General features: G+C 69.7%; 50 protein-coding genes and 3 pseudogenes (2 of these 53 running past the window's edge). 36 read left to right on the top strand and 17 right to left on the bottom strand.

Annotated elements, in window-relative coordinates:
* The 9 genes from ACFQE0_RS10200 to ACFQE0_RS10160 form a co-directional block, all read left to right on the top strand.
* A protein-coding gene (locus ACFQE0_RS10200) for a hypothetical protein (protein WP_116655346.1) crosses the window boundary here: on the top strand, positions 1 to 20 show its final stretch. It extends 277 nt beyond the left edge of the window; the window shows 20 of its 297 coding nt (coding positions 278-297); its start codon lies beyond the left edge, outside the window; its stop codon occupies positions 18 to 20.
* Positions 21 to 67: 47 nt separating this feature from the next.
* On the top strand, positions 68 to 1600 hold the full coding sequence (locus ACFQE0_RS10195) for a TolC family protein (protein WP_116655347.1): 1533 nt from the start codon (positions 68 to 70) through the stop codon (positions 1598 to 1600).
* Positions 1601 to 1641: 41 nt separating this feature from the next.
* Positions 1642 to 3060, top strand: a complete 1419-nt coding sequence (locus ACFQE0_RS10190; RefSeq protein ID WP_116655348.1) for a multicopper oxidase family protein — start codon at positions 1642 to 1644, stop codon at positions 3058 to 3060.
* A gap of 163 nt (positions 3061 to 3223) precedes the next feature.
* Positions 3224 to 3514: a copper-binding protein gene (locus ACFQE0_RS10185; protein ID WP_059408100.1), complete on the top strand. Its 291-nt coding sequence runs from the start codon at positions 3224 to 3226 to the stop codon at positions 3512 to 3514.
* 76 nt (positions 3515 to 3590) lie between these two features.
* The gene (locus ACFQE0_RS10180) at positions 3591 to 4301 is read left to right on the top strand and encodes a copper-binding protein (RefSeq protein ID WP_116655349.1); all 711 of its coding nucleotides are present in this window, start codon (positions 3591 to 3593) and stop codon (positions 4299 to 4301) included.
* Positions 4301 to 5023 (top strand): transglycosylase SLT domain-containing protein, encoded by a 723-nt coding sequence (locus ACFQE0_RS10175; protein WP_116655350.1) that lies wholly within the window; start codon positions 4301 to 4303, stop codon positions 5021 to 5023. Before ACFQE0_RS10180 ends, ACFQE0_RS10175 begins: the two co-directional genes overlap by 1 nt.
* Before the next feature lie 121 nt (positions 5024 to 5144).
* Complete coding sequence (locus ACFQE0_RS10170; protein ID WP_116655351.1) at positions 5145 to 5942, top strand: GNAT family N-acetyltransferase; 798 nt, start codon at positions 5145 to 5147, stop codon at positions 5940 to 5942.
* Positions 5943 to 6008: 66 nt separating this feature from the next.
* On the top strand, positions 6009 to 7313 hold the full coding sequence (locus tag ACFQE0_RS10165; RefSeq protein ID WP_116655352.1) for an ABC transporter ATP-binding protein: 1305 nt from the start codon (positions 6009 to 6011) through the stop codon (positions 7311 to 7313).
* 326 nt (positions 7314 to 7639) lie between these two features.
* Positions 7640 to 8095 carry a MerR family DNA-binding transcriptional regulator gene (locus ACFQE0_RS10160; protein WP_116655353.1) on the top strand — a complete coding sequence of 152 codons (456 nt, stop codon included), beginning with the start codon at positions 7640 to 7642 and terminating at the stop codon, positions 8093 to 8095.
* A gap of 81 nt (positions 8096 to 8176) precedes the next feature.
* Here the strand turns inward: ACFQE0_RS10160 and ACFQE0_RS10155 are convergent, their stop codons facing one another.
* From ACFQE0_RS10155 to ACFQE0_RS10145, 3 genes and pseudogenes are all read right to left on the bottom strand, one after another.
* A complete protein-coding gene (locus ACFQE0_RS10155; protein ID WP_160534123.1) occupies positions 8177 to 8455 on the bottom strand; it encodes a hypothetical protein in 279 nt (92 codons plus the stop codon).
* Between the two features lie 110 nt (positions 8456 to 8565).
* A pseudogene (locus ACFQE0_RS10150) lies at positions 8566 to 9128 on the bottom strand (copper resistance protein B); the annotation flags it as partial.
* The gene (locus ACFQE0_RS10145; RefSeq protein ID WP_378969298.1) at positions 9025 to 11160 is read right to left on the bottom strand and encodes a copper resistance system multicopper oxidase; all 2136 of its coding nucleotides are present in this window, start codon (positions 11158 to 11160) and stop codon (positions 9025 to 9027) included. The pseudogene ACFQE0_RS10150 and the gene ACFQE0_RS10145, both read right to left, overlap by 104 nt.
* Before the next feature lie 1159 nt (positions 11161 to 12319).
* Here ACFQE0_RS10145 and ACFQE0_RS10140 point away from each other — a divergent pair.
* Together ACFQE0_RS10140 and ACFQE0_RS10135 are read left to right on the top strand one after the other, a co-directional pair.
* Complete coding sequence (locus ACFQE0_RS10140) at positions 12320 to 12895, top strand: hypothetical protein (RefSeq protein ID WP_378969296.1); 576 nt, start codon at positions 12320 to 12322, stop codon at positions 12893 to 12895.
* A gap of 69 nt (positions 12896 to 12964) precedes the next feature.
* Positions 12965 to 14536 carry a helix-turn-helix transcriptional regulator gene (locus tag ACFQE0_RS10135; protein ID WP_160534124.1) on the top strand — a complete coding sequence of 524 codons (1572 nt, stop codon included), beginning with the start codon at positions 12965 to 12967 and terminating at the stop codon, positions 14534 to 14536.
* Positions 14537 to 15039: 503 nt separating this feature from the next.
* Here the strand turns inward: ACFQE0_RS10135 and ACFQE0_RS10130 are convergent.
* The 4 genes from ACFQE0_RS10130 to ACFQE0_RS10115 all read right to left on the bottom strand — a co-directional run bounded on the left by ACFQE0_RS10130 (position 15040) and on the right by ACFQE0_RS10115 (position 17875).
* Positions 15040 to 15315, bottom strand: coding sequence for a hypothetical protein (locus ACFQE0_RS10130; RefSeq protein ID WP_116655360.1), 276 nt, complete (start codon positions 15313 to 15315; stop codon positions 15040 to 15042).
* On the bottom strand, positions 15306 to 15461 hold the full coding sequence (locus ACFQE0_RS10125) for a hypothetical protein (RefSeq protein WP_160534126.1): 156 nt from the start codon (positions 15459 to 15461) through the stop codon (positions 15306 to 15308). Before ACFQE0_RS10125 ends, ACFQE0_RS10130 begins: the two co-directional genes overlap by 10 nt.
* A gap of 304 nt (positions 15462 to 15765) precedes the next feature.
* A complete protein-coding gene (locus ACFQE0_RS10120) occupies positions 15766 to 17205 on the bottom strand; it encodes a HAMP domain-containing sensor histidine kinase (protein WP_246730680.1) in 1440 nt (479 codons plus the stop codon).
* Positions 17198 to 17875, bottom strand: a complete 678-nt coding sequence (locus ACFQE0_RS10115) for a response regulator transcription factor (protein ID WP_116655361.1) — start codon at positions 17873 to 17875, stop codon at positions 17198 to 17200. Before ACFQE0_RS10115 ends, ACFQE0_RS10120 begins: the two co-directional genes overlap by 8 nt.
* Positions 17876 to 18152: 277 nt before the next feature.
* Between ACFQE0_RS10115 and ACFQE0_RS10110 the strand changes: the two genes are divergently transcribed.
* From ACFQE0_RS10110 to ACFQE0_RS10095, 4 genes are all read left to right on the top strand, one after another.
* Positions 18153 to 19415, top strand: a complete 1263-nt coding sequence (locus tag ACFQE0_RS10110; protein ID WP_116655362.1) for an efflux RND transporter periplasmic adaptor subunit — start codon at positions 18153 to 18155, stop codon at positions 19413 to 19415.
* Positions 19416 to 19419: 4 nt separating this feature from the next.
* On the top strand, positions 19420 to 22557 hold the full coding sequence (locus ACFQE0_RS10105; RefSeq protein WP_116655363.1) for an efflux RND transporter permease subunit: 3138 nt from the start codon (positions 19420 to 19422) through the stop codon (positions 22555 to 22557).
* A gap of 112 nt (positions 22558 to 22669) precedes the next feature.
* A complete protein-coding gene (locus tag ACFQE0_RS10100; RefSeq protein WP_059408131.1) occupies positions 22670 to 22885 on the top strand; it encodes a hypothetical protein in 216 nt (71 codons plus the stop codon).
* Positions 22886 to 23074: 189 nt separating this feature from the next.
* Entirely contained in the window at positions 23075 to 23521 is a 447-nt protein-coding gene (locus ACFQE0_RS10095; RefSeq protein ID WP_378969291.1) for a Ros/MucR family transcriptional regulator, read from the top strand.
* Between the two features lie 124 nt (positions 23522 to 23645).
* On the opposite strand, the gene ACFQE0_RS10090 is transcribed toward ACFQE0_RS10095, so the two are convergent.
* Complete coding sequence (locus tag ACFQE0_RS10090) at positions 23646 to 23843, bottom strand: hypothetical protein (protein WP_378969289.1); 198 nt, start codon at positions 23841 to 23843, stop codon at positions 23646 to 23648.
* On the opposite strand from ACFQE0_RS10090, the pseudogene ACFQE0_RS10085 reads away from it, so the two are divergent.
* The 11 genes and pseudogenes from ACFQE0_RS10085 to ACFQE0_RS10035 all read left to right on the top strand — a co-directional run bounded on the left by ACFQE0_RS10085 (position 23842) and on the right by ACFQE0_RS10035 (position 36725).
* A pseudogene (locus tag ACFQE0_RS10085) lies at positions 23842 to 24502 on the top strand (response regulator transcription factor). The gene ACFQE0_RS10090 and the pseudogene ACFQE0_RS10085 sit on opposite strands and share 2 nt — an antisense overlap.
* On the top strand, positions 24499 to 25800 hold the full coding sequence (locus tag ACFQE0_RS10080) for a sensor histidine kinase (protein ID WP_116655365.1): 1302 nt from the start codon (positions 24499 to 24501) through the stop codon (positions 25798 to 25800). Before ACFQE0_RS10085 ends, ACFQE0_RS10080 begins: the two are co-directional and overlap by 4 nt.
* A gap of 92 nt (positions 25801 to 25892) precedes the next feature.
* Complete coding sequence (locus ACFQE0_RS10075; RefSeq protein ID WP_378969287.1) at positions 25893 to 26669, top strand: COG4705 family protein; 777 nt, start codon at positions 25893 to 25895, stop codon at positions 26667 to 26669.
* A gap of 68 nt (positions 26670 to 26737) precedes the next feature.
* Positions 26738 to 27145 (top strand): histidine kinase, encoded by a 408-nt coding sequence (locus ACFQE0_RS10070; protein WP_378969285.1) that lies wholly within the window; start codon positions 26738 to 26740, stop codon positions 27143 to 27145.
* 29 nt (positions 27146 to 27174) lie between these two features.
* Complete coding sequence (locus tag ACFQE0_RS10065) at positions 27175 to 27957, top strand: COG4705 family protein (RefSeq protein WP_246730639.1); 783 nt, start codon at positions 27175 to 27177, stop codon at positions 27955 to 27957.
* Between the two features lie 29 nt (positions 27958 to 27986).
* Positions 27987 to 28766 carry a COG4705 family protein gene (locus tag ACFQE0_RS10060; RefSeq protein ID WP_116655368.1) on the top strand — a complete coding sequence of 260 codons (780 nt, stop codon included), beginning with the start codon at positions 27987 to 27989 and terminating at the stop codon, positions 28764 to 28766.
* Positions 28767 to 29047: 281 nt separating this feature from the next.
* Positions 29048 to 30673 (top strand): anti-phage dCTP deaminase, encoded by a 1626-nt coding sequence (locus ACFQE0_RS10055; protein WP_378969282.1) that lies wholly within the window; start codon positions 29048 to 29050, stop codon positions 30671 to 30673.
* A gap of 128 nt (positions 30674 to 30801) precedes the next feature.
* Entirely contained in the window at positions 30802 to 31212 is a 411-nt protein-coding gene (locus ACFQE0_RS10050; RefSeq protein WP_116655370.1) for a hypothetical protein, read from the top strand.
* A gap of 529 nt (positions 31213 to 31741) precedes the next feature.
* Complete coding sequence (locus ACFQE0_RS10045) at positions 31742 to 32947, top strand: RNA-guided endonuclease InsQ/TnpB family protein (protein WP_116655371.1); 1206 nt, start codon at positions 31742 to 31744, stop codon at positions 32945 to 32947.
* Between the two features lie 137 nt (positions 32948 to 33084).
* On the top strand, positions 33085 to 35388 hold the full coding sequence (locus tag ACFQE0_RS10040; RefSeq protein WP_210254052.1) for an argonaute/piwi family protein: 2304 nt from the start codon (positions 33085 to 33087) through the stop codon (positions 35386 to 35388).
* The gene (locus ACFQE0_RS10035) at positions 35376 to 36725 is read left to right on the top strand and encodes a PD-(D/E)XK nuclease domain-containing protein (RefSeq protein WP_116655373.1); all 1350 of its coding nucleotides are present in this window, start codon (positions 35376 to 35378) and stop codon (positions 36723 to 36725) included. The genes ACFQE0_RS10040 and ACFQE0_RS10035 overlap by 13 nt, the downstream gene beginning before the upstream one ends.
* Here the strand turns inward: ACFQE0_RS10035 and ACFQE0_RS10030 are convergent.
* The 4 genes from ACFQE0_RS10030 to ACFQE0_RS10015 form a co-directional block, all read right to left on the bottom strand.
* Positions 36722 to 36892 carry a hypothetical protein gene (locus tag ACFQE0_RS10030; RefSeq protein ID WP_378969278.1) on the bottom strand — a complete coding sequence of 57 codons (171 nt, stop codon included), beginning with the start codon at positions 36890 to 36892 and terminating at the stop codon, positions 36722 to 36724. The genes ACFQE0_RS10035 and ACFQE0_RS10030 overlap by 4 nt on opposite strands.
* 81 nt (positions 36893 to 36973) lie before the next feature.
* A complete protein-coding gene (gyrB, locus tag ACFQE0_RS10025) occupies positions 36974 to 39418 on the bottom strand; it encodes a DNA topoisomerase (ATP-hydrolyzing) subunit B (protein WP_378969276.1) in 2445 nt (814 codons plus the stop codon).
* A gap of 171 nt (positions 39419 to 39589) precedes the next feature.
* Positions 39590 to 40558, bottom strand: a complete 969-nt coding sequence (locus tag ACFQE0_RS10020) for an aldo/keto reductase (protein WP_378969274.1) — start codon at positions 40556 to 40558, stop codon at positions 39590 to 39592.
* Between the two features lie 5 nt (positions 40559 to 40563).
* Entirely contained in the window at positions 40564 to 41208 is a 645-nt protein-coding gene (locus ACFQE0_RS10015; RefSeq protein WP_378969272.1) for an MBL fold metallo-hydrolase, read from the bottom strand.
* A gap of 153 nt (positions 41209 to 41361) precedes the next feature.
* Here ACFQE0_RS10015 and ACFQE0_RS10010 point away from each other — a divergent pair, with 153 nt between their 5' ends.
* The 4 genes from ACFQE0_RS10010 (at position 41362) to ACFQE0_RS09995 (ending at position 47820) form a co-directional block, all read left to right on the top strand.
* Positions 41362 to 42213 (top strand): hypothetical protein, encoded by an 852-nt coding sequence (locus ACFQE0_RS10010; protein ID WP_378969270.1) that lies wholly within the window; start codon positions 41362 to 41364, stop codon positions 42211 to 42213.
* The gene (locus ACFQE0_RS10005) at positions 42159 to 43316 is read left to right on the top strand and encodes a hypothetical protein (protein ID WP_378969268.1); all 1158 of its coding nucleotides are present in this window, start codon (positions 42159 to 42161) and stop codon (positions 43314 to 43316) included. Before ACFQE0_RS10010 ends, ACFQE0_RS10005 begins: the two co-directional genes overlap by 55 nt.
* Before the next feature lie 353 nt (positions 43317 to 43669).
* Positions 43670 to 46735: a penicillin-binding protein 1A gene (locus tag ACFQE0_RS10000; protein WP_378969266.1), complete on the top strand. Its 3066-nt coding sequence runs from the start codon at positions 43670 to 43672 to the stop codon at positions 46733 to 46735.
* Between the two features lie 23 nt (positions 46736 to 46758).
* The gene (locus ACFQE0_RS09995; RefSeq protein WP_378969264.1) at positions 46759 to 47820 is read left to right on the top strand and encodes a hypothetical protein; all 1062 of its coding nucleotides are present in this window, start codon (positions 46759 to 46761) and stop codon (positions 47818 to 47820) included.
* 31 nt (positions 47821 to 47851) lie between these two features.
* Here ACFQE0_RS09995 and ACFQE0_RS09990 read toward each other — a convergent pair whose 3' ends face one another.
* Positions 47852 to 48064: a hypothetical protein gene (locus ACFQE0_RS09990; protein WP_378969262.1), complete on the bottom strand. Its 213-nt coding sequence runs from the start codon at positions 48062 to 48064 to the stop codon at positions 47852 to 47854.
* Positions 48065 to 48341: 277 nt separating this feature from the next.
* Here ACFQE0_RS09990 and ACFQE0_RS09985 point away from each other — a divergent pair.
* Together ACFQE0_RS09985 and ACFQE0_RS09980 are read left to right on the top strand one after the other, a co-directional pair.
* Positions 48342 to 48589, top strand: a pseudogene (locus ACFQE0_RS09985) (hypothetical protein).
* A gap of 63 nt (positions 48590 to 48652) precedes the next feature.
* On the top strand, positions 48653 to 49300 hold the full coding sequence (locus ACFQE0_RS09980; RefSeq protein ID WP_378969260.1) for a hypothetical protein: 648 nt from the start codon (positions 48653 to 48655) through the stop codon (positions 49298 to 49300).
* Here the strand turns inward: ACFQE0_RS09980 and ACFQE0_RS09975 are convergent, their stop codons facing one another.
* Positions 49301 to 49879, bottom strand: a complete 579-nt coding sequence (locus ACFQE0_RS09975; RefSeq protein ID WP_378969258.1) for a polysaccharide biosynthesis/export family protein — start codon at positions 49877 to 49879, stop codon at positions 49301 to 49303.
* Between the two features lie 186 nt (positions 49880 to 50065).
* Between ACFQE0_RS09975 and ACFQE0_RS09970 the strand changes: the two genes are divergently transcribed.
* Positions 50066 to 52375 (top strand): lipopolysaccharide biosynthesis protein, encoded by a 2310-nt coding sequence (locus ACFQE0_RS09970; protein ID WP_378969256.1) that lies wholly within the window; start codon positions 50066 to 50068, stop codon positions 52373 to 52375.
* 9 nt (positions 52376 to 52384) lie between these two features.
* Here ACFQE0_RS09970 and ACFQE0_RS09965 read toward each other — a convergent pair whose 3' ends face one another.
* The 3 genes from ACFQE0_RS09965 to ACFQE0_RS09955 all read right to left on the bottom strand — a co-directional run bounded on the left by ACFQE0_RS09965 (position 52385) and on the right by ACFQE0_RS09955 (position 54372).
* Complete coding sequence (locus ACFQE0_RS09965) at positions 52385 to 53593, bottom strand: GNAT family N-acetyltransferase (protein WP_378969254.1); 1209 nt, start codon at positions 53591 to 53593, stop codon at positions 52385 to 52387.
* A 78-nt stretch (positions 53594 to 53671) separates the two neighbouring features.
* Positions 53672 to 54061 (bottom strand): hypothetical protein, encoded by a 390-nt coding sequence (locus ACFQE0_RS09960; protein ID WP_378969252.1) that lies wholly within the window; start codon positions 54059 to 54061, stop codon positions 53672 to 53674.
* 107 nt (positions 54062 to 54168) lie between these two features.
* Positions 54169 to 54372, bottom strand: coding sequence for a DUF2842 domain-containing protein (locus ACFQE0_RS09955; RefSeq protein ID WP_378969250.1), 204 nt, complete (start codon positions 54370 to 54372; stop codon positions 54169 to 54171).
* Between the two features lie 154 nt (positions 54373 to 54526).
* On the opposite strand from ACFQE0_RS09955, the gene ACFQE0_RS09950 reads away from it, so the two are divergent.
* The 3 genes from ACFQE0_RS09950 to ACFQE0_RS09940 all read left to right on the top strand — a co-directional run.
* Positions 54527 to 55627, top strand: coding sequence for a COX15/CtaA family protein (locus ACFQE0_RS09950; protein ID WP_378969248.1), 1101 nt, complete (start codon positions 54527 to 54529; stop codon positions 55625 to 55627).
* 154 nt (positions 55628 to 55781) lie between these two features.
* Positions 55782 to 56465, top strand: a complete 684-nt coding sequence (gene trhA / locus ACFQE0_RS09945) for a PAQR family membrane homeostasis protein TrhA (RefSeq protein ID WP_378969246.1) — start codon at positions 55782 to 55784, stop codon at positions 56463 to 56465.
* Positions 56466 to 56577: 112 nt separating this feature from the next.
* Positions 56578 to 57264, top strand: partial view of an undecaprenyl-phosphate glucose phosphotransferase gene (locus ACFQE0_RS09940; protein ID WP_378969244.1) — the 5' portion only. 822 nt of this gene lie beyond the right edge of the window; only the first 687 of its 1509 coding nucleotides appear in the window; it begins with the start codon at positions 56578 to 56580; the stop codon falls past the right edge of the window.

Here is a 57264-nt window from a genome sequence, read left to right as displayed (position 1 = left end):
GCGATTCGGGAGGGCGGTGATGGCCCGTCGCTGTAACGAAACGGGCGGCGCCGCCGGACTACCGGACATGAGTGGCACGACGACCGCGCCGGGACACGCCGGTACGACCGCGCGACCGCCGGACGAGGCCGTCCGGGGGCGGTTCGTGCGCGTGGCCGCGGGCGTCACCGGCCTCGGCCTCGCCTTGGGAGGCTGCGCGAGCTTCTCGCCGGACGCAGGCCTCTCCGTCGCCGGCGGCTACGCGGCGCTCGAACTGCGCAAGGACATCGTGAAGGCGGACGACCAGGGCGTCGCGCCGAGCGCGGACGCGCGCGTGGACGCGTTGCTGCGCCGTCCCCTGACCGCCGACGGCGCGGTGCAGGTCGCGCTCCTGAGGAACCGGGGCTTGCAGGCCGCCTTCAACGACCTCGGCGTTTCCGAGGCGCAGTACGTGCAGGCCACGCTGCCGCCCTCGCCGCGCCTCTCGATCACGCAGTGGGGATTGGGTTTCAACACGGAGATCGAGCGCGCCGTCGCCGCCAGCGTGCTGGAGTTGGCGACGCTCCCGGTGCGCGTCGAGATCGCGCGGCAGCGGTTCACGGCCGACCAGTACAACGCGGCGGAGCAGGTCCTGCGGCTCGGGGGCGAGGCGCGCCGGCAATTCTACCGGACCGTGGCGGCCAACCAGGCGACCGCCTTCCTCGAACAGGCGCTGGCCGGCGCCGAATCCGCCTCGACGCTGGCCAAGCAGCTGGGCGAGACGGGCGCGCTGAACAAGCTGGAACAGGCGCGCGAGCACGCCTTCTACAGCGAGTTGGGCGCACAGCTCGCCAAGGCGCGGGTGCAGCAACGCGCCGAACGGGAGCGGCTGACCCGACTGCTCGGTCTCTGGGGACGGGACGTCGACTTTCGCCTGCCCAACGGCCTCCCGTCCCTGCCCGGGAGGCTCGTCGACGGGCGCGCCATCGAGGCCGAGGCGATGAGCAAGCGGGCCGACGTGCAGGCCGCCCGCTTCGAACTGCAATCGCTCGTCGGGCGGTTCGGCCTGAACCAGGCCAGCGGCTTCGTCAGCGTCTTCGACGCGGGCTTCGCGAACCGGTTCTCGCAGTCGAGGACCGCGGGGGGCGAGGGCGCCGCCCCGAAGGTCGACAAGGCCAGCCTGAACGGGTTCTCGGCGGATCTCGTCATCCCGATCTACGACTTCGGGACGACCGCCGTGCGGGGCGCGCAGGAAAGCTACCTCGCCAGCGCCAACCGCCTGGCGGAGCGCGCGGTCAACGCCCGCTCCGAGGTCCGCGAGGCCTACCAGCGCTACCGCGGGCAGTACGACATCACCCGGCACTACCAGACCAGCGTGCTGCCCCTGCGCAGGACGATCCAGGACCAGGCCCTGCTCCAGTACAGCGGCATGCTCCTGGACGTGACGACGCTGATCGTCGACGCCCGGGCCAGGATCCTGAGCAACATCCAGGCGATCGAGGCGCAGCGCGACTTCTGGATCGCGGCGACCGACCTCAAGGCGGCGACCGTCGGCGGCGGGTTCTCGGGGGGCAACTTCGGCGGCGAGGCCGCCGGGGGCACCCCGGGCACGAGCCTCGCCGTCGCGACGCCCGGCGGCTGAGGTCCGGGCCCCAGGCTGCCCATGACATTCGGAGGGAATCCATGACCGACATCTCGCGCAGAGGGATCCTGGGAGCGGGCGGCCTCGTGCTCGCCGGCACCTCCATGATCAGCGGGCGCGTCCAGGCCGCAGGGCTTCCGGAAGCCCCGATCATGGACAAGGCGACCATGCAGCCGCCGCTCTATCCGACGAGCGGGCCGGACTACCAACCGGTGGTGACGCTCAACGGCTGGACGCTGCCGTGGCGGATGCGCGGCGACTGGAAGGAGTTCCACCTCATCGCCGAGCCGGTCGTGCGCGAGATGGCGCCCGGCATGGACGCCCGGCTCTGGGGGTACAACGGGCAATCGCCCGGACCGACCATCGAGGCGGTCGAGGGCGACAAGGTCCGCATCTTCGTCACCAACCGCCTTCCGGAGGCGACCGCCGTGCACTGGCACGGGCAGACGCTGCCCAACGGCATGGACGGGGTCGCGGGGCTGACCCAACCCGGCATCCCGCCGGGCAAGACCTTCGTCTACGAGTTCATCCTCAGGCGCTCCGGCACCTTCATGTACCACCCGCACTCGGACGAGATGGTCCAGATGGCGATGGGCATGATGGGCTTCTTCGTCGTGCATCCGCGCGACCCCGCCGAGCGGCGGGTCGACCGCGACTTCGTCTGGCTGCTGAACGCCTACGACATCGAGGCCGGGTCCTACGTGCCCAAGGTCAACACGATGCTCAACATGAACATGTGGTGCTTCAACAGCCGGGTCTGGCCGGGCATCGACCCGATGGTCGCGCGACAGGGCGACAAGGTCCGGATGCGCTTCGGCAACCTGACCATGACCAACCACCCGATCCACGTCCACGGCGTCGACTTCAAGGTCACGGGCACGGACGGCGGCTGGATCAACGAAAACTATCAGTTGCCGGAGGTGTCGGTCGACGTCGCGGTCGGGCAGATGCGGGCCATCGAGTTCAACGCCGACAACCCGGGCGACTGGGCGATCCACTGCCACAAGTCGCACCACACCATGAACGCCATGGGCCACAACGTGCGGACCTACATCGGCGTGAACCTGAAGAGCACGGCCAAGCAGATCCAGAAGATCGCCCCCGGTTACATGCCGATGGGGTCCACCGGCGGCGGAATGATGACCGAGATGGAGATGCCGCTGCCCGAGAACACGCTGCCGATGATGACCGGCACGGGCCCGTTCGGGTCCGTGGAGATGGGCGGGATGTTCACGGTCCTGAAGGTCCGTCCGGCTCTGGCGGCCGGCGACTACCGCGACCCCGGTTGGTACAAGCACCCGGAAGGCACCCTCGCCTACGAGTGGACCGGCGAGCCGATGCCGGAGCCGGCCCGGGCCCCGAATACCCCGAAGGGCCGCCGCGCCAGCCAGACCGACCTGCAGGTCGTCGATCCCCGGACGCGCCGTACGGCCGCGAACTCGGGCGGCCACGAGCACTAGGCGGACGCCCGCAACGCGCCAGAAGGCCTGCCCGAGCGCCACGGGCGCGGCAGGCGAACCCGTTCGGAACGGGAGCGATCCCGTCCGAAGTCCGCCGCGCCGGTCGCCGAGTCCCCTCAACGGCGCCGGCGTGGCGGTTCAATCGACCTGAGGAGAAGAAGCCATGAGAAGCAAGTTCCCGCTCGCCGTCCTTTCGGCGGCCTTCCTGGCGGTCGCGGCGCCTGCATGGGCGCAGTCCGTGAAGGGGACGGTGACGAAGGTCGACCCGGCGGCGGGCAAGGTGACGCTCGACCACGCGGCGATCCCGAAGCTCGACATGGACGCGATGACGATGGCGTACCCCGTCAAGGATCCCGCGATGCTCAAGGATCTCAAGGCGGGGGACAAGGTCGACTTCGACGTCGACGGGACCGGCGGCGCCTACACCGTCACGAAGATCCAGAAGGCGAGGTAGCGCCCTGGAGGGAAGCCCTGGCGCGGCTTCCGCCCGGTCCCGCGCGATGGCTTCGGAGCCCTGAGATGGAGCAACCATGCGACGCCTGATCCTGACCGCCGCGCTCGTGGCCGCGCTCGTCGGCCCGACCCCGCAGCACGCCGGCGCGCAGCCGGCCAAGGGCGCGCCCGCAGCGCTGGAGCGGGCGCGCGAAACGATGACGAACCGTTTCCGGGGCACGAAGCTGACCGGCGACCCGGACCGGGACTTCGCCGAGCTGCTCATCGCCAGCTACGAGGAGACGCTGTTCCTTGCCAAGACGCAGCTCGACTACGGCGGTGACCGGCAGCTGCGCGAGATCGCGCAGAAGATCCAGGACGAGCAGCAGGCGAAGATCGACGCCCTGAAGCAGTGGCAGGTCCGCAGCCGCGAGGCCGGCTACCGGCCGCAGCCGAACCAGACGCCGTCGGGCGAGGGACCGTTGGACCGTCAGGCGAAGGGCGACCCGGCCCAGGGTAAGCCGGATACACCCTCCGCTGAGAAGGCGGCCCCGCAGCCGACTCCGCAGGCGACGCCGTCGAACGCCCCGCTCGTCGCCGGAACCGTCAAGAAGGTCGACGACGCCGCGGGCAAGGTGACCCTCGACCACGAGGCCATCCCGAATATCGGGATGGACGCGATGACGATGGCCTACAAGGTCCAGGACCCGGCCATGCTCAAGGGCCTGAGGCCCGGCGAGCGGGTGCGGTTCTCGGCCGACCGCGTGAACGGCTCGATCGCCGTCACCCGCATCCAGAAAGCCAAGTAGTGGCATTCGGCCGGAACGGCCCACGCCCGGCCGCGGCGCCTCGCGCCCTGGGCGTCCTCCTCGGCCTCGCGGCGGTCGCCGGCGTCGGGTCGGCCGCGGCGGAGGGGACGGAGGGCACCGCGGGACGATTCGCGACGGGCGTCGTCGACGGGAACGCCACGGCCGGCGGTCGCACCGCCTATGGCGAACTCCTGTTGCGGGAGGCGACGGCACGCGGGGTCCCGCCCGCGCTCGCCGAGGCGGTCGCGTTCGTCGAGAGCGGCTACGACGCCGGGGCGGTCGGAACGGTCGGCGAACTCGGGCTGATGCAGGTCCGGCCTGCCACGGCGGCGATGCTCGGTCATCGCGGGCCGGCTGCGGAACTTCTCGACCCGGCCACGAACATCCGCTTCGGCGTCGCCTACCTCGCACGGGCCTGGAACCTCGCGGGCGGCGACGTCTGCCGTGCACTCGCCAAGTATCGCGCCGGCCACGGCGAGGAGCGCATGACGCCGCGCTCCGTCGATTACTGCCGGCGCGCCCACGACCGGCTGGCCGCCATGGGGTCGCCGCTCGCGGCGGTCGCGGCGACGGCCGGTCCCGGCATCCCGCGGACATCCGCATCGAAACCCCGCTCGGCACCGACGGCCGTCACGCTCCTCGCGAACCGGTTCTGGGCCGCGCACGTCGCGCGCGTCCGGGCCGTCGAGAGCCGGACCGCCCGGATCATGGGGGGCGGCTGATGCGGCCCGAATGGGCGGCGCTCCCGCCGCTCCCCTGGGTGCGCCGGAAGGCGCCGGTCACCCGTGCGCGTCGACGCATGGCCGCCCTGGCGCGCCGCCGGCGGAACGAGGGAGGCTCGGCATGACGTTCAAGCCCTACCCGCGCACGCGCGGCGACGGTTCCCTCGGCGATGGATTGGCGATGCTGCGCGCCAGGGTGGCCCGGCGCATCGCCCTGGGCCCCTACTCCAGGCGGGTCTCGATAGGTTTTGGGCGGGACCTGTCGGTCGCCATCGAACCGCCGGTCGCCAGGATCCCGGTGCGATTGCGCGACTTCCGGCCGGACGACCTCGCGGCCCTCTTCCCCGCTGGCGGCGACGAGGCGGCGAAGCGCGAACGCGCTGACGTCGAGTGGCGATTGCGCGCCGCCGCGCACGGCGTCCTGCCGAGCCGCTGCTACGTGCTCGACGAGGTCGGGTCGGGCCGCCCGTGCCACGTCCAGTGGCTCACCGACCCCGGTTACGGCGACGCGGTCCGGCGGTCCGGGGCCCTGCCGGTTCTGGCGGCCGACGAGGCCATGCTGGAGAACGCCTTCACGCCGGAGGGCTTCCGCGGCCTGGGCGTCATGGCCGCCGCCGTGCACCTGATCGCCGAACGCGCCCGGTCACAGGGCAAGGGACGCTTGGTGGCCTTCGTCGACGCCGACAACGCCGCCTCCCTCAAGGCGGTCGAACGGGCGGGCTTCAGACCCTGTTCGATCCGCACGAGACGCCAGTTCGCCTTCGGGACGTTCCGAACCGTCCGATTCGAAACGAGGGCGGGGGCCGTGGGTCGCGGCGCGCGCGCCGCGCTGGGGGACGAGGGCGACGGCGCTCTCCCAGGGGATGGCATGCCCTCGGAGGTGGACGCACGAGAGGTGGGGCCGCCGGATGCCGACTGAACCCATCAAGAACGCCGGGCCGCGAAGCGCGCCCTCCCCTCCCGGAAATTCGGACCGATCCGCCCCGTGACGGCAATCGAAGCCATCCACGCCCTCGCCCACAGGCTCACGGGCCTCGACTACCCACACGGCCACTGGTGGATCGTCGCCGATGCCCTCCTCGTCTTCGTCGTGGCGCCCGCGTGGACCGCGTGGCTCGTCGGCCGCGCCGCACTGCGCCGCCGTCGGCGGACGGCGGATGCTATCGCAGCGGCGGGAGCCACCGATGCCCTGCGGGACGCTCCGTCCCGTAGCCGTCGGCATCGCGGCTTCGCGCTCCGGCCGGGACGGCGCCTGGAGGCATACGTCCTGGGTGCCACGGCGGGCATTCAGGTCCGCCTGGTCTTCCTGTCTCTCGCCACGCTGCCGGCCGCCTGGCTGACCCTTGAGATACCCAAGCACATCGTCAACCACACGCTCGACGACGCGCGGGGCGACGGGCATCCCGGCATGACGTTCCTGGGACTCCCCCTCGGCCGCACGGAACTCCTGTTCGCCCTGTGCGCCGGCTACCTCGCCGTCCTCACCGTAAACGGCCTCCTGAAGTACGCGGCGAACCGGGTCCGCGGACGCGTCAACGAGCGCGTCGTGCGCCGCCTGCGCCTGGCCGTCCTGCGGCGCGTGCGGACGGAGCGCTCGGTCGAACGCCGCACGACGCTCTCCGCCGTGGCGGTCCAGGAGGTCGAGCCCATCGGCTACTTCGGCGGCAGCCTTGTCGCGGTCCCCATCGTGCAGGGGGGCGTGCTGGTCACGAGCGTCGCCTTCCTCCTGCTCCAGGACGTCGCCCTTGCCTTTGCCGCGCTGATCATGCTGCCGGTGCAGCTCACGGTCCTGCCGCGCCTCCAAAGGCGCCTGAACGCGAAGGTCCGGCAGCGCGTCCTCGCCACGCGGACGCTGGGCGCCCTCGTCACCACGCCCGAGGTCGCCGGGCGCCCAGGCCTCGCCCCTTCCGCGGCGGAGCGCGATCCACCCGCCTCGTCGTTGCGGCGTCACATGGCGCACGTCGAAGAGCTTGAGCGGCTCCGCGTCGCCATCAACGACATGAAGGGCGGCATCAAGAGCCTGTACAACTACACGTCCAACCTCACGCCGTTCTTCTTCTTCCTGATCGGCGGCTATCTCGTCGTGCAAGGCCGCCTCACCCTCGGCGCCCTGGTGGCGGCGCTCGCGGCCTACAAGGAAATCGCGCCGGCCCTCAGGGAGCTGTTCGATTTCGCCCAGGATTGGTCGGACGCGACCGCGCGCTTCGCCGAGGTCACGCGGGCCGTCGACATTCCGGCCGCCGTTCAGCCAGGTATCGCGAGGCCGGCGTCGGCACGGGAGGCGGCCTAGCCGATGCGCGCTCACGCCATGCGTTTCCCCGAACGCGGACGCTCCTCTTCCGCCGCCCGGGGGCCCGCGCCGGACGAGGCTCGGCCGCGGCCGTCTCGGGTCGCGAAGCCGCTCGCGGGAGACGAGGTGCCGCCTTCGGTGCTTCCAGCCGCGACAACCCTGCGGGGCCTGCGCCCGCCCGGCCCCGTTCGACCGCCCAGGATGCGACCGTACCGCGGAATTCCCCGGCATCCGCCGACGCGGGACGGTCGCGAGGTCGGATCGGTCGCGGCGTTCAAGCTCGGCCGCGAGCGCCGATGGGACCCGGTGCGACGGGAGGTGGGGCGATGAGGATCGGGGAGGCGGCACGCGCCTGCGGGATCTCGCCCAAGATGATCCGCTACTACGAGCGCACCGGTCTGATCCCATCGCCGACCCGGTCGGTCTCGGGCCATCGCGTCTACGCCGAGGAGGAGGTGCGGACGCTGCGGTTCGTGCACCGCGCCCGCCTCCTCGGCTTCTCGGTCGCCGACACCGCCACCCTTCTGCGCCTGTGGCGCGATGAGGCGCGTGCCAGCGCCGGGGTGAAGGACCTGGCCCTTCGGCGCGCGACCGACCTGGAAAGACGCGCCGCCGCGCTCGCGGACGCCGCGGCCTCGTTGCGGGGGCTCGCCGGGATATGCCCCGGCGATGACCGTCCGGAATGCCCGCTGCTCGACGCCCTCGCCCGCGAGCCCGCCCGGGCGGGCGGAGGACCCACCTCAGCCCGGCCCGCGCGGATCGAGGCCGGTCCGACCGAATGACGGGCGCGTTACGGGTCGGAGACGATCCGGGGCACGGGTGCGCTCACCCCGCGCGCATGGTCGACGTCCGCGGGACGCGGGTCAGCGCCGTTGCGCCGTGTTGCCCGGTTGGGTCCGGAGGGAACGCCGGAGCTGACCGCATCGCGCGGCCAGCAAGGCCGGGGTCTCGCCCGGCGCGAGGACGGCCTCGCCGTGGTCGGCGGCGGCGCAGCGGCCCAACATCTCGTTGAGCGTCCTCCCGTCCACCGCCCTGATTCCGTAGCCCTTCATACCCGGCTCCGTGACGGCCTGCGCTTGAGCGGATCCGAGGCCAGCCAGGAGCGCGAGCGCGGCGAGGCGTGGTCGAGAGGTGTAAGGCACGGCCGATCTCCACGGTTCGGCGAAGGAAGGCACCGCCACGGACGTGTCAGGAGGCGGCCCCTCTACCTCCGCGTGGCAATGGATGGGGGATCGGCCGGCCCGGGACCCTCTCAGTACCAGAGGCGCAGGCCGGCCAGCGCCCGCACGTCGCCGGTGCCCTCGCCGGACCGGCGCCGGTAATTCGCCGTGCCGCCCAGGAACTGCTGGTAGGAAAGGCCGACGTAGGGTGCGATCTCGCGGGTGAACTCGTAGCGCAGGCGCAGGCCCATATCGATGTCCGATACCCCCGAACCGAGCCCCGGCCGCGGTCGGCCTTCGAGTAGGCGTTCATCTCGATCTGCGGCTGCAGGATCAGGCGCTGCGTCAGGTAGAGGTCATAGGAGGCGTTTCCCCGGAACGCGAAGCGGCCGTTGTCGCTGGCGTAGCCGGTCAGTTCGAGGTTCCAGAACCCGATGGCCAGCCCCTGGACGCCGAAGGCCGCCCAGGTGCGGTTGCGCAGGCTGTCGATGTCCGAGCGCACGCCGACCTGCATGTCGAAATAGGTCGAGATCGGCCGGGTGTAGAGGGCCTCATGGTCGCCGTCCGAGAAACGTCCACGATTGCCGGCGTTGTAGCGACCCTCCGATTTCAGCCACAGCTTGTTGTAGTCGTCCCCGATCCATGCCTGTCCGTCGTAACGGAAGTAGCTCCCGTCCCCGAAGCGACCCTCGAACTGGTTGAGGAAGGCATGGGCGTACACCCGGTCGTCGAGGATCGGGTTGCCGTAGGGCGCGGCGCCCTGCAGCGTATCCGGCCCGAGGCGCGTGCCGCCGTTGAGCAGCCCGGTCACGCTCTGCGCCAGGACGCCGGAGGGCGCGAGGACGATGAGCGGGACGACGAGCGCGAGGGTGGCGGGCGCGCGCATCACGCCCCCTCGGCAGCACGCGCAGGGTACGGAACATGCCGGCCTCGAAATGATACAGGATGTGGCAGTGCAGCGGCCACTGCCCGGTCGCCACGGGGGTGACCAGCATCGACAGCTTCTCGGCCGGAGCGACGCTGACCGTGTGCAGGTAAGGTCGATGCCGCCCGTGCCCGTTCTCCAGCTCCATCCACATGCCATGCAGGTGGATCGGGTGGCTCATCATCGTCTCGTTGATCATCACGAGCCGGAATCGTTCCCCTACGGTCACGTCGATCGGTCCGACCTCGGTGAACTTCTTGCCGTCGAAACCCCAGATCATGCGCTGCATGTTGCCGCTGAGCCTGAGCACGATCTCGCGGGTCGGCTGGCGGTCGTCGACGCCGGGGTTGATCGAGCGCAGGTCCGAGTAGGTGAGCACACGACGGTTCAGCTGGTTCAGGCCGTCACCGGGGATGCGGGTGCGGTCGCTCAGCATCTTCGGCTTCATCTGGACCTCGACGCCGGTCTCGTCGAGCTCGACGCCGGGCGGCGGCTTCGCCATGGGCTGGTGGCCCGCGAGGCGACGCTCGTCCGGCACGATCTCGCGGGCATGCTCGCCGAGGATGCCCCCGATGCGCGAGCCGTCGGGATGGGACGCGCCGATCTGGTCGCGGCCCATCATGCCCTGCATGCCCATGTCGGTCATGGTCCGCAGCGGCCGCGGGTCGAAGGGCGGGATCTCCGCCTCCATCCCCGGCCGGGGCGCGAGCGTTCCGCGGGCGTATCCGGAGCGGCCGAGGTCCTGCGCGAAGATGGTGTAGGCCCGCGCCTCGCGCGGGCGCACGATCACGTCGTATGTCTCGGCCACGCCGATGCGGAACTGGTCGACCGACACCGGGACGACGTCGTTGCCGTGGACGTTGACCACGCTCATGGTCAGGCCGGGGATGCGCAGGTCGTAGTAGGTCGCCGCCGAGGCGTTGATGATGCGCAGCCGGACCCGCTCGCCGGGCCGGAACAGGGCCGTCCAGTTCGCCCCGGGCGGCTGTCCGTTCATCAGGTAGGTGTAGGTCTCGCCGGACGGTGCCTCCAGGCCGGACGGGTCCATGCGCGACTCGGACTCGTGCCAGCGCTCCTTGATCGTGTCGGCGAGCCCGCTGCGCTCGGCGTCGGCAAAGAACGTCCCGACAGTGCGCTTGCCGAAATTGTAGTAGTCGGCTTGGTACTTCAGCTTGTTCTGGATGCGCCCGGGGTCCTCGTCGGTCCAGTCGCTGAGAAGCACGACGTAATCGCGGTCCGCCTGGACCAGGTCGCGGCCGCGCGGCTCGATGATCAGCGCGCCGTAGACGCCCTTCTGCTCCTGGTAGCCCATGTGGCTGTGGTACCAGTAGGTGCCGCTCTGCAGCACCGGGAAGCGGTAGGTGAAGGACTCGCCCGGCTGGATGCCCGGAAACTCCAGGCCGGGCACGCCGTCCATGTCGTTGGGCAGGATGATGCCGTGCCAATGCATGCCCGTCATCTCGGGCAATTCGTTGCGGACGTTGATGGTGACGACGTCACCCTCGCGCCAGCGCAGCACCGGGCCCGGCACGCCGCCGTTGATGGTATTCGCCCAGGTCGTGGCGCCGGTCTTGTTGACCGTGCCGCGGGCCAGCGTGAGGTCGTAGCTCGCGGCGCGAGGCACGGTGGCCTCGCCGGGGCTCGCCAGGGCGAACGCGGAGCGGCTGCGCGCCGCGAGACCCGCGGCGGCGCAGGCGCCGAGGCCGGAGATGAACCGGCGGCGCGTCTGCGCCGGACCGTCCCACAGGAGCGGTGCCACCATGCGATCCTTCCTGGGCCGCGGCGGAGAGCCGGGCTAGAGGCCAAGATCTCGCGAAGTTGCGGCCTTCCCACGTGGGAGGATCAAGCTCGGCGCCCCTCCGGTGACGCGCTTCCCGATCCGGTGTGGCGCACCGGCAACAAGGCGGCTGCCGGCGCGGCGCCTTGGGCGATCCGGGACGATACGGTTCAGTCGTTGCTCCGGAGGCGGTCCGATGCGGACCGCAGGTCGGCCCCGACCGACCGCCGGGCCGCCGGCGGCCCGGTCAGCCGGTCGCGAGGCGCCTTGACGGCGGAAGCCGTCACGTCGATGACGTGCGCCCCGATGTCCTGGCCCCCGGACGTCGATTTTCCGCCCGGCGCGTGTCCCCCAGCCGTCCCCTCGCGCACGGCTGTCCGTGCTGGTGCCTTGGCAGCAAGGTCCCTCATGCAGAGCCTGACCCGGTCGGCGTGGCTGGCCAAGATCGCCGACGTCGCCGCGAACCTGTCGATCGACCCTGACGACGTGGAGACCTGGCGGCTCGCCCTCGTGCGCGTCTGGACCCTGCTGCCGCTCGCGCCGGTGACGGCGCAGGGTACCTACGGGACGCTCCCGGAGGCCGATATCGTGGCTGCGGGCGACGCGGCCTACGCCCTCGGGGGTCTCGCGCCGGGGGCGTTGAACCTGCCGGGAAGCGACAGCGACGCGGTCCGCCTGACGAAGTTGGGGGGCTGGCTGCGGGCCGCCGAGCGCAAGATCGCCGACATGGACACCGGCCGGCCCGTCCGGGACCCGAACGACGATTGGTACCACGCGGTCGATGGGCAGGGCTTCTTTCTCGTTCCGTTGCCGCGCAGCGCCTGGCGCTCTCCCTACCTGCCGGGAGCCCTGCCGCGGCCGTACACGCGTCGCGCCCTGCTGCTGTCCCGCATCGTTCCGGCGGTGATCCGAGGCCTCCCGGTCCGCTTCACCGTCCACCCGCGGACCGGCCTCGACGGCTCGGCCCTGACCTTCGGGGCGTCGCTGTTCCCGGGCTTCGATGTGCTGCCCGAGGACGAGGACGACGAGCGATACTTCCTGGCGCGGGCGGCGGTCGGGCCGACGCCGGAGGCCGTCAGGTCCGACGTCGCCGAGGCCGCGCGCCGTTCCTGCTTCGCGCACGTGTTCCCGGAGCTCGACGTTGATGCCGGACCTGCGCGAGCTCGTGCCCGGGACGCTCGCGCGCGCGGACTGGAACGGCGATGGCGAGACCAGGCTCGGTCCCGACCTCGTCGTCGCCGGCTCATGGCACGTGCGCGACGGCGAGAGCGCCTGGAACGAGGCCGTGGTCTACGACGGCGCCGGCCGGGAACTCCTGCGCTTCCGCAAGCTCTTCCCGTACAGGGACAAGGATGGCCGCTTCGAACAGATCGAACTGGGGGAGGCGCTGGAAGTGCTCGTGACGCGGCGCGGCCTGTTCGGCTTCGGCGTCTGCCTCGACTTCTGCCAGAGGGTGACACCCGTCCTGACCGAACTCGACGTCGATTGGATGATCATCCCGTCCTGCGGCGACTGGCGGACCATGAGGGATCACCTCGGCGCCGCGCACCAGCTCCAGGTCAGCTTCGACACGCGAAGCTTCGTCGTCCAGCAGGTCTACCCGGAGCGGGAGGACGGCGGCTTCGGTTACGTCCTCGCCGCGCCGGAGCGGGTGGGCGACCTCCGCGAGGCCGACCTACTCGTTTCACAATCTTTCACCGTTTATACGGTCCTGCCGTAAACGCCCCGTTGACTTGCGGCCACCACACTCCAATGTGAACCTTTGTGAAACGTCGCTCCGGAGATGGCCATGCGCGGTGACCCCAGACAGCGTCGCCTCGACGAGATCGCCCTCGGCGAGGTCGGCCCGGTCGATGCCTTCGCCCTGCTGAGGGACCTGTTGTCCGAGGACGCGCCGAAGTTCGCCAGGGGCGTCTATCTGGCCCTCCAGGAGGTCGTCTGGCGCCTCGTCGCGAACCGGGTGGCCGGTCCCGAGACGGCGCAGTGGCTCGACACCTGTGGTCGGGCGAGCGTCCTGATGCGCCAAGGCGGGGCGGAGGCCACCGCGCACCAGGTCGCGGCGCTCGCCGACATCGTCGAGCGCAACGCCCGCTTCTTCGAGGCCCAGCCGGTCGGCGAGGTCCTGGGTAAGCGGCACGTCCTGGACGTTCTCCGGCTGCTGGCCGGGAGCGCGGGCCGGATGAGCCGCGCGGCCGTCCTCGAAGCGACGGGCCTCGGCCAGTCCAACCTCTCGCGCATGCTCACGATGCTGGAGGGGCACGGGCTGGTCCGGCGCGATAGGTCGGGGCGCGAAGCCGAGCTGGCCCTCACGGCGTCGGGCAGGGCCGCCGTTGCGCGGCCGGGGACCGAGGCTGCCCCGGTGCGACCCGAGACCGTCTGGCAGGCGTGCGGGATCGGCATCTGCGTCTCCACGGGCGATGGCACGGTCCTGTCGGCAAATCGCGAGTTCGAGCGGGTGGTCGGCACCTCGGCCGAGGTGGCGCTCGCCGCCGTCTCGGCCGGGACGGGCGTCGAGGATGTCGGAACGGCGGAGAACCGCTGGGCCCGCCGGATCGAGGCCGGGGAGGCCGAAGGCGGGATGACGTCCGTCTGGGTCGACGTCAGCGACCTTCGCCTCGCCTTGGCCGAGGCGGAGATGCGGGCGTCGGCCGCCGAGGCGAAGGTCGCCGGCTTGAGGGAGGCCCTCGCCAAGGCACAGGCGAACGCGGCGGCGGCGGAGCGACGCCTTCACCGCCAGCACCTCTCGGTCGAGATGGTTCGGGAACGTGCGGTGGGACGTCTCGGAAGCATGGCCAGCCTCGTCCATGAGCGTTTCCCCAAGACGATCTCCGCCGCACGGCAGGGCGAGGAGATACCTTACCTGCAGATCGTGGCCATCAAGGAGGCATTGAACAACCTGCTGGATGTCCAGGCACATTCGCCGCGCCCGTATGAGGCTGCACGCAAGAGCGGCCTCACGCTTATCAGGGAGGTCGTCAACTCGGCCTATGCGCTGACGAATTCGAAGGTGGTGGTGGATTATCCGGACTGGCTGCGAACCCAGAAGGCCGACTACATGGCCCTGGTCGAGCCGCTCAGCCATTTCCTCCTGACGACATGCGGCGACGTGAAGATGAGCATCGACCGGGACGACCGGAACGTGTTCGTTCACGGCGTCGGACATCCATTCCAGGAATGCCGGGGGCCCCGGTCCCGGGCCTTCGTGTCCATGGACGCCAAGGCGATGGATGCCTTCGCGGAGACCTGGGCCGGACCGGAGGTCGACGTCCGGATCACCGGCAGCCCGTCGCGCGACCACGGCATCGGATTTCGCATGAGCGTCCCTCGCGGCGTGGACCGTAGCCGCGAAACGACGGCGTAGGACCCCAGACCATGCTCGTGGTCCCGCGGGTACCCGACAGCGACGTTCCTGTGCTTGGCATACGCGCCGCCGGCGGCCAGGGCCCGGGCGACGTCGGCGGAGTTCGACGTCGTCGGCTGGCTGACGGCCTCGGCGGAGGATGGGTTCGGATCCCTTGGGACCGGATTCGGGCCGGCCCTCCCGCGGCGGACGCTTCCCGCTATCGCGGCTCCTGATCGACCGGCAGCTCTCCGGCGGGGGCGTCAGGTCCGACGAGAGACGTGGGACGCTTCCTGCCTCCGATACGTGCCGAAGCGCGACCGCATCGGCAGGAGCACGCCAACGGTCGCGGGAGCCGCTTCGTCGCCGCCCCGGTCATTCGCCTCGCGCCCCATGAGCCATCGACCGCGCAACGGGGACGTGCCCGGTCCGAAAAGCGTTCCTACGGCCTTCCCCCTCGCGGCGTTATCGACTTGGCGATGGTGAGCACGCCCTTCAGGCCACTGCCGAAGCGGGTGATGGTGTCACGGCGGCGCCGTAGCGCGCCCCGTAGGAGCGATAGGGAAAGCCAGCTCGGCGACCCGGGAGAACGCGGGCCGCGCGGACCGCGCACGGACATCGTCCTCTCGGTCGTCGGGGGCGACCAGTGAGGAGTTGCGGGCGACGGCCTCCTCGACGCCGAGCGCCAGGTCGAGCATGCGCACGATGCCGGAGTAGATGCCGGTCGCATGCTCGATCTCGACGGCCGCCGCCACGTCGCGGCTCGCCTTGTCGAGGCGGATCACGGCGGTCAGCCGCACCGTCTCGGTCGAGCCTTTGGTGGCCGCAGGCGATCCGGCAGGCAGCCGTGCGACAGCTTGCCCGGCGCATCGGAGCGGTCGCCGTCGTTCGAGGCGATCCAGACGTCGTAGCCGAGCGCGAGCCCCAGGTGGCGCGGCTTCCGCACGGAGGCGGTCGAGATCCTCGCGCCGGCGGGACAAGGCTCCGTCCGCACCGCGGTCCGGCAGCGAACGCCGCGCCGATCCGAGGTCGAACGGGAATGCGGTTAGGGCCCGAACCCGCTCGACAGCAGCGCCCTACGGGTGCCGTTCAGACCCACGATGCCGCGCCGCATCGCCAGGTACCCCTCCTGCCGCGATCCAGGTTTTTCCGTCTCGCCGTCGCGATCCTGGCCGCGCTCGGAGCCGCTGGCATCGCCATGCAACAGGACGCCGTCGCAGGTGCAGGTTCTGTCCGTCGCGGAGACAGGGTTATCTCGCGTGTTCGCCGATGACCCGAACAGCGGTTTTGCCGCCCGCCCCCGCATCGCGCGGCCCTTCCTGTCCTCTCGGCTTTCCCAGAGGCCATAGGACCGCGAAGCGGGCGCCGCCCTCGGGCGAATCCCGCACTTCCACCGTGAACCCGTGCAGCTTTGCGATCGCGGCGACGAGGCCGAGCCCGAGTCCGTTGCCCGGCGTCTGGCGAGCGCGTTCCGCCCGATAGAAACGCTGGAACACGTGGTCGCGCTCAGCCGGAGAGATGCCGGGCCCGGTGTCCTCGACGAGGATGACGACGCCCTTCACCTCTCGCGCCAAGCCGATCCGGACACGGCCGCCGGGCGGTGCGAACTTCACGGCGTTGTCGACAAGGTTCGACACGGCCTCGAAGAGAAGGTCGCGGTCACCGTCGACCGGCGGGATTCCCGCTTCCACGGCGACATCGAGGGAAACGGCCTTGTCCTCGGCGACCGGCGCGTAGAACTCCGCCGTCTCGCGGACGACCGCGGCGAGGTCGACCGGCGCGAAGCCCGCGCAGCGCCGACCGTGCTCGATCTCGCCGATGCGCAGTACGGCCGTCACCATCGCGAGCGTCTGGTCGATCCAGGCAAGCCCCTGGTCCACCGCCTCGCGGAACTCCGCGACGCTGCTGGCCTGTTCACGGGTTCGCTCCAGCCGCGCCCGCAGCCTGGTCAGCGGCGTCCGTAGGTCGTGCGCGACCGCGTCGCCGACGCTGCTGACCTCGCCCAGCAGGCGCTCGATCTCGTCGAGCATCCGGTTGACGTTGCCGGCCAGCCGGTCGAACTCGTCGTTCCCGCCGCCGACCGGCAGACGCTTGCGCAGGTCCCCGCGCATCACCTGGGCCACCGCGGCCTCCGTCGCCGCCAGGCGCCGTCGCGCCCGGCCCGCGAGCAGCAATCCCCCGAGCCCCGAGAGCGCGAGCGTCGGCATCAGGCCGAGGCCGAGCGCGCGCAGGGTGGTGGCTTGCACCCGGTCGATCTCGTCGGTGTCGTGTGCGATGACCACCGTCCTTCCGTCAGGAAGCGAGAGCGCGGCCGCCCAGATCTCGTCGCGCAGCGCGCGGCCCGCGATGTCGAGGTCGGCGCTGACGCGGTGGGCGTCCCCGTCGCGCGCCAAGCCATCCGGTACGGCGTCGAGATTGCCGGAGCGACGTTTGCCGTCGGGTCCGAAAAGGCCGCCGAAATGCGTGGCGTGCAGGTCCATGGCAATCCAGGTCTCCGCGCGCATCGCGGTCGCGGCCGGATCCGCCGCTGCCGCCCGGACCTCCAGCCGGAGCGTCTCGGCCAGTTCCTCCCGCAGATAGGCGGCCGTCTGCCAGTAGACGAAGGAGAACGTCGCCAACACGAGCAGGACGGACCAGATCGCGATGCCCAGCGCCCAACGGAAGGTTGTGGAGCGCAGCAGGTCAGTCATCGGGCGCGAGCGTGAAGCCGATGCCGCGCACGTTGTGGATGAGGGGCGGCTCGCCGACCGCCTCCAACTTGCGGCGCAGGCGCCCGACATGGACGTCGATGAGGTTCGACTTCGGCGTGAACCGGTAGTTCCAGACCTCCTCGAACAACAGCGTCCGGGTCACGACCTGACCCGGACGGCGCATCAGGTATTCAAGGAGTTTGAGCTCGCGCGGCAGAAGGCCGAGGTCGCGGGCCCCGCGCCGGCCCGTGCCGCCGATCAGGTCGATCTCCAGGCTGCCGACCCGCAGGATCGTCTCGCGGGCGTCGACGGGACGGCGCAGGAGCGCCTCGATGCGCGCCGCGAGCTCCGCGAGCACGAAGGGTTTGGCAAGGTAGTCGTCGCCACCCGCCCGCAGACCGCGGATGCGCTCGTCGACGTCGCCGAGCGTGCTGAGCACCAGGGCCGGCGTCCGGTTCCCTGCGCGCCTCAGGTCCTGCAGCACGCTGAGCCCGTCGAGCCCCGGCAGCATGCGGTCGAGGATGATCGCGTCCCAGGCCTCGTCGCGCGCGTAGGCCGCGCCCTCCGGTCCGGTCGAAGCCCAGCCGACGACGTGGCCGCGCCCGCCTAGGTCGCCACGCACCTCGCGTGCCGTCTCGGCATCGTCCTCGATCAGCAGAAGTCTCGCCACGTGCTTCAGCCTGCCTGAAACGCCCTTTCGGCCATCATACGATCCATTGTCGCAACGAGCCGCCGCCGTCTCGGCGAAACGTGAGACTGAACGCGAATTTAGTGGCGACGGGCAGCATTCAACGTAGGTGTTGGAACGGCTCTAATCTAGCGGGACGAATGCGGGCGTGCTCTTGACCGTCGAGACAGTTTCGCGCCTCGCCGGCGACGGTGACCCCGTCTCCGAGCCGTTCGACGCGAGGGCCCGGGCCAAGCCGGACCCCTCCACACGGGGTCCGATGGGAAAGCCGTCGGCCCGAGGCTGGGTTCTGCTGGTCGCGGCGGTGGCGCTCGCCTCCGTGGGCTGGTGGCAACGCGGGGTCACGGAAGCCTATCTCAGACCTGCGCTCACCTGGCTCGGCGTCGAAGCCCCTTCCCCCGGTCAGGCCACGCGGGCGGAGCAGGCCGACGCGCCTCGACAGGCGGATTCAGACCTCGTGGTACTCGACGCGGCCGGGCAGAAGCGCCTGGGCCTGGCGTTCGGGCAAGCGCAGGTCCGCAGGATCGTCCTTCCGGTCCGGTCACCTGGCACGGTCAGCTTCGACGAGCGGCGCGTCACCCATCTCAAGCCGCGGACGCAAGGGCGCGTCCTCAGTCTCGCGGTCCAGCCGGGCGATCCCGTGCGCGCCGGGCAGACGCTCGCGACCCTCGACGCGGCCGGCGTGCTCGACGCCCGCAACGGCCTCGCCGAAGCGAAGGCGAGCCTCGTCGAGGCGCAAGCGACGGAGAAGGTCGCCGCGACGAACCTGAAGCGCGGCCAGGACCTCCTCAAGGTCTCGGGCGTCGCCCAGGCCGACGTCGACCGGCGCCAGGTCGACCTCGCCAAGGCGCACGCGTCCACGCTCTCCGCGCAGGCCAAGGTCGAGCTCTACACCGCGCAGTACGAGCGCCTCGCGCCCGAGCCCGGCGCGCCTGTCGGCACCAGCGCCATCGTCTCGCCCATCGACGGCGTCGTCACGACCGCGAACATCACGCTCGGCGAGGTCGTCGATAGCAACCGCGACGCGTTCACGGTGGCCGATCCCTCTCGCATCCTCGTCCTTGCCAACCTCTACGGGCGCGACATCGGCAGGGTGAGAGCGGGTGACCCGGCCGAGGTCCGGGCGCCGGTGCCGGACCACCCCGCCTTCGAGGGCCGCGTGCGCTCCGTCAACGCCGCGCTCGATCCCGCCAGCAACACCGCCCCGGCGCGCATCGAGATCGCCAACCCGGGGGGATTACTCCGCGCCAACATGTTCGTCCGGGTCGAGATCGCCGCCGACCTCGGACGGGAGGGCGTGACGGTCCCGGCCGCCGCCGTGCAGCAAACCGAGAGCGGCCCCATCGCCTTCGTGCGCACGGCGGAGGACCGCTTCGAGAGGCGCGTGCTGCAGCTCGGGGTGCAGCGTTCCGACTGGGTCGAGGTCACGAAAGGCGTCGCGGCCGGCGAGACGGTGGTGACCGATGGCAGCTTCGGCCTCAAGGCCGTCCTGCTTCGCGCCCTGCTCGGCTCGACGGATTGACCCGGTGAAGGCCTGGTTCGCCCTCCTGATCCGCCGACGGTGGCTCGTCCTCGCCGTCGCGCTCGCAGGGACCGCCGGGGGCATAGTCAACCTCGAAGGGCTATCCATCGACGCGGTGCCGGACATCTCGCCCAAGCAGGTGATGATCCTGACGCTCTCGCCCGGCCTCAGCCCGCAGGAGGTGGAGCGCCTCGTCAGCTTCCCCGTGGAGAACGCGATGGCGGGCGCGCCGGGCCTCTCGGGCATCCGCTCGATCTCCCGCTTCGGGGTCTCGGCGGTCTACGTCACCTTCGAGGACGGCATGGCCGTCACGGAGGCGCGGGCCCAGGTCTTCCAGCGCCTGCCCCAGGCCAGGGCGATGATGCCGGCCGGCGTCGGCGAGCCGCAGATGGGGCCGATGGCGACCGGGCTTGGCGAGATCTACCAGTTCGAGCTGCGCGGGCCGGCCTATTCGCCGATGGAGCTCAAGCGCATCCTTCAATGGACCATCGCACCGCGGCTGAAGCTGACGCCCGGCATCGCGGACGTGAACATTTACGGCGGGGAATTGCCGACCTACGAGGCGCGCGTCTCGGCCGAGGCGCTGCACCGCTACGGCGTGACCCTCGGCCAGGTCTACGCGGCGCTCGCCGAGAACAACATGGCGCGCGGGGGCGCCTATATCGAGCACAACGACCAGCAGGAGGTGATCCGCGGCCTCGGCCTCGCCAAGGGTCCCGCGGACATCGCCAACATCGTGGTGGCCACGAACGCGGGCGGCCTGCCCGTCACCGTCGGCACCCTGGGCGAGGTGGTGGAGGCGCCCAAGGTCCGCCTCGGCGCGGTGAGCCGCGACGCGGCCGGGGAGACCGTCGTCGGCATCGCCATGATGCAGCAGGGCGAGAACGCGAGCGCAGTCGTGGAGCGGGTCAAGGCCGCCATCACGGACCTGCGCCCGCAATTGCCGCCCGGCATCGAGATCCTGCCCTATTACGACCGCTCGGCCCTGGTGGAACGCACGATCCACACGGTCGAGCACAACCTGCTGGAGGGAGCGGCGCTCGTCGTCGTCGTGCTGCTCCTCCTGCTCGGCAACCTGCGCGCCGGCCTCGTCGTCGCGGTCGCGATCCCGCTCTCCATGCTGATGGCGTTCGCGGGCATGCGGCTCATCGGCCTGTCCGGCAACCTGATGAGCCTGGGCGCCATCGATTTCGGCCTGATCGTCGACGGCGCCGTGGTCATGGTCGAGAACGTGCTGCGCGCCCGCGGCGGGCAGCCCGGGCGACCGGCCCTCGACGTCATCCGCGACGCCACCGCCGAGGTCGCCAAGCCCATCCTGTTCGCGGTGGCGATCATCATCCTGGTCTATCTGCCGGTGCTGGCGCTCGAAGGGGTGGCGGGCAAGATGTTTCGGCCAATGGCCTTGACCGTCATCCTGGCGCTCGCCGGGTCGCTGGTCCTGACCATGACCCTGATGCCCGCGCTCGCGGCCCTCGCGCTCGCGGGCCGGGGCGTCGGCGAGCGCGAGACGCGCCTCGTCCACGGGGTTCGGGCGCTCTACACGCCGGTGCTGCGGCTCGCCCAGCGCCGGGCCGGTGCCACGGTGCTCGTCACCATCGCCCTGTTCGCGGGCAGTTGCCTCGTCGCCACCCGGCTCGGGGGCGAATTCCTGCCCAAGCTCTCGGAGGGGTCGGTGGTCGTCACCTCGGAGAAGCTGCCCGGGATCAACCTCGACGCCTCGCTCAAGGCCGTCCATCGGATCGAGACGGTGCTGACATCCTTCCCCGAGGTGAAGCGCGTCGTCTCGCTCACCGGCAGCGCCGAGATCCCCACCGACCCGATGGGCGTCGAATCGACCGACAGCTTCATCACCCTCACCGACCCCGCCACCTGGACGACCGCCGACACGCAGGACGGTCTCGTCGCGGCCTTCGACCGGCGGCTCAAGGAGGAGGTGCCGGGCGTCGCCTACAGCTTCTCGCAGCCGATCCAGATGCGCATGGACGACCTGCTGGAGGGCGTGCGCGGCGACGTGGCGATCAGCCTCTACGGCGACGACCTCGCCGTGCTGAAGGAGAAGGCCGACGCGATCGTGCGCGCCGTCTCGGGCGTGGCGGGCGCGGCCGACGTGAAGGCCGAGGCACAGGCCGGGATGCCGGCCCTGTCGATCCAGGTCGACCGTGCGGCGGCCGCCCGCTACGGGATCAACGTCAGCGACATCCTCGACACCGTCGAGGCGATCGGCGGGCGTCCGGCCGGCCTGGTCTATCGCGACGACAACGCCATCACCGACATCGTGGTGCGGCTCGCTGCCGCCGACCGCGGCGACCTTGAGCGCATCCGCGCGCTGCCGGTCGGACGCAGCGGCAAGGCCCTCGTCCCGCTCTCCCTCGTGGCGTCGGTCGACGTCGCCACCGGTCCGGCCCAGATCAGCCGCGAGCGCCTGCAGCGGCGCATCTCGGTCCAGGCCAACGTGCGCGGGCGCGACGTGCAGAGCTTCGTGGCCGAGGCGCAGGCGACGGTAAAGGCCCAGGTCAGCCTGCCGCCGCGCTACGCCCTGCGGTGGAGCGGGCAATTCCAGAACCTGCAGGAGGCGACGAGCCGGCTTTCCGTGGTGGTCCCGGCCGCGATGGCGGCGATCCTGGTGCTGCTCGTGGTGATGTTCGGCGACATCCGGCTCGCCGGGCTGATCTTCCTCAACGTGCCGGTGGCGGCCACCGGCGGCATCCTGGCGCTGTACCTGCGCGGGCTGCCTTTCTCGGTCTCGGCCGCCATCGGCTTCATCGCCACCTTCGGCATCGCCGTGCTGAACGGCGTCGTGCTGACGAGCTACATCAGGGACCTGGAGCGCTCGCGCCTCGACGCTGTCCAGGCGGCGACAGAGGCCGCGGAGATGCGGCTGCGCCCGGTGTTGACGACCGCCCTCGTCGCGACGTTGGGCTTCCTGCCGATGGCGCTCTCGACCAGCGCCGGCGCCGAGGTGCAACGTCCGCTCGCCACCGTGGTGATCGGCGGCCTGATCACGGCGACGCTCCTCACGCTCGTCGTGCTGCCGGCCGTCTACCCCTACGTCTCCGGGCTGCGGCTGCCGTTCGGAGGCGGCGATCCGCACCGTGACGTCCGTCCCCCAAACGCCAAGCGCCGGGTCGGGTCCGATGCCTAGGAGGGCGGCATCGTACCCACTCGCCCTGACCGTGGTCGCCGTCTGTGGCGCCGCTGCACCTGCAGCCGTCGCTGCTCCCTTCGCGTGCTCGGACTTCTTACGGATGCATGGATTGCTCCGGCGTGCCGCGGCGATCTGCGGCTACTCCGCCTACAACCCCGCCATCGTCGAGCGTGCGAGGAGTTGCTTCGAGGCGGTCGGGTCCCGGGAGGGCGCCCGCCAGATGTACGCCGGCGCGTCGGAGTACGACCGGATGGCGGCCGTGCGCAATCGGGACGCGCTCTGCCTCAGCCTGGCCAGCAAGTTCCCGATGGTGGTGCGCCCGTGAGGAAAGCGTCCGAGGCCTCCGGGAGGTGGCTCCGAGGGGTGCAGCTCGCCACAGCTGCCTGGTCTACGCTATCTCAGTCGAAGATGGGGCGGCATCGAACTATGAGGTCGACGCAGGCCTATACACCGGAGTGGCGCAAGATAAGATCTTTATCGTTTATAGTTCGCCCAACTCATACTCAAGATAGAAATGCAGACTGACAATTTTTTAACCGATGAGGATTCGGGATATGCCAAACTTTCAGCCCCAGAGACCGAAATTCGCGCGAATCTCACCATCAGCATAGTTTGCGCCTATGTGCGAAACAATGCCGCCGCACCACGCGAGTTGCCTAACCTGATCGCGTCCGTCCACTCGGCCTTGACGGGCTTGTCGGAACCCGCCGCCGCGGCGTGCGAACGGCCGCCGAGACGCTCGCCGGCGGAGGTGAGAAGTTCGATCACGCCCGACGCGCTCGTCAGCTTCATCAACGGCAAGGCCTACGCGCTCCTCAAGCGGCATTTGGCTAGCCATGGATTGCCCCCCAGCGCGTACCGGGAACGCTACGGCTTGCCCGACGACTACCCGATGGTGGCACCCCGGTATTCGAAACGTCGGTCGACCTTGGCAAGGGCGACCATGTTGGGTCATAGGTGACACAACACGGGAAACCCTTCTCCGCCGCATTCTCGACGCCGGCCTCTCCGACGGTGCGAATCCGGGTCGGGCCATGCCGCCCGCCCTGACCGGTGACGGCACGGGGCGAAAGGCGTGTCGGCGGTCACGGAAGTCCGGTGCGCCCGCGCACCGCGACCCCGGGCAAGCCCACAATGGTCGTCCGTCGAGCGGTCTTGCCGTCGCGGCTGCCGGGCTGCAGGCTGGGCCGGTCCGTGGCGCGGATCCGTCCCTGTCGCGGCTCGCCGAGCGGGGGCGGGCTGCGCCGTGCCGCGGAGGCCCCGAGCCGAACGAAGCGACCCATGCGCGTGCTGCTGATCGAGGACGACCGCATGATCGGCGAAGGGCTGTCGCACGGCCTTGCCGCCGAAGGCTACTCCGTCGATTGGGTGCGCGACGGACCCACGGCCGAAACGGCGCTGCGGGTCGGCGGCCATGCCCTGGTCCTGCTGGACCTCGGCCTGCCCGGCGCCGACGGACTGCAGGTTCTCGAGCTCCGCGCGGACGGCGGGCAACGACACGTCGGTGCTCATCATCACGGCGCGGGACGGACTCGACAGCCGCGTCGCGGGCCTCGACCTCGGTGCCGACGACTACATGGTCAAGCCCTTCGAGATGCGCGAGCTGCTCGCCCGGATGCGGGCCATCCTGCGGCGCCGGGCCGGGCGGGCGAGCGCCCGGCTCTTGGCCGCCGAGACCGAACTCGACACGGAGAGCCATGTGCTGTCCCACGCCGGGACCGTCGCGGTTCTGTCGGCGCGCGAATACGCCCTCATGCACGCGCTCATGGAGCGACCGGGGCGCATCCTCTCGCGGGCGCAGATCGAGGAACGCATCTACGGGTGGGGCGAGGAGGTCGAGAGCAACGCGGTGGACGCCTTGATCCTCACGGTCCGCCGCAAGGTCGGAAAGGGCGCGATCCTCAACGTCCGCGGCGCGGGCTGGATGGTGCCCAAGCCATGAGGGCCGCCTCCGTGCGCCGCACGGCACTCGGCTGGATGACCGCCCTGCTGGCCGGCATCGGCCTGGCCGCGATGGTCGCGGCCTATGCCCTCGCGCGGATCGAGGCGGCCGATTTCCTCGACGGGCAGCTGCGGCAGGTCGCCCTCAACGCCGGTCCCGGGCTCCCGGACGCGAATGCGGACGCGCCGCCCGCCGCCGACCAGGACCCGGAGGACCAACTCGCCGTCACCATCTGGAAGGACGGGCAGGTCCTGCGCGGCGACCGCGGTGCCGACGTCCGCCGCCCCGGGCGCACGGGATACGCGAACGCCGTCATGGGCGGCGAGCTCTGGCGTACCTACACGACCGTCAACGGCACCATGACCGTCAGGGTGGCCCAGCGTGACGTGGTGAGGGCCGAGTTCGCACGCAATGCGGCGCTCGGCGCCGTGGCCCCCCTGCTGCTCCTCGTCCCGCTGTCGTGGATCGTGGTCGGCTGGGCGATGGACCGGGCGCTCGGGCGGCTCGACGGCTTGGTGCATGACCTCGCCGGGCGCGGGGCCACCGCCCAGGGTCCCCTGCCGACGCGCGGCGTGCCGACGGAGGTGGCGCCCCTCGTCGAGGCCATGAACGGGCTCATCCTGCGCCTGCAGGCCGCTCTCGCCGCCCAGAGACGGTTCGTCGCCGACGCCGCGCACGAACTGCGTACGCCGCTTGCCGCGATGCAGATCCAGCTCGACGCCCTCGGCGTGCCTGCCGGTGGCGGGGGCGACGCGCGGCGAATGGCTCTCGCGGGCGGCCTCCGGCGGGCGAACCGGCTGGTGGATCAACTGCTCCGTCTCGCCCGGCTCGACGACGGTGCCGAGGCCCGTCCCGCATCCGTCGACCTCGGCCAGCTCCTGCTCGACTGCGTCGCCGACCACGTCGTGCTCGCCCAGCGCAAGGACATCGACCTGGGCGTGCACATCGAGACGCCCGCGACGCTTCACGCGTCGGAGGACGAGGTCCGCGTCCTGTTCGCCAACCTGGTCGACAACGCCCTGCGCTACACGCCGTCGGGAGGGCAGGTCGACGTCCGTCTGCTGAACCGGGACGGTGCGTGCGTCGTCACGGTTCGGGACACCGGCTGCGGGCTGCCGCCGGGAAGCGAGGGCCGCCTGTTCGACCGCTTCTTCCGGGCCGCGCCACCGGAAGTCGAAGGCACGGGGCTCGGGCTCGCCATCGCCCGCCGCATCGCGGAGCGCAACGACCTCGGCCTGACGGTCGAAAACCGACGGGACGGACGGGGGACCCTCGCAACGGTCAGACTGCCGGCCTGAGGCCGAGCCCGCGGCTCCGCCGGACGAAGCTCATTCTGCCCTCATTCTGGCTCGCTATCACCGTGACCGACCATGACGGACGGGAGACGGGGATGAGCGAGATCCAGCGCCAGGTCTTGAACAAGGTACCGGAGGTCACCGCGGCCTTCTGGGTCATCAAGATACTCTCCACGACCGTCGGCGAGACCGGCGCGGACTACCTCGCGGTGAACGTCGGCCTGGGTGCCGCCGTCACCGCCACCCTCACGGCCGGCCTCCTCGCGGCCGTCCTCGCCCTGCAGGTGCGCGAGCGGCGCTACGTGCCCTGGACCTATTGGTCGACCGTCGTCCTCGTCAGCGTGGTCGGCACGCAGGTCACCGACATCCTGACCGACAAGCTCGGCGTGAGCCTCTTCGTCAGCACCGGCGTGTTCGCGGCCGCCCTCGCCGCCGTGTTCGCCCTCTGGTACGCGACCGAGCGGACGCTCTCGATCCACGCCATCGTGACCCGGCGCCGCGAGGCGTTCTACTGGCTCGCCATCCTCCTGACCTTCGCGCTCGGCACGGCCGCGGGCGACCCGGCCACGGAGGCGCTGGGGCTCGGCTTCAATCTCGGCGTCGTCATCTTCGGCACGATCCTGGCCGCCCTCGCCCTCGCCTGGCGCCTCGGCGCGAACCCGGTGACGACCTTCTGGCTCGCCTACATCGTCACGCGCCCCCTCGGCGCATCGCTGGGCGATCTGCTGTCGCAGGCACGGGAATACGGCGGCCTCGGCTTCGGCACGGCCTCCACCAGCCTCGCCTTCTTCGCCGTCATCGTCGCCCTGGTGACGTCCCTGAGCCTCGTCTCCGGACGCCCTGGCGAGCCGGCCGGACAGCGGCGGGCCTGACCGCCCGCCGCCTCCCGCATCCCCATCCTCCAGTCCTTCCAACGCCGCACGACACGGAGCGAACGACCATGCGAAACATCCTCCTCGCCGCCATCGCCGCGACGGTCATCGGTGCCACGGCCGCCCCCCTGGGCCTGCTGGCGATGCAGGACGCCGCGGTCGGAGCGACGCCCACGGCGATGGCGGCCTCGAAGCTCGGCGACCTCTCCAAGTTCCGGGCCATCGTCGTCGACGTGAAGGCGCTGGCCGACCGGGGCGACCTCGCCGCCGCCAAGACGCGCATCAAGGACCTGGAATTGTCCTGGGACGCGTCCGAGGCCGGCCTGAAGCCGCGAGCCGCCGCCGACTGGCACGTCGTGGACAAGGCCATCGACCGCGCCCTCGACGCGCTGCGGGCGTCGAACCCCGATCCCGCCGCCTGCCGTCGCGCGGTCGACGACCTGCTCGCCATCATCGACCAGACCCACACCGGCTGAGCCGGCCCTCGCTCTCCCACGGCAGCCCGATGCAACCGACCGAGCGACCCGGACAGGTCGAACCCGCCAAGGTGCCAGAAGCCACCGCCGGGTTCTGGGCCATCAAGATCGTAGCCACGACCCTGGGCGAGGTCGGCGGCAACGCCGTCACGTTGACGCTCGGCCTCGGCTATCTCGCCGGCACGGCGATCTTCGGGGCCGCCCTGGCGGTGCTGCTGGCCGCACAGGTCCGGGCGGACCGCTTCCATCCGATCCTGTACTGGGCCGTGGTCACGGCGACGACGCTCGCAGGCACGACCCTCGCCGACTTCTGCGACAGGTCCCTCGGCATCGGCTACGCGGGCGGGTCCCTGGTGCTGCTCGGATCGGTCGTCGCGACCCTGATCCTGTGGAAGCGCACGCTCGGCACGGTCGCCGTGGAGACGGTGCGGTCCCCGCGGGCCGAAGGTTTCTACTGGGCAACGGTCATGTTCTCCCAGACGCTCGGCACCGCGTTGGGCGACTGGATGGCCGACAGCAGCGGGCTCGGGTACATCGGGAGCGCGCTCCTCATCCTCGTCGCACTGGCCGTGGTCACGGCCCTCCATCTGCGAACGCGCGTTTCCAGGCCGATGCTGTTCTGGACGGCGTTCGTCCTGACGCGGCCGCTCGGCGCCACCCTCGCCAACTCGCTCGACAAGCCGGTCGCTTCCGGCGGCCTGGGCATCGACGACATCACGATCTCCGGCGTGCTGGCGCTCGTCCTGGCCGGGTTCGTCCTCCTCATCCCGCAGCGTGCCGACCGCCGGGCGGCCTGCGCCGACGCGCCGTGAGGTTTCCCCTCGAAGAAGGAGCAGGTCCCATGGACGACCGTTACGAACGCGCCCTGAGCAAGGTCCCCGAGGTCACGCTGGGCTTCTGGATCATCAAGATCCTGGCCACGACGCTCGGGGAGACCGGCGGCGACACCGTCACAATGACCCTTAATTGGGGCTACCTCGCCGGCACCGCCCTGTTCGCCGTGCTGCTGGTCGCGCTCGTGGTCGCCCAGGTCATGTCGAAGCGGTTCCACCCGGTCCTGTACTGGTCCACGATCGTCGCCTCGACCACCTTCGGCACGACGATGGCGGACTTCGCCGACCGCTCGCTCGGCATCGGATACACCGGCGGGTCGACCCTGCTCCTCGCCTGCCTCGCGGCCGTGCTCGGGCTCTGGTACGCGACCGAGGGCACCGTGTCGGTGGACACGGTCTCGACCCCGCGGGTCGAGGCGTTCTATTGGGGAGCGATCACCTTCTCGCAGACGTTGGGCACCGCGCTCGGCGACTGGCTCGCGGACACGGGCGGCCTCGGCTACGAGGGTGGCGCCCTCGTCTTCGCGGCGGCGCTCGCGGTCGTCATCGCCCTGTACTATCGGACCTCCGTCTCACGGGTCACGCTCTTCTGGGCGGCGTTCATCCTGACCCGCCCGCTCGGGGCCACGGTGGGCGATTTCCTCGACAAGCCGGTCGCCAACGGCGGGCTGAACCTGAGCCGGCCGCTCGCTTCCGTCGTGATCGCGGCCTTCATCGTCGCGCTCATCGTCCTGGTCCCGCAAAGGGCCGGTCGGCATCCGGCAGAGGGAGCACAGGCGTCGCGGTGACCCGGACGTTCCCGTGCGGGCGCCGAACGGCCACGGGTCGCTCCGCCCGCCGGCGCGCCCGTGAGGCCGATTCCGCGCAGCGCATCCGCGATCCCGCGCGGACCGGCCGTCCGGGGAAGCGGAACATGCTCCAAACCGGCTGGGCGGTGGGAGACGACCCTGGATAGCCACTTCACAGGCCTGTGCCGCCGTGGCATCTCCGCGGCGTTCCAGCTTTGCTGCCGTGACCACGGCATTCCAAGAGTCGACCCCCAATGGCCGATGCAGCGACGACCGGACGTTTGCCGACCGCGGCCGGCCCGCGCCCTGGCGAGACGAGCCAGAGCCTGCTCCGGAACTTCCGCGCGAACGAGCTTTTCATCGCGGTCGTCGGACCGGGCGGTTCCGGGGCGGGCCGGGCAGCCCAGATCGTCAAGGAGTTCCTCGAAACGCAGTCGGTCGAGGACGGCGGATACGAGGTCCGCATCGTCAAGGCGAGCGCGGAGATCAAGGCCTGGGCCCGGAACAACGGGCGCGACCTCGGCCCGGCCGGCGGTCGCAAGACGCTCGCCGGCGTCGTGCACATGCAGGACCTCGGCGACGCGATGCGGCTGGCTTTCGACGACAATGCGGCAGTCGCCCGCGCCGTCATCGCGCGCATCCGCGCCCTCCGCGCGGAGGCGAGCGGCAGGCCGGAGGGCGAGATCGACGGGAAGCCGCGTGCCTACATCATCGACTCCCTGCGCCATCCTGCGGAGGCGCACCTCCTCCGCCGGATCTACCAAGACGCCTTCACGCTCGTCGGCGTCGTGTGCGACGACGATGCCCGCCACGGCCGGCTGACCCGGGAGCTGTTCGACTTCAACGACCGGGGCCGCCAGGAGACGCGCCGGGCCGTCACGGCCTTCATGGATCGCGACGGCGACGCGCCGGAGAGGCACGGCCAGCACGTCGTCGACACCTTCCACGAGGCGGATTTCTTCGTCGACAATTCGAAGGATGCCGGCGACGACCCGAAGAACACCGGGATGAACGAGCCGCTGCGGCGCCTGGTGCGGATCCTCACGGCGTCGGACGTCATCAGACCGAACGTCGCCGAGACGGCGATGCATCAAGCCCATTCGGCCCAACTGAGGAGCGCGTGCCTGTCGCGACAGGTCGGGGCGGCGCTCGTGGACGCGAAGGGGAACATCGTCGCGACCGGCACCAACGACGTGCCGAGGGCGGGCGGAGGGCTTTACGGGACCGATCTCGACGGGGAAGCCCCCGACCATCGCTGCGCGTTCCGGCCGGACAAGTTCTGCAGCAGCAACCGCGAGCAGAACGAGATCATCGGCGAGCTCATCGACAAATACCCCGCCTTGGCCGAGGGAAGGGAGAAAGGACAGGCGGTGGCCGAGCTTCGGCGCACGAAGATCGGTGGCCTGATCGAGTTCAGCCGGGCGGTCCACGCGGAGATGGACGCGATCCTGACCGCCGCCCGGACCGGCACCTCGCCGAGGGGATGCCGGCTCTATGTCAGCACGTTCCCCTGCCATTACTGCGCCCGCCACATCGTCGCCGCCGGGATCGACGAGGTGCAGTACATCGAGCCCTATCCGAAAAGCCGGGCGATCGGCCTCCATTGCGACGCCATCACGACGGGTGTGGATGGGTGGGAACCGCCCTCAAGCGTACAGGGTTCGGGAACTGTCGGCTCCGCACGGCCCGGTGTCCCGGCCGCCCGGGCCAACGCCAAGGTCCTGTTCCACCCGTTCGTCGGGGTCGCACCGAGGATGTATGCCCGCGCTTTCCTGAAGGACCGAGACTACAAGGACAAGCTGACCGGGGATTACCGGGTCGGCGAACCGGTTTGGGGTGGTCACTCGGAAGTGCTGCGGGTACATTATCTGGATCTCGAATCGGGCCTGGGAGCGCTGCAAGCGTGAGCAAACCACTCCTCCGCCTCGTCGAGACAACACCCTGGGAAACCGAGGGTTTTACAGGGTCTTCGGCGCCGGTTCGACAGCTCTCGCTCTTCGATCATCGTCCCGTTCGCCGCGTCTCGTGCCTGCCCATGGCCGACGTCCACGGCGTGACGTTCACGCGCGCGGTCTCCATGAGCCGGCACGCGCTGGTGGTCGACGCCCGACTCTACCCGTACTTCGATCTTCCCGGGCTGAGCAGGCCGTCCGTCTTCCGCCTGTTCGAAGATCTGTCGTGCCGTTACCTGCACGCGCCGATCGACCTGCGTCCACCCAGGGACCAGTCGGCCCGGTGGCAGCGGCGGCAATCCGTGCGGGAGGCGATGGCGCGTGTCGTCGGACAGGACGGCGTTCCGGGTCGGTCGTCGACTATCGTGTTGGTCAACCGCATCCCCGAGGTCGATGTCCTCGACGAGACCCTGCGCGGCGTGTTCGGCGACGGGGAACATGTCTGGAAGGTTCAGCCTCACGACGCGCTCGTCCTCACCGGAAACGGCGGATGACCTGACCGAGGAGCCCGAAGCGCGCCGGACGGAGCGTCGGGGCGTTTCCGGCCGGCGTGCCCGAAACGCCGGATCGAGCCCCCGAGGCTGGCGCCGCCGTTGGCGCGGGGATGGCCTTCCCATCCCGGGGCGGGATGGGACCATGACTCCACGCGATGCCGGAGCCGTTACCCTATCGGGCGACTTTCGACGTCCCCGTGTCGATGACGGCCGGGAGCCGGGCCGGAACTTGCTCTCACCTGCGCGCACGGCGGGTACGGAACCGGGCGTTGCGGTCGGGGCCCGTGGGCCAGGATGTTCCGACCGACCGACGACGCGGTCGCCGCCCCAGGTATTCGGCCCGGGCGCATCCGAGTTGCGCCCGGGCCGAAGGGCATTCCGTCGAAGCGCTCGCGCGACGTGCCGAAGGTCGACGTACGGGGGCTTTCGGCTTTGATCGCTCCAAGGTTTTTAAGGTTCTTCGTCGTTTGGGGTTGATGAGCGTCCGTTTTGGCCTTGACGTGTTCCGCATCTGTTCTAGCTTTGCCGTGTGATCCTGACGTACCGCCAGAAGCTTCGGCCGACCGCGCCCCAGCACCGTCTGCTCGACGAGCGGCTGGAGCGGCAGCGCCTCCTGTACAACGCCGCGCTCCAGGAGCGGCGCGACGCTTGGCGTCTGGCGCGCAAGCCGATCACCCGCATCGATCAGCAGAAGAGCCTCACCGTCATCCGTGCCGACGATCCCGACGGCCACTGCGCCGATCCAGTGAATATGGGCCGGTGGACGCTGAAGCGCGTCGAGGACGCGTTTACCGGCTTCTTCGGCCGGGTGAAGAAGGGCGGCAAGGCCGGCTTCCCGCGGTTCAAGCCGCTGTCGCGCTGGCGCAGCTTCGGCCTGCTGGAGGCCACCGGGCTGCGCCACGAAGGCGACCGCATCCGGCTGAAGGGTATGGACCGGCCGATCCGGCTCAACCACGACCGACCGCTGCCGGGCGACGCCAAGATCCTGGGCGTGACGTTCACGAAGGTCGGGCGGCACTGGTACGCCGGCTTCACCGTCGAGACCTCAGAGGTCGTCGCGACCACGCCGCCTGCCGGCGAGGCGCTGCTGACGCTGTCCACCGGCGAGCGAATCCCGAACATCCGGCCAGCGTCCAGGCGCGAGCGCGAGATCCGGGTGTCGCGCTGGGCGCTCGCCCGGTGCAAGAAGGGCTCGGCCCGCCGGCGCAAGGTCAAGGCGCGGCTCGGCCGACAGCTCCGGCGCGTGGCGAACGCCCGCGACACGCACCTGCACCGGGTCTCGGCGCAGCTGACGCGCGAGCACAGCCTGATCGTGCTGGAGGATCTGCGCATCGCCAACCTGACCGGCTCGGCCGCGGGCACGGTGGACGAGCCGGGTACGAACGTGGCGCAGAAGCGGGGGTTGAACCGGTCCATCCTGGACGCGGGCTGGGGGAAGTTGGTGGGGCTCGTCCGCTACAAGGCCGTGAGAGCCGGTGGTAAGCTGATCCTCGTCGACGCGCGGAACTCGTCCGCGGAGTGCCGGGATTGCGGGGCGGTGGCAGCTAAGCCGCTATCGCTGCGCCGGCACGTGTGCCCGTGCGGGGCGGACGAGCACCGAGACGTGAACGCGGCCGGGGTGATCCTCGGTCGAGGTCTTGCGGCGCTCGCCGCGAGCGAAGGGGGTCAGCCCCTCGGGGACGCCAACGTGGGCCGTCAGGCCGTGCGTCGTCCCGGGACGCTCCTCGCCGCCTAAGGGCGGCGCTGGAGAACGTCACGAGGGGCCATCAACCCCAAATGACGAATGACCGTTTTTAACAGCATAGGGTGTGGACGGCCGCGCCTCGGGACGGTTACGCCTCGTCTGGAGGCGGCTACCGCGTATAGTGCGGCATGGCTTTCCGTCCCGGCGAAAGGGTCCGCCCGCAACTCGCCTTGAACGCGATCCGCGTCCTGACGCCTCCGGGTTCGATCCCGGCTTCGGTGGTCCCGTTCGACCGTGCGCTGCTCCACGCCTACCTCGACCGGCCGGAGAACGACGTGTTCGCGACCCGGCACGACGGGACGGACATGGCGGTCGTGCCCCTCATCGCCGGGGCGAACCTCCCGACTGACAGGATGGAACTGCCCGCGGCCGAGCACCTTCGGCTCGTGTCGGCGTTGACCCGCGAGGCGGTCTTCCGGCTGCTCGCGGCCTCCCCGGAGGCCGGCCTCCTGATCCGCAGGAGGCCGCCGACCGTCGCCGGAAAGCGGGAGAACGTCCTCGCCGAGGACGTCGGCCTGCCCGGTTGGCTGAGGAAGCGGCTGGTCCTGGAGTTCGACACGCGCATCCTGCGGCCGCCCCGGGGCGACGCCTACGTCGTCCTGACCTGCGCCAAGCGGCTGCGCACGATCATCGACGCGTCGTGCCGGACGCTCCTCGAACTCGGCGTGCCGCTGACCGGCGCCGCGGTCTCGTCCTGGCGCGAGGATCCCGACCCGAAGGTGTCGCGGCGGCTCGCCTACGCGGGCCGCGTCGTCGAGGTCGGGCGGGACACGCTGACCCTGGACGATCACGGCGCCGGCCCCTCCGTCGTGTCGAGTGGGGAGGTCTTCCTCGAACCCACGCGCGCCAACTTCAACAAGGTGGTCGAGGTCATCACGCAGGGGCAGTCCGAGCGGGCGCTCAAGGCGGTCCAGAGAGCCGAGGCGGAGTGGCATGGCGGCGCGCGGACCATGGAGATCGTGCACGGGGTGCTGACCCAGCTCGGGAACCGGGCGATGGACCTGGCCGACGGCGTCCCGCTCCGTCTAGGAGGGCTGCTCGACCAAGCCGTCGACGCAGCCTCCTTCCCGCCCGCGGAGGCCGTGTGGAGACCGAAGCTGTCGTTCGACCCGGTCCGTTCGTCCGAGACCTCGAACGGCTGGAAGCAGCAGAGCCTGGACCGCATCGGACCGTTCGACCGGCAGACGTTCGAGCCGAAGAGGCCGCGCATCGCGGTCCTTCACCAGGCCGGACGCCGCGACGAGGTCGCCGCTGCGATGCAAGATTTCCTGCACGGCAGGCCCGACATCGCGAGCGAAACGGGCCTCGTCCCCCACGGCGGCGGGCTGCTCGGCCGGTTCAGGCTGGACGAGCCCGAGATCCGTTATTTCGAGGCCGCAGGTCGCAGCGGTCCGGCCTATGCCGACGCCGCACGGACCGCCCTCAGGGATGCGGCGGCGCGCGACGAGCCGTGGGACCTCGCGATGGTGCAGGTGGAGCGGGCCCTGCAGGAGCGGCCGCACGCCGATAGCCCGTACTGGATGAGCAAGGCGACCTTCCTCAAGCGGGACGTGCCGGTCCAGGCGCTCTCGACCGAGATGCTGGGCCTCGACGCGTTCGGGTACGCGAACGCGCTGGCCAACATGAGCCTGGCGACCTACGCCAAGCTCGGCGGCGCTCCCTGGCTGCTCGTCGCGCGTTCGCCGACCGATCATGAACTGGTCGTCGGGCTGGGGTCGCACACTGTCAAGGAGGGTCGCCGCGGCCCCGGCGAGCGGTTCGTCGGCATCGCGACGGTCTTCTCCAGCCAGGGCCACTATCTCCTCGACGCCCGGACGGGGGCGGTTCCGTTCGAGGCCTTCCCTGCCGCGTTGAGCGACAGCATCGTCGACGCCATCGGGCGCATCGGCCGGGAGGAGGCGTGGCGTCCCGGCGATGCGGTGAGGCTCGTCTTCCACGCGTTCACGCAGCTCAGCCGGGAGACGGTGCAGGCCGTCGAGACGGCGGTCGCGGGGATCGGGGCGACGAACGTGAGCTTCGCGTTCCTGCACGTCGTCGAGGATCATCCGTTCACGCTGTTCGACCGCGCCTGGCCCGACGGCAAGGGCGCCTTCGCGCCGGAGCGGGGGCAGGCGGTGCGATTGAGCGAGCGGGAGTGGCTCCTCTCGCTGACAGGACGCAAGGAGGTGAAGTCGGCCTCGCAAGGCCTGCCCGGTCCGGTGCTCCTCCGCCTCCACGACAGCTCGACCTATCGGGACATGGCGGTCCTCGTGCGTCAGGCGTCGGATTTCGCGTTCCATTCCTGGCGCACGTTCGGGCCGTCCGGCCTGCCCATCCCGCTCGTCTACGCCGACGAGATCGCCAAGCAGCTGTCGGGCCTGGAGCGGACGCCGGGCTGGGACGCGGATGCCGCCGAGGGCGGTCGCGTGATGAGGAAGCCGTGGTTCCTCTGAGCGACGGGCCCGGCGTCGCCGACATCCGGGCCGGCCTAGCGGCCGCCTCCCGTGAAGGGGACGCGTCCCCCCTCGTCCAGGCCTTTCGGGCCTGGGTCCTCGGGGCCGCGGGTCCGATGGGGGATCTCGCCGCCGCTGCCGCGGTGGCCCTCGGGTCGCCGGGTGGTCGCTCCGCCGGGCACGTGGCGATCCTCGGCTACGGCGCGACCGACCCGGGACTTGCCGAGGCGTTCTCCGGTACGTTCCGCGAAGGCGTCGCGTGGCTCGGGGCGCGGAGCTGGTTCAGGCCGCATCTGCCACCGACCCTTGAGGCCGACGGCCTGTCCGCCCTCGGCCTCGCGCTGGGCGTGAACCGCCTGCTCCACCGCCGCGATGCCGCGTGGCTCGGCGCGCTGGTGGTGCGCGGCGCCACGGCCGCGGGGCTTTCGGATCTCAACCGTTCCCTGATGGTCGCGGCGGCACACATCCTCGAAGCGCCCGCCCGGCGCGACCTCGCGACGATGCTGCCGGAGGCACGGGTCGCGCTCGCCGATCTCGGCATCGTCCCGGCCGACGCGGAATGCCGACGGCCCGCTTGGCGTAACGTGTTGCGCTTCGAGCCCGCCATGGGCGACCCGGCGCGGGCGGCGCTAACCCTCCGGGCCTTCGAAGCCCTGTGCGAGACCAACATGCCGGCCCGCCTCGGGCGTCTCGAACCAGGGGACGTCCTGCGGGTGCTGCAGGGCGTGGAGCGGTCGTTGCGGCTCTGGACCTGGGAGGAGCGACCGCGCACGCCCAGGTCAGCGCTGGTCCGTTGGGATATCGAGAACGAGTACCACGTCCAGAACCTGCTCTGGACGACCTTGGCACCGCTCTTCCCCGACCTCAACGCGGAGGAGTACACGCCGCCGGTCGGGCACAAGAACCCTCGGATGGACCTGACCGTACCGAGCCTGGGCCTGGTCATCGAGGTGAAGTTCGTCCGGGCGGGCGTATCGTTCGCCAAGATCGTCGAGGAGATCGCGGCCGACGCGGCGCTCTACCGCGTGGACCCGAAATGGCGCGTGCTGATCCCGTTCGTATGGGACGACTCGTTCCGCACGGAGGAGCACCCGAAGCTGATCGAGGGCCTCCGTAAGCTTGAGATGGTCCACGACGCGGTGGTGATCCCGCGCCCCGGCAAAATGGAGAGGGATGCCGGAGACCGCATTCGTCCCGGGCGGACCGGAACCCGTCGCGCTTCGAAGGCGGGAGCACCCGGGATCGATGACATCGCACAATGCCCGGATTCCGAAGCATCCGAGTCCACGCCCCGGCGGGTCAACCGGAACGTCGGGGTCTTAAAGTCCCGGACCTAGGCGATCCATACCCCGAAGGCCTCGGTGGCCACGGCGCTCAGCGGGTAACCGCCTTCGAAGCGTTGGATGTCGGTCTCCCAAAGCACCAACGAAAGGTCGACGTTGACAGCGAAGAGCATCTCTGAATCAATGCTCTCCCAGCTTGTGCCGACCGGCGGATATGCCACCGGGGTCAGGCTTCTCAGTAAATCGGTCCAAATAAATCGCTTCCCGGGACATGTTTTACTGAGAAATTACAGATGCTCACTTCACACGTCGAGGTTCGAGACGGTGAGCGCGTTCTCCTGGATGAACTCCCGGCGGGGTTCGACCACATCGCCCATCAGCTTGACGAAGAGATCGCCCGCATCGGTGGCGTCCTTCACCTTGACCTGGAGCAGCGAGCGCACGTCGCGGTCCAGCGTCGTCTCCCAGAGCTGCTGGGCGGTCATCTCGCCGAGGCCCTTGTAGCGCTGCAATTGCAGGCCCTTGCGGCCGAAGGCCATCACCGCCTCGAACAGGCCGACCGGCCCGTGGAGCACCGTCTCGTCCGTCTTGCGCACGAGAGTCACGGCCTCGCCGTAGATCTCGCGGAACGCATCGGCGCGCTCCGCGAGGCGGCGGGCCTCCTGTGAGGTGACGAGCCCGGCGTCGAGCGTCGCCACCTGTTTCACGCCGCGCAGCGTCCGGCTGAGGCGATAGCCGCCTTCGGCGGTCTCGCCCTGCCAGCCGCGCTCGATCTCGTCGGCGATGTTGTCGAGGCGCTTGGCGGTCATGTCCGCCAGAACCTCGGCCTCACCGGGCCTGTTGTCGAGGTCGGGCTCGAAGGCGCCCGCAAGCACGGCCTGCTCCACCACCGAGCGGTCGTAGCGGGTGTGCAACCCCTGGAGGATGCCGCGGAAGGCACGCGCTTCGTCCACCAGCGCCCGCAACTGCGGCCCGGCGAATTCGGCGCCTGTGGAGAGACGCAACACAGCGCCCTCGACGCCCTGCTCGATCAGGTAATCTTCGAGCGCCCGCTCGTCCTTCAGGTAGATCGCCCGGCGTCCGCGCTCGGCCTTATAGAGAGGCGGCTGCGCGATATAGAGATGCCCGCGGTCGATCAGCTCCGGCATCTGCCGGAAGAAGAAGGTCAGCAGCAGGGTGCGGATGTGAGAGCCGTCCACATCGGCATCGGTCATGATGATGATGCGGTGGTAGCGCAGCTTATCCGGGTTGAAGCCCTCGCGGTCGGTCGAGGACCGGCCGATCCCGGCGCCGAGGGCCGTGATCAGCGTGCCGATCTCGGCCGAGGACAGCATGCGGTCGGCGCGGACGCGCTCGACGTTGAGGATCTTGCCGCGCAGCGGAAGAACGGCCTGGAAGGCGCGGTCCCGCCCCTGCTTGGCCGAACCGCCGGCCGAGTCGCCCTCGACCAGTAGGATCTCGCATTTGGTCGGGTCACGCTCCTGACAATCGGCGAGCTTGCCGGGCAGCGAAGCGATGTCGAGCGCACCCTTGCGGGTCACGGTTTCGCGCGCCTTGCGCGCCGCCTCGCGGGCCGAGGCCGCGAGCACGACCTTGCTCATCACCACGCGGGCCTGCTGTGGGTTCTCTTCGAGCCAGGTCGAGAGCCCCTCGTTCAGCACGTTCTCCACTGCTGGGCGGACTTCGGACGAGACGAGCTTGTCCTTGGTCTGCGACGAGAATTTCGGGTCCGGCACCTGCACGGAGATGACGGCGGTCAGCCCCTCGCGGCAATCCTCGCCGGTGAGAGAGACCTTTTCGCGCTTCGACACGCCGGAGCTATCGGCATAGCCGGTGATCTGACGGGTCAGGGCGGCGCGGAAACCCGCCATATGCGTGCCGCCATCCCGCTGCGGGATGTTGTTGGTGAAGGGCAGGACGGTCTCGTTGAACGAGTCGTTCCACCAGAAGGCGCATTCGACCCGGATCCCGTCCCGGTCCGCGCGGACGACGACCGGATTCGTCATGCCGTCGATCGGCTTCTTCGACCGGTCGAGGTAGCGCACGAAGGCCTCGATGCCGCCGTCGTAGTAAAGCTCCTCGCGCTTCTTCTCCGCGTGGCGGGCATCCGTCAGCACGATCCGCACGCCTGAATTGAGGAAGGCCAGCTCGCGCAGGCGCTTCTCCAGCGTCGGATAATCGAACTCGATCATCGTGAAGGTTTCGGTCGAGGGCAGGAAGGTCACTTCCGTGCCGCGCTTACCCTCGCCGGGGCCCACCACCTTCAGCGGCGCTACGGCGTCGCCGTGGCGGAACTCCATCGAATGCTCTTGGTCGTTGCGCCAGATGCGGAGTCGCAGCCATTGCGAGAGGGCGTTCACCACCGAGACGCCGACGCCATGCAGGCCGCCGGAGACCTTGTACGAGTTCTGGTCGAACTTACCGCCCGCGTGCAGCTGGGTCATGATGACCTCGGCCGCCGAGACGCCCTCCTCCTTGTGGATGTCCACCGGGATGCCGCGGCCGTTGTCGGTGACGGTGACCGAGCCGTCGGCGTTCAGCGTGACGGTCACGAGGTCTGCATGGCCCGCCAGCGCCTCATCGATGGCGTTGTCGACCACCTCGTAGACCATGTGGTGGAGGCCGGATCCGTCGTCGGTATCACCAATGTACATGCCGGGGCGCTTGCGGACCGCGTCGAGCCCCTTGAGTACACGGATTGATTCAGCGCCGTACTCGGCGGGCTGGGTCTCGGGTGTATCGGCCATGAACTTCCTCGGGCAGGCGGCGGACATCTCGCGCTGTGCGTGTACGCGGCGGAGGCGCCAGCCTGCTCATGCTTCCTGTTCGCCCAATATAGGGGTTTTGTGCTGCCGATGCACGCACTTATGGCCGGACATCGCCCGGCCATGCACGCGTTCTCGGCAGCCTGTGGACGCTTACCCCGCGTTGCCGATCCCGCCTTCGCTTGCCGCGTCGAGCCGGGCGATGGCTTCGGCCGGGAGGGCCAGCCGCGCTGCGCCCAGCAACTCGTCCAGTTGCGCCACGGAGGTCGCGCTGGCGATGGGAGCAGTGATGCCGGGCCGGGCGATGATCCAGGCCAGTGCCACCTGGGCGGGGCTTGCCCCGTGGTCGCGCGCCACCGCGTCGAGCACGTCGAGGAGCGCGAAGCCGCGCGGGTTGAGGTAGGGCGCCACGCGGTTCTCCCGTGCCCGCCCGGCGGCCGCCCCGGCCTCGCGGTACTTGCCCGTGAGGAAGCCCGCCGCCAGGGAGAAATACCCGATGACGCCGATCTCTTCCGCCCGGCATAGGGGCTCCAGCTCGGCCTCGTAGCCCCGCGCGGCGAGGCTGTATTCCGGCTGAAGGCATTCGTAGCGCGGAAGCCCCTTCTCCCGCGAGACTGCGAGCGCCTGTGCGAGCCGCCCCGCCTCGAAGTTCGAGGCGCCGATCACCCGCACTTTCCCGGCTTTGACGAGCCGGTCATAGGCGGAGAGCGTCTCTTCGAAGGGCACGTCGGCATCGTCGACATGCGATTGGTAGAGATCGATCCGGTCGGTCTGCAGACGGCGGAGCGAGGCCTCGCAGGATCGCTCGATATGGGCGGCGGACAGGCCCTTGCCCGCCTCTCCCATATCCATGCCGACCTTGGTGGCGAGAACGATCTTCTCGCGCGCCCCCGGGCGCGCGGCGAGCCAGCGGCCGATCACCGCCTCGGATTCGCCCCCGCGATGGCCCGGCGCCCAACGGGAATAGACATCCGCCGTGTCGATGAAGTCGAAGCCCTGCTCCACGAACCGGTCGAGGATCGCAAAGGAGGTCGCCTCGTCCGCCGTCCAGCCGAAGACGTTGCCGCCGAGGCAGAACGGGGCGACCGAGAGGGCGGAGCGGCCGATGCGGCGCTTGTCCATGGGATTCAGCCCTGAAGGAAGGGGTTGGAGACGCGCTCCTCGCCGAGCGTGCCGGTGGGGCCGTGACCGGGGATGAAGGCGACGTCGTCGCCCAGCGGCAGCACCTTCTCCTTGATGGCGCGGATCAGCTGCTCGTGGTTGCCGCCCGGCAGGTCGGTACGACCGATCGAGCCCTTGAACACCACGTCGCCGACGAGGGCGAAGCGCGCGTCGCGGCTCACGAACACGACGCTGCCCGGCGAATGGCCGGGGCAGTGCAGGATGTCGAAGGTCAGTTCGCCCACCTGCACCACGTCGCCCTGGTCGAGCCAGCGGTCGGGCGTGACCGGCCGGGCCGGGTCGAGCCCGTATTGGGCCGCCGTCATCGGCAGGGAGTCGAGCAGGAACTTGTCCGCGAGGTGCGGCCCCTCGACCGGCACGCCGAGCCGTTCGCGGAGCTCGTCGGCTCCGGCGGCGTGATCGACATGGCCGTGGGTCAGAAGGATCTTCTCTACGGCGACGCCTTGTTCCGCGATGGCCGCCTGAATCCGGTCGAGGTCGCCGCCGGGATCCACGACGGCGCCGACCTTGGTGGCGTCGTCCCAAATCAGCGTGCAGTTCTGCTGAAAGGGCGTGACCGGGATGATCCCGGCGCGGGGCGTTCCTGGCATGGAGGCGGGCTCGTGGGTGATCGGAAGGGTCGCCCCTTCTAACGCGCCGGAACGCCGCCCGCACCCCGCCCGCGCCTGGCCCGAGCGAACTTCCCCGTGCCCCGGCGGTTAAGGAGGCCGCCGACACCCGCGGCGATACACCGAGGCCACCCGTTGGGACGCACCCGAACCGCCCTCGCCCTGACCGGCGCCGTTCTTGTCGCCGGGCTCGGAGCCACAGCCCTGCTCGGCCGGTTCAGCTATGCCCCGATGCCCGATCTGGCCGACCTTGCCAATCCAGGCCGTTCACCGCTGACCACCGCCTTCGACGTCCTGGGACGACGGATCTCCGAGGCCGAAGCGCAGACCCTGCGCCAGACCGAGGAGGGACGGCAGACCCTCTCGCCTGCAAGCGGCGCGGTCGCCATCGATGCGGCCCTCGTCGCCCGCGGCCGGGAGGCGTTCTACCGCGAGACCTTCGGCAATGAAGTCTTCCTCACCGACGTGATGGGCATGCTCGATGGCGCGATCACGCCCTTCGAGGTCGTCCGCGCCGTGGCCGCCCTGAAGGGCGAGGCCACCACCAACCTTCAGGTGCCGCTCGCCCACGACATCACCATCGGCGACAGGACATACAAGAAGGGCGAGCGGGTCCCGACCGGCCTCGACGTGCCGAAGGGCGGCGCCTTCATCATCGGGATCAAGTCTTTCTACGATCAGGGCCATCTGCGCATGGGCATCACCTGCGCCCTCTGCCACGCGGCGGTGGATGCGGGCAGCGGCAAGGTGGTGGAGGGCGCACCCAACACCGACCTCAATGCCGGGCTGCTGATGGCGCTTGCGAAGAATTCCTCCGCCTACTTCATGCATGCGAGCGTGCCGGAGGCCGATGCCAAGGGCAGCGATGGCAAGGGGGGCGATGGCAAGGGGGCGGTCTGCCCGATGCGAAGGCGGTGGAGGCGGCGACCAAGGTGCAGGTCGCAAGCTGGCCGCCCGGCAGCTTCGATTCCTCTGCAGACCGGGTGACGAACCCGACCTCCATCCCTTCGAGTTTTTCCGCCTATGGCGAGCCCTATAGCTGGAGCGGGCGCGAGGCGTTGGGACCGTTCTCGGGCCTGTCTTCGCTGAACAACAATGTCCATGCGGCGAATTCCGATACGACGCAGCTCGCCGCCGCCGCGTCCTGGCTCTTCGGCATGGAGCCGGAAACCTATCTCGGCATCCTGTTGCGCGGTGCGCCTGACGGGCCGCTGCGCTACGATCCCGCCGGTCAGCGCAGGCCCTCCGAGGTGCTGAACGCCGCCGACCCGACGCCGGGCGCCCCCGGCCTCAACAGCTACGCGGTGCTGCCGACCTACCCGGCCACGAACTACATGACCGATAACGGTCTCTTCGCCTCCGTACCCGGCGAGGCGGCCAACCACGCCAACAACGCCATGTCGGCCTTCCAGAACCTGCTGCGCCCACCGCAGGTTGGGGCCGATCCCGAGCGCGTGCGCCAGGGCCGGGCCGTGTTCGAGCGGGCGGGCTGTGCCGGGTGCCATTCCGGCCCCGCCCTGACCAATCACCGGGTCATCCCCGCCGCTGATATCGGCACCGAGCCGACCCGCGCCAAGGCGGGCGCGAAGATGGAGGCGCGGCTTGCAGCCCCCGGGATGTTCGCTACGGACACGCCCTTCCCCCTGCCCACGGATCCGAAGCTCGTTCCCCTTCCGATACCTGAGGACAAGCTTCCGCAATTGCTGCTCGCCTGGGGACAGGGCGGCACCGAGGGCGGGTACAAGGTGCCGAACCTCGTCGGCCTCGCGTGGAGTGCCCCTTACCTGCACGATTCCGGCGTCGCCGTGGGGCCGGATGCGCAGAAGGATCTTGGCTTGCCGGGTACCCTGGAGAAGGGCGTGTCTCCCGATCCGGCAAACAGCCTGCGCGCCCTGATCGACCGGCGGATCCGGGATAGGATCGTTGCGGCCAACGAGGGATCGGAGAAAGCCCGCACGGCACGGGCAACCGGAAAGGGCCATGGGTACTGGGCGGATGAGCCCGCCGGGTTCACCGAGGCCGACCAGCGGGTCTTGATCACCTATCTCTTATCTATCGATCGGCTCACGGAAGACTTGCCGACGCCCTGAAACGGCCAAGCCATGCGCTGGGCGCAATGCCGGCGCGACACCCCGTCTCTTGCTGGGTGCAGCGCATCATCGTACTTATTGCATCGCAGGAACGCGATGGCGTCGCGGTCCTGCTGCCCTTCTTGGGCGTTTCCTCCCTAGACTTCGGGCCACTCCTTCGGGGGTGGCCTTTTTTCTGTCCGGGGCGCGGAACTTAGCCGCGACGGCGCGGCGCCACAAGCCCGCCATGTTCGCGGCTCACCGCGCGGGCGACATCCGCGGCTCATCATAAATCAGCCGCGTTGTGCACGCCCTGTTCGAGCTCGGACACCTCAACGTCCTGCCGACCACCGCGTCCCGCCGCCCCGGCCTGTATGAACATCATCCTCATCAAGCTGTTCGCCACCGCGCTGACGCTGAGCCAGGTCACAACCCGGCCGGACTCGCTGCGGACGCAATTCGACCCCGCCAAGGATGGGCCGGAGGTCATCCGCATCCTGCGGGATGGCTGCGCCCACATGCGCAAGGCATTCGATATCGAGGATATCAACCTCGATGATCTGATTTCGACGGCGATGGAGGATCCCTCCACGGTGGCGGGTCCATCCGCGCCGAAGATCCTGCACGGGCTCGACATCAACGAGCTGAACACGAGCTACAAACAGTTCTGCAAGGGCGAGGACCCGCCGAACTCCCCCTTCGACGCGAAGGCGGTGATCGAGTTCTACGACAACGCCACCAAGGATCTGCCCGCCGCCGAGACCCTGCGGGACAAGGCCCTGCCGGGGATGAGCCGCATCCTCGACGCCTCGGGCAAGCCCTTCGCCGAGACCTTCGAGCCGAATGCACGGCGCCTCGTGGTTCCGATCAACGCCGTGCCGACCCTGGTCCAGAAGGCGTTCATCGCCGCCGAGGACAAGCGCTTCGAGAGCCACCACGGCATCGACGAGCGTGGCGTGATCCGCGCCTTCATCGCCAACCTCGCCTCACCGGGGCGTCCGGCGGGCGGCTCGACCATCACGCAGCAGGTGGTAAAGAACCTTTCGGTCGGCGACGACGTCACCTACGAGCGCAAGATCCGCGAAATGATCGTGGCGGCGCGGCTCGAAAAGCTCCTCACCAAGCCGCAGATCCTCGGCCTCTACCTCAACGGCATCTATCTCGGCCGGGGCGCCTACGGCATCGAGATGGCGGCGCAGAGCTATTTCGGGAAGCCTGTGGGCGCGCTCACCCTGCCCGAGGCCGCGCTGCTGGCGGGCATGCCGAAGGGCCCGAACTTCTACAGCCCCGACAAATATCCCGAGCGCGCCCGCGAGCGCCGTTCCTACGTGCTCGCGCGCCTGAAGGAAGAGGGCGTGATCACCGAAGCCGAGATGGCCAAGGCGAATATTGCCGATCTCGGCCTCAAGCCGGTGGAGATCGCCCGGCGCGATTCCGGTTTCTACCTGGTCGATTACCTGTCGCGGGAGGCGCGCACGGTCGCGGGCCTCGATTCGCTGACCGCCGCCTCCTTCACTGTGAAGGCGACGGTGAACGCGCCGCTTCAACGCGCGGTGGAGACCGCTCTTCAGGACGGGCTCGCGACCTACGAGCGCGGCATCGGCCGCCAGACCTTCGCCGGACCTGAATTGAACCTCGCCGACAGCATCCGCCGGATCGAGGCCGCCGCCCCCGCACCGGAAGCTTCGGCCCAGGCCCTCCCGGGGGTGACGGGCGCCAAGCCCGATGCGCCGGCCAAGCCGGAGCAGAGCACGAAGCCCGAGAAGGGCAAGCCTACCCGGGCGGCCAAGGCCGCCGCCTCCATGCCGGTGGCCGGTAAGCCCGCGTGGCGGCGGGCGCTGGAGAGCGCCCGGCCGGTGCTCTACGACGTGCATTGGCCGCTGGCCGTCGTGCTGGAAAACGGGCGCGCCGGGGTGAAGGTCGGGTTGGAGGATGGGCGCATCGCGACCCTCGATCCCGGCATCGCTCGCGGGAAGCTTCAGCTCTACGACGTGGTTCGGGTGAAGCTGACCGAAGGGCGCGGCGCCCCTCGCGCGCAAATCCGCGTCCGCCCTGGCGTGCAGGGCGCCGCGCTGGTGCTGGAGAACAAGACCGGGCGCATTCTCGCCATGGCGGGCGGCTTCTCCTATCCGCTCAGTCAGTTGAACCGGGTGACGCAGGCCGTGCGCCAGCCGGGCTCGACGTTGAAGCCCCTGACCTATCTGGCAGCACTCAATTCCGGGCTGCAACCGAACACCCTGGTGCTCGACAGCCCCGTCACCCTGCCGCCCATCGGAGGAGCCGGGGATTCGTGGTCGCCGAAGAACTACGAGGGCGGCGGCTCGGGCCCGACGACCCTGCGCCGGGGCCTCGAATTCTCGAAGAACCTTGTCACCGCGCGACTGCTTCAGGGCGGCATCGCGCCCAAGGCCCCGGACAGCCTGAAGCGCGTCTGCGACATCGCCCTGGAAGCGCAGATCTACGCCGAATGCGAGCGATACTATCCGTTCGTCCTCGGCGCGCAGCCGGTGCGGATGCTCGACCTCGCGGGCTTCTACGCGGCCGTCGCCAACGAGGGCGTGCGCCCCACGCCCTATGCGCTCGAATCCGTGGAGAAGGACGGCAAGCCGGTCTTCACCCATTCGGACCGCGAGCCGGTGCGGATCGGTTCGGCCGACCGCGTGTCGTTCTACCAGCTCAAGACCATGCTCCAGGGCGTGACGCAGCACGGGACAGCCGCCGCCCTGTCCAAGTTCTCGAACAGCGTCGCGGGCAAGACCGGCACCTCCGAGAACGAGAACGACGCGTGGTTCGCGGGCTTCTCGAACGAGATCACCGTGGTGGTCTGGGTCGGCTACGACAACGCGGACGGCACCCGCCGCACCCTCGGGCGCGGCCAGACCGGCGGCCACGTCTCGGTGCCGATCGCGGGGGCGATCTTCCAGGCGGCCTGGGCCAACGGTATCCCACGCACGCCCCTGCGCGGCCCCTCCCCCGAAACCCGGCCGCTGATCGCGGACGTTTCCGTCGATCCGCGCAGCGGCACGCCGGGCGCGGGTAGCTTCGTGGAACATTTCCGCCTGGGCGGGGGCGGCCAGATGACCGACACCCGCTACAAGCTGATCCCGCGCGAGACCCTCTACGCGATGCGGCCGGATTCCGAGGATGGCGACCTCGCCGGGTCCGAGGATGGCGCGGATGTCCGCGGCGATTATCTCGGCAACATGACCGGCGAGCGCGCGCAGCCCGACCTGCTCGATCCGTTCGGGGACCGGCCCGCGCAGCAGCGCAACCGCCGGGCCGGCGCCGATACCTACGGCTATGGCTACGGCGCTCCCGAGGATCCGTATCGCCCCTGGCCCGGCCAGACCAACCGTTCCCCCTTCGGCGAGGACGATGCGCCCCGCCGCCCCCGGCGCCGCGATCCCGACTACCTGTTCGGCGACGATCCCGGCTTCTGACGCCCCTTCCCGAGACTCCGCTGATGCCGCGTCCGCAGATTCCTGCCGCCCTCGCCCTCGCCCTTTGCCTCGGCGCGCCATGCGCCGCACGGGCGCAGACCGCCACGCCCGCCGCGAGCCCCGCCACCGCCGTCGCGCCGGTTCGGGAGGTGTCTTCGGTGGTCGCCGTCGATCCGGCGACGCTGAAGCCCGGCGAAATCCTGTTCACCGATCATCAGGACAAGGGTGGCAGCGCGGAGAGCGGCCTCATCCCCTATCTGGACTGGCTGAAGGCGCGGCCAGCCGAGGCTCAGGCCCTGTCGCCCTTCCCCGGCTACAAGGAGCCCGACTACACGGTGACGCTGAACGGCGTCTCAAAGCCCCGCCACGAGACCCTGAAGGTCTATGTCGCGGAAGGGCGGTTCGTGGTGGCGCGTCCGGCCGAGTCGATCGATCTCAAGGCCCTGGCCAATCTCGGCTTCATCCAGGCCATGGACCCGGCGATCAAGCACCGCGTGATCGCCCCCGCCGATGTGACGCCGACCAAGGACCCGGCCGCCGCCTTCGCCCAGCGGCCCGGCACGCCCTGGTGCGAGGGCGCAGCCGCCTGCATCGAATCCCGCTACGATCTGGAAGGCAAGCTCCCGCTCGGCGTGCGCCTCGCCAACAAGCTTGAAGAGGGCTCGGCCAAGAAGATCGCGGAGTTTGTCTCGTTCCAGAGCGAGTTGCGCCTGCTCGATCCGGCGCAGGCGGCCTCACTCACGGCGCTCACGAAGGTCGACACCCCTCCGGCAGGCGGGCTCGAACAGACGATCTTCTGGGTCAACCAGATCCTGCGCTTCGGCAAATTCCTGGCGGTGTTCCAGCCGATGCCGAACGACCCGCAGAAGACGGTGGTGACCGCCTACGTCGCTCTGGCGATCAAGGGGGACGTGCTCGACCGCAAGGCCGAATATGCGCGCGTGCCCGTTCTGAAGAACCTGCTGCCCGCGCAGGTGCTGATGGGCAAGTCGAGCTTCAACACCGGCAACTCGATCAGCGCCGGGCTGCCGGTCTACGCCCGCAACCGCATCGCCGCCTTCGCGGCGGCGCTCGGCAAGCGGTGACGGCGGCGGGCGCTGAGCCCGCCCCGCTTCATCACATGCCGCGGTTGGCGATCGAGGGCAGCGAGGGCTGCGTGTAGGCGCGGTTCACGTCGCGCCGGGTCTGCGTACCGTTCGTGTCGGTCGACGCGCGGTAATTGCTGAGGTTGAGGCTGTCGGAAAGGCCGCTGCGCCCCCCATCGGTGCTGGAACAGGCGCCGAGGGCGAGGGCCGCGAGGGCAGCAACGGTGAGGGACAGAAGACGCATCGCGAACCCCGGCAGATCTGGCAGGCGGCAAGTCTGGCACGGAGCCAATTCCGGCAGGCGGCCAATGCTTACTCGAACGTCATCGTAAGGTCAGGACAGGGGGACCTGCGTCAAGGCTTCTTCCCATCCCGTGAAGCAGTTGCACGATGTGCGAGGCTCTGCGGCCACGGAAAACAAACCACTTCGGTGCTTTCACGCCCCTGTCGCCGCCCAAAATGGGGGACTCCCCGCCTTCCCCCTGGCGAAGAGGGGCGGTTTCGGGCGAGAAAGGCTGGCGATGAGCAACGTCCTGCCCTTCCGCCCACGTCCCGCCGTCGCGACCCTCGCCCGCTGCGAGGTTGTCGCCGTCGCTGGAGACCTCCTCACCCTGCTGGAGCAGCTTGAGGACGTCAGTGCGCGCGCCGCCGCCACGGGCCGCCCCCCATCGAGGTGGAGCGGACGGTGCAGCACCTCCTCGACGCCATCTCGGCGGTCGAGCGTGCCCTCGATTGCGTCGGCGAAGGCGAGCAGGTCGCCCCGGCCTGAGCCGGAACCGCATTCCACCCGCACAGGTTGTAGCGACAAATCTGCGCAACCGGAGCGGGACTGATGCCATCGTGGACGGCAAAGACGGCGTACATCGCCGCGATCGCGATCGCCGGTTGCACCGGCATTCACGTGGCGACGGTCCAGGCGGCCGAAGGTAATTTCCTCGAAATGCTGTTCGGCGTGCGGCCTGCCGCCCCGGCGCAACCGCAACCGCAGGCTCCGGCTTACGACCCCTATGCGGGGGCGAAATCCGCCGTCCGGTCGCGGCACATCGGCTACGGCCGCCACAAACTCAAGACCCGTTACGCCGCGCTGCCCGTGAAGATCCGCGTCAGCGACCGGCAGAAGCCCCTCGACATGAGCGCCGGGCCCGCCGCCGCCCTGTTGAAGGACGAGACGCTGCGGCCCGGTGATATCGTGGTGTTCAAAAGCGGTGCGCAGGTCTTCGCCGGGCGAACAGGCCGTCAGCACACGATGGGCGACTTCGAGCCTGTCCGCCAATCGGCGGCGATCGACAAGAAGACTCGCAAGCTGCTCACCGCGATGACCCAGCCGGCAGGGACCCTCCCCGCCGACGAGGCGAGACGGATGGTGTCGCGGATGAAGAAGGGTGTTCCGGCCCAGGCGCAAGCCCAGACCCAAGTCAAAGCGGAGATGGCGCGCTCGGAGGAGATCCGCGTCATCAACCCCTGGCGGACGGCCCAGTGATCAGAAGAACCGTTCCTTGACGACGATGGTGTCGCCGGGGCGCACGGAGTAGGTCATCGGCACGATGCCGGAGACGAGACCCGAGGGCGTCGTGCGGGTGAGCACGGCGTAATCGCGGGCGGCGCGCGGGCCGAACCCGGCCGCGATGGCTACCGCCGTCTCGACGGTCATGCCGTTGACATAAGCGTATTGGCCCGAGGTCGTGACCTCGCCCAGAATGTAAAACGGCCGGTAGGCATCCATCTCGACGGTGACGTGCGGCTCGCGCACGAAGCCCGAGGACAGCTTGGCCTCGATGGCCTTCGACGCCTGACCCGTCGTCTGGCCGCCGACCTGAACCGCACCGATCAGCGGCATCGCGATCTTACCCGCGCCGTCGACGGTGTAGATGTTGGACAGGTTGTCCTGGCCGAAGACGATGACCCGCAGGCGGTCCCCCGCAGCGAGCGTGTAGCGCGCGCTGATCGAGCCCGTGCCGGTCGCATCGAGTTCGTTGGTGCGGAAGGTCGGCCGCAGGCAACCGCCGAGGGCCAGGCTGGTGCCGAGTGCGAAGACGAATGCGCGCCGGTTCATCACCATCGCCGTGTTGTGACTGTCGATACAACTGCTGGTACGGCGTTAAGGTTAACGAACCCTATCCAAGGCCCACTTCAGTTGTCTCAAAAGAATTCGGAAGCTGATTAACCCTCAAGCAACCTTAACGCTTTCAAATGTGGGTTGCGGTCTCTGCACCGCTCGCAACAATTCCGCGTTGAAGAGCTGCTTATGTCCCGGATCAGAATGCGCAATGCCGCCCCCGCATTCCCGGCGGCCCCGCGTCCCGAGGGCGTCTCGGTGGCCCAGGTTCTGCGCCGCTCCGTCAGTTGGATCGTGATCCCCACTTTCGCCGCCGCGATCGGCGCCGGGATCTTCGTCTCGGTGGTGCCGCCCACCTATACCGGCGAGGCGAAGCTGGCCTTCGAGAACAGGTCAGGGGCTGGCGAAGCCTTGGATGGGCAGGCGGTGGCGGGCCAAGTGCAGGCTCTGATGTCCCGCGACATCGCCCGCGAGGCGATCCAGCGCCTCAAGCTCATAGGCAATCCTGAATTCGACCCGACTGCCGGTGAGATCGGCCCCGTCCGTCAGGCGCTGATGCTGCTTGGCATTGGCGGAAACCCGTTCGATCGGACGGCCGAGGATAGGGTGATCGAATCCTACTTCGACCATCTCGATGTCAGCCAGCCCGACCAGTCCCGGACGATCGCCATCGCGTTCAGGTCCAAGGACGCCGCGCTCGCCGCCGAGGCCGCCAATACGGTGGCGCAGCTCTATCTCGCCTCGCTGGAGGCTGAGAAGGTGGACACGGCGAAGCAAGCGTCAAGCTGGCTCGGCGGCAACATCAAGAGCCTGCGCCGGAAGGTGGCCGAGGCCGAGGCGAAGGTCGAAGCTTTCCGCGCCAAGCATGGCCTCGTCGGCTCGGCGGGCGTGACCGGCCAGCCGTTGACCGCGCAACAATTGTCCGAACTCTCGAGCCAGCTGACCCAGGCCCGCGTGCTGCGCGCCGACATCGCCGGGCGCGTCGCCGCGATCAAGGACCTCCTGAAGGACGGTCGCGCCTACGAGATCACCGATGTCGCCAACAACGAGATGCTCCGGCGCACCATCGAGACCCGGATCACGGTGCGGGCGCAGCTCGCGCTTGAGTCCCGCTCGCTCCTTCCCGGCCACCCGCGCATCAAGGATCTGAAGGCGCAGCTCGCCGACCTCGACGCGCAGATCAAGGGCGCCGCCGAGCGCGCCGTCCGCATCCTCGAGAACGATGCCACGATCGCCGACGCCCGTGTGGCGAGCCTTCAGGCCGCCGTCGATGGCCAGCAGAACGTGGTGGTGAAGGGCAATGCCAGCGAGATCGAGCTTCGCGCCCTCGAACGCGACGCGAAAGTCCAGCGCGAGCAGCTCGAAGCCTACCAGACCCGCTACCGCGAAACCTCGGCCCGCGAAGCCGAAAGCGCCGCGCCCGCCGATGCGCGCATCGTGTCCCGCGCGGTCACGCCAACCCTTCCGTCCTTCCCGCAGAAGCTGCCGATCGTCGGCTTCACAACGCTGCTGGCCCTGCTCGTGTCCCTCGGCGGTGTTCTGGCCCGTGGCCTGCGCCACCGGATCGGACATGGCACGGCCGCCCTGGCCAGGGTGCGTATCGAGCCGCACGCACAGGAGGCGGGCGAGACCGTCCAGCCGATCGTTGCCGCGAACCCGTTCATGCTGCCGGAGGCGAGCCTCGACCACGATACCGCCAAGGCGACGGAGGAAACGCCCGTCACCGAGCCGGTGATGGACATGCGCGCCGAGCCGGTGGCCGAGGCCGTGAGCGAGCCGACCCCGCAGGGGGAGCCGACAGAAGCCGAAGCGACCTCGCTCATCGCCGAACCGGTCTCGCCTCAGAAGCCCCTGCTCGCTATCGCGGAGAGCGCCTTCGATCTGGCACCGCTCTTGGAGCGCCTCTCCAATCGCCCGGTCATCGCCGGGGCACCGCAGGGCCGGATGGTCGTGCTGATGGAGACCGAGGAAGCCGGTCCCGACGCCCTCCCCGCCGCCCTCGCCGCCGCCTTCGGCCGCTCCGGCAGCGTGCTGGTGGTCGATCTCCTGTCGAAGGAGGCGGACGAGACCGGCCCGCGTGGCTTTACCGATGTGGTCTGCGGCGAAGCCGACTTCGTGGAGGCGATCCAGGCCGAGGGACCCGGCGGCGCCCATCACGTGGCGGCCGGCATGGCCTCGAGCGACGTGCTGTTTGAGGAGCCGCGTGCCCTGGCCTTTACCCTGGAAGCCATGGCCGAGGCCTACGATTGGGTGATCTGCCACCTGCATCCGCAAGCCGAAGCTGCGGAGATCCTGGGCCTCGTCGCGACGCTGGCCGATTCCGTGGTGATCGCATCGAATGCCGACCCGGCCGATGAGGCGCTCGCCGACCTCTACGCTACCGCCACCCAGGCGGGCGCGGGTCAGGTGCTCATCGCCCAGGACCGGCCGACCGTCGAGGCGCCGGTCGTGATCGAGGTGCCGAGCAACGTCTACGAGTTCCGCCGCCGGGCGGCCTGAACCGGGGGTTCAGCCCTTCCGGCGCAGCAGACGACGGACGCGCGAAGCGGCGGCGAAGAGGCGAGGATCGCCCTTCACCCGCCGCTTCATGCGTTTCAGGCCCTTGCTGGCCAGGGCGAAGGCATGGCCGCGCAGGCTCACGGGCCAGATCGTCTCGACCAGCGCGATAGTCTCGTCGCAGATGCTCGCCTTGTAGCGCGCCTCACCCACGCCGAGATCGAAACTGAGCCGCCCCCTCGCCGTCTGTTCGCGGACGAGATGGTGAAGCAGCAGATCGCCGGGGCTGAACCGCCCCACCTCCGGATCGGCATCGAAGGAGGTCATCATCCCGCTGTAGCGGGTGGCGTTCACCGCCCCGCCAAATACCGCCAGGATACGGCCCCCCTCTGCCAGCCGCAGAGCATGAACCTCCATGGCTGGGTTCTCACCCGAGGCGGCCAGTTCGAGGAACCGCTTGATCGCGTCTGGCGCATAGGGATCCTGGATTCCCATGGCGGCGAAGCGCGCCGCCTTCTGCCGGTAGAAGGTGGTGAGGATGGCACGGGCCTCCTCACCGTCAGCGGCCCGGTGGTAATCGATGACGCCGAACGCCTCGATCAGGCGCTTCTCCTTGGAGCGCAGCTTCTTGCGGGCATCGGCGCTGAACACGCGCTTGATCGTCGAATCCGGGTCCGGACCGAGGACGAGACCGTAGGCGTCGCTCTGTGCGGGCTCGCCGCCGCGCGAGAGAGGATTGGGCGTGCCCTCCCAGATGCGCGGCTGATGCGCGAAGGAAAAGGCGTCGATGCCTGCGCCCTTGCCCGCTTCCGCCAAGGCAGCGCGGATCTCCTCCACCGGCATGGCACCGGCATCGCGGGTGAAGACCGGCAGATGATAGTTCGCGTGGGTATCCCCCACCGTGCAGGCCAGGACGAGGCCGTGCCTGCGCCGCAGCACCAGGGGGAGCAGCATCCTGATCCGCCCCGATTGATCCCGCAGGATCGCGACGCGGGCCGAGTCGAGTTCACCGGTCTCGCGCAGATAGGCCGAGCACCATGCGTGGCGCTGGTAAGGTGTCGCAAGGCAATCGGGCGATGCTTCCAGCCCGCGCCACAAAGCTTCCGCCGCATCAAGGCTTGGAAGCATTTCGGCATTCAGCATCGGGAAGAGGATCGGCAGGGCGTTGGCGACGTCGTGTCCGCTGCCGCGCTCAATCCGCCCGTGTACGATCGCCGCCATCGTGCCCTCCGCCGAAGCCGCACGATCTGAGGCGGCGCAGCTGAAGCGAGGGTTTACCAATGGTCCTGTGAGCACCACTCACAGCCTGTAATCACTTGGTTTGGGTAACGCTTGGTTGCGATGCCCGTCAGCGACGGCGGTGACGACGATATTCTCCGGTGGAGAACATGGCGTATTGGCGCCCATGGCGGCCGCGATAGGACCGGCGGCCCCGGCGGGGGCAGCATCCACCTCGGCCTGAGCCTCGGCGGGCGAAGCTTCCTGCAGGGCGGGCGCGGCGGCAGCATCGGCCGAGGCGTAGCCCGCCGCGACGTTCTTGGCCGCGGGGCCGAACATCGCCAAGCACTGGTTGTAGGCCAGATCGTTCTTCAGGCGCTCGCACTCACCGATGCTGCGGGGAGTCCCCTGCGCCAGTGCGGCGAACGGGACAAGGCACAGGATCGACGCAACGAAACGCGTGTAGGGCATGCGGCCGGAACTCACGGGCGGGGAGCGCGACCGCAACGTGCGAATCGCTCAAGCTCTGTCTCGGCTGTGAGTGCGGCGAAAACGAGGGAGGTGCGCCCTCGCACCGGTCAATCCGGACGTTCCATCCACTTGATCAGCGGCATCAGCGGCAGGATCCAGCCGATGCCGAGGATGGAATAAAGCACCGCCTGGATCGCGGGCGGAGTCTCGGCGATGCGGCTGTCGGCCAGTGCCATGGCGATGGGCGCATAGAGGCAGACGAAGGCGAGCATGCCCACCGTCCCGATCAGCAGGCGCAGGCGTCGCGGCATCGTCCCCTCCCATCGTTGCGCCGGGCAGGGGCTAACCTCCTGAAGCGACGGAGGCAACCGGCGCGTTGCCGCGCATCGGGCTGCGTCGCCCTGCACGTTGCCCCTGCCCGGCCGATCCCTTAACCCCGGCCCGTCGGGCGGCGCGGAGGGATGGATGAGCGCAATTCCGGATCGGACATCGGGCGCGGTTCGCCTCTGGCTGGCCGTGGTCGCGGCCCTGGTGATCGCCATGGTCGCGGTCGGCGGTGCGACGCGGCTGACCGGATCGGGCCTGTCCATCACCGAGTGGCGGCCAGTGACCGGTGCCATCCCGCCCCTGTCGGACGCCGACTGGGCGGCCGAATTCGCGAAATACCGCGATACGCCACAATACAACATCCTCAACCAGGGCATGGGCCTCTCGGCCTTCAAGGTGCTCTACGGCTGGGAATGGGGCCACCGCTTCCTCGGCCGCCTGCTCGGCCTCGTCTTCTTCCTGCCGCTCATCGTCTTCTGGTGGAAGGGCATGATCCGCCGCCGCCTCGGCTGGGGCTTGCTGGGGTTGGGTCTGCTCGGCGGCCTCCAGGGCGCCATCGGCTGGATCATGGTCGCCTCCGGCCTCCAGCCGGGCATGACTGCCGTCGCCCCGCTGAAGCTCGCGCTCCACCTCACCACGGCGAGCCTCATCCTCGCATTGCTCGTCTGGCTCGCGGCAGGCGAGCGCCCGTCCGTCCTGGCGCCCGCCCCTTCACGCTTGCGCATCACCGCCCTGATCCTGCCGCCGCTGGTGCTGGCCCAGATCTTCCTGGGCGGCCTGGTCGCGGGCTCCCATGCCGGGCTCGTCTACAACACGTGGCCCGACATGGACGGCGTGATGATCCCCGCCGCAGAGCACCTGTTCGCGGTGACGCCGTGGATCGAGAACTTCGTCGACAACCATCTCCTCGTGCAGTTCGACCACCGGGTCGTCGCCTACCTGCTCCTCACGCTCGCGCTGCTGCACGCCGCCGACGCCGTGAGCTCGGCGCGGGGCACCGGAACCGCGCGACGCGCTCTGGCGGTCGCTGGGCTCGTCCTTTCACAGGCCGGTCTCGGTATCGCGACGCTGCTGCTCGCCGTCCCGCTCTGGGCGGCGCTGGCACATCAAGTGCTAGCAATGATCGTCCTCACCGCCGCGACCCTCCATGCGCGGCTGAGCCAGGGTATCGGGAGCGGCGCGGCAACGCGCGCGGCGCCGTCGCAGAGTTATGCCGGGCTCGCAACACGCGGGGCCTGAACAAGCTTTTCGCCCTGCGACAATTCTCCCGCAGAGCACAAAATACTGCTTATCCACGATAAACCCAGTTCCACCGCTATTTGCGCAGTCTTACGGTGGAACAGGTTTATCGGTTCAGGATTACACTCCTGCGCGTTGTGCAGGAGGCTCCGCGATGTCTCTGGCCGAGGACGGACGTCCACTTTCCTTGACGTGGAATTACACGCCCCGCGAAATACTGGCCGATGGCATCGTCCACGGCTTGGGGGTCACCCTCGGCGTGACAGGCGCCGCGGCTCTGATGCTGACGGCACTGAGCGCGCATCTCGCCCTCGGGGCACAGGCTGCCCTCGCGATCTATGCCTGCGCCCTCGTGCTGATGCTCGGCGTCTCGGCCACCTACAATTTGTATCCGGTCGGTCCGCGGAAATGGCTGCTGCGTCGTGCCGACCATGCGCTCATCTACCTGATGATCGCGGGCACCTACACGCCCCTGGTGATCCTCGTCGGCTCCGGCCCTGTCGCCTACGTTCTGCTGGCGGTGATCTGGATCGTTGCGCTGATCGGCATCGCCGTGAAGCTGTTCCTGCCGGGCCGGTTCGACCGCCTGTCGATCGGTCTCTATCTCATCCTCGGCTGGAGCGGCCTCTTCGCCTATGAATCGGTGATCGCGGCGCTCCAGCCGACGGCCTTCTGCCTGCTCGCGATCGGCGGCCTGCTCTACTCCATCGGCGTGGTGTTTCACGTCTGGCGGACGCTGCCCTTCCAGAACGCGATCTGGCACGGCTTCGTGCTCGTGGCGACGGCCTGCCATTACGGCACCATCTGGTGGAGCCTGCAGGGCCTGCCGGTCACCTGAGCCTTTCGTTATCCACCGCGAAAGATACAACCAAAGGCTTTAAGCATTCCGAGAAACAACCGTGCGAGTCTCGGGCGACACGATCAGTCACCCAGGGCTGGAACACGGCGCGATGAGTGCTTTCGACGTCCGCGACATCATGAATGCGGTGGGCCCCTCCTCGGCCTATGCCGAGGCGGCCATGCCGGCGGTGCAGAGACCGGCGGCACGACCGCGGGCAATGTCGCCTCTGGTCCTGTGCGGAACGGTCCGCATCCTCGAAGGCGCCGCCCTTCTCGGCTTCGGCGTCCTTCTCTACGCGGTAATGCTTCACGGCCGCATCGCGTCGGTGGCGACCTATGCCGCCGCGATCTGCCTCGTGCCCGCCGTGACTATCGCCCTCGCCCAGGCGGCGGGGGCCTATCGGCTCCCCGCGTTGCGCCAGTTCGTGCGGACCTCGATCCGCCTGACGGCGGCCTGGACCACGACCTTCCTCGTTCTGGCCGCCCTGCTGGTCCTGGCCAAACTCGCGGACCAGACCTCGCGCCTGTGGCTTGCGACCTACTATGCCGGGGGCCTCGCTCTGCTGCTCGGCGGCCGGATCGCCGTGTCGCGCTATGTCGAGACCCAGGCCCGCGCCGGGCGCTTCGACCGTCGCGCGGCCATCGTCGGCGGCGGCGATGCGGGCGAGGAGTTGATCAAGGCGCTTTCCGCCCAGCCGGAATCGGGTATCAGCATCGTCGGCGTGTTCGATGATCGCAACGACGACCGCTCGACTGACACGGTGGCGGGCGTGCCCAAGCTCGGCAACGTTGATCAA

Origin of the sequence: Methylobacterium komagatae (assembly GCF_042661665.1) — a bacterium.
GTDB lineage: Bacteria > Pseudomonadota > Alphaproteobacteria > Rhizobiales > Beijerinckiaceae > Methylobacterium > Methylobacterium komagatae.
Note: the sequence above shows the minus strand (reverse complement) of the source record. Positions and strands in the feature narration are given on the sequence as shown.

Bases quoted from the DNA above. Each gene is read 5' to 3' on its own strand.
- ACFQE0_RS10110 (WP_116655362.1), top strand. From the start codon at position 18,153: ATGGGAAAGCCGTCGGCCCGAGGCTGGGTTCTGCTGGTCGCGGCGGTG.
- ACFQE0_RS09960 (WP_378969252.1), bottom strand. From the start codon at position 54,061: ATGCCCTACACGCGTTTCGTTGCGTCGATCCTGTGCCTTGTCCCGTTC.
- ACFQE0_RS10170 (WP_116655351.1), top strand. From the start codon at position 5,145: ATGACGTTCAAGCCCTACCCGCGCACGCGCGGCGACGGTTCCCTCGGC.
- ACFQE0_RS10050 (WP_116655370.1), top strand. From the start codon at position 30,802: ATGGCCGACGTCCACGGCGTGACGTTCACGCGCGCGGTCTCCATGAGC.
- ACFQE0_RS10090 (WP_378969289.1), bottom strand. From the start codon at position 23,843: ATGGGTCGCTTCGTTCGGCTCGGGGCCTCCGCGGCACGGCGCAGCCCG.
- ACFQE0_RS10080 (WP_116655365.1), top strand. From the start codon at position 24,499: ATGAGGGCCGCCTCCGTGCGCCGCACGGCACTCGGCTGGATGACCGCC.
- ACFQE0_RS09965 (WP_378969254.1), bottom strand. From the start codon at position 53,593: ATGGCGGCGATCGTACACGGGCGGATTGAGCGCGGCAGCGGACACGAC.
- ACFQE0_RS09975 (WP_378969258.1), bottom strand. From the start codon at position 49,879: ATGGTGATGAACCGGCGCGCATTCGTCTTCGCACTCGGCACCAGCCTG.
- ACFQE0_RS10180 (WP_116655349.1), top strand. From the start codon at position 3,591: ATGCGACGCCTGATCCTGACCGCCGCGCTCGTGGCCGCGCTCGTCGGC.
- trhA (WP_378969246.1), top strand. From the start codon at position 55,782: ATGTCTCTGGCCGAGGACGGACGTCCACTTTCCTTGACGTGGAATTAC.
- ACFQE0_RS10185 (WP_059408100.1), top strand. From the start codon at position 3,224: ATGAGAAGCAAGTTCCCGCTCGCCGTCCTTTCGGCGGCCTTCCTGGCG.
- ACFQE0_RS10070 (WP_378969285.1), top strand. From the start codon at position 26,738: ATGCGAAACATCCTCCTCGCCGCCATCGCCGCGACGGTCATCGGTGCC.
- ACFQE0_RS10020 (WP_378969274.1), bottom strand. From the start codon at position 40,558: ATGGACAAGCGCCGCATCGGCCGCTCCGCCCTCTCGGTCGCCCCGTTC.
- ACFQE0_RS10145 (WP_378969298.1), bottom strand. From the start codon at position 11,160: ATGGTGGCACCGCTCCTGTGGGACGGTCCGGCGCAGACGCGCCGCCGG.
- ACFQE0_RS10195 (WP_116655347.1), top strand. From the start codon at position 68: ATGAGTGGCACGACGACCGCGCCGGGACACGCCGGTACGACCGCGCGA.
- ACFQE0_RS10190 (WP_116655348.1), top strand. From the start codon at position 1,642: ATGACCGACATCTCGCGCAGAGGGATCCTGGGAGCGGGCGGCCTCGTG.
- ACFQE0_RS10000 (WP_378969266.1), top strand. From the start codon at position 43,670: ATGAACATCATCCTCATCAAGCTGTTCGCCACCGCGCTGACGCTGAGC.
- ACFQE0_RS10015 (WP_378969272.1), bottom strand. From the start codon at position 41,208: ATGCCAGGAACGCCCCGCGCCGGGATCATCCCGGTCACGCCCTTTCAG.
- ACFQE0_RS10060 (WP_116655368.1), top strand. From the start codon at position 27,987: ATGGACGACCGTTACGAACGCGCCCTGAGCAAGGTCCCCGAGGTCACG.
- ACFQE0_RS09980 (WP_378969260.1), top strand. From the start codon at position 48,653: ATGCCATCGTGGACGGCAAAGACGGCGTACATCGCCGCGATCGCGATC.
- ACFQE0_RS09950 (WP_378969248.1), top strand. From the start codon at position 54,527: ATGAGCGCAATTCCGGATCGGACATCGGGCGCGGTTCGCCTCTGGCTG.
- ACFQE0_RS10095 (WP_378969291.1), top strand. From the start codon at position 23,075: ATGCAGACTGACAATTTTTTAACCGATGAGGATTCGGGATATGCCAAA.
- ACFQE0_RS10120 (WP_246730680.1), bottom strand. From the start codon at position 17,205: ATGACTGACCTGCTGCGCTCCACAACCTTCCGTTGGGCGCTGGGCATC.
- ACFQE0_RS09995 (WP_378969264.1), top strand. From the start codon at position 46,759: ATGCCGCGTCCGCAGATTCCTGCCGCCCTCGCCCTCGCCCTTTGCCTC.
- gyrB (WP_378969276.1), bottom strand. From the start codon at position 39,418: ATGGCCGATACACCCGAGACCCAGCCCGCCGAGTACGGCGCTGAATCA.
- ACFQE0_RS09955 (WP_378969250.1), bottom strand. From the start codon at position 54,372: ATGCCGCGACGCCTGCGCCTGCTGATCGGGACGGTGGGCATGCTCGCC.
- ACFQE0_RS10160 (WP_116655353.1), top strand. From the start codon at position 7,640: ATGAGGATCGGGGAGGCGGCACGCGCCTGCGGGATCTCGCCCAAGATG.
- ACFQE0_RS09970 (WP_378969256.1), top strand. From the start codon at position 50,066: ATGTCCCGGATCAGAATGCGCAATGCCGCCCCCGCATTCCCGGCGGCC.
- ACFQE0_RS10140 (WP_378969296.1), top strand. From the start codon at position 12,320: ATGCCGGACCTGCGCGAGCTCGTGCCCGGGACGCTCGCGCGCGCGGAC.
- ACFQE0_RS10075 (WP_378969287.1), top strand. From the start codon at position 25,893: ATGAGCGAGATCCAGCGCCAGGTCTTGAACAAGGTACCGGAGGTCACC.
- ACFQE0_RS10065 (WP_246730639.1), top strand. From the start codon at position 27,175: ATGCAACCGACCGAGCGACCCGGACAGGTCGAACCCGCCAAGGTGCCA.
- ACFQE0_RS10040 (WP_210254052.1), top strand. From the start codon at position 33,085: ATGGCTTTCCGTCCCGGCGAAAGGGTCCGCCCGCAACTCGCCTTGAAC.
- ACFQE0_RS10135 (WP_160534124.1), top strand. From the start codon at position 12,965: ATGCGCGGTGACCCCAGACAGCGTCGCCTCGACGAGATCGCCCTCGGC.
- ACFQE0_RS09990 (WP_378969262.1), bottom strand. From the start codon at position 48,064: ATGCGTCTTCTGTCCCTCACCGTTGCTGCCCTCGCGGCCCTCGCCCTC.